Annotated in this window: 51 protein-coding genes and 1 tRNA gene (2 of these 52 cut by a window edge); 36 read left to right on the top strand and 16 right to left on the bottom strand. The window is 67.9% G+C overall.

The features are described from left to right. From KAK06_RS11060 to KAK06_RS11050, 3 genes are all read left to right on the top strand, one after another. Positions 1 to 1,881, top strand: the 3' portion of a protein-coding gene (locus KAK06_RS11060; RefSeq protein WP_210802132.1) for a RelA/SpoT family protein. Its footprint begins 369 nt before the window's first position; only the last 1,881 of its 2,250 coding nucleotides appear in the window; the start codon falls outside the window, past its left edge; its stop codon occupies positions 1,879 to 1,881. 51 nt (positions 1,882 to 1,932) lie between these two features. Next, positions 1,933 to 2,009 (top strand) — tRNA-Val (locus KAK06_RS11055). Positions 2,010 to 2,250: 241 nt separating this feature from the next. Continuing rightward, positions 2,251 to 2,892, top strand: a complete 642-nt coding sequence (locus KAK06_RS11050; protein WP_210802131.1) for a hypothetical protein — start codon at positions 2,251 to 2,253, stop codon at positions 2,890 to 2,892. Here the strand turns inward: KAK06_RS11050 and KAK06_RS11045 are convergent. Genes KAK06_RS11045 through KAK06_RS11035 form a run of 3 tightly spaced genes read right to left on the bottom strand, consistent with a single transcriptional unit; the run spans position 2,879 to position 8,572 of the window. After that, on the bottom strand, positions 2,879 to 6,790 hold the full coding sequence (locus tag KAK06_RS11045) for a response regulator (RefSeq protein ID WP_210802130.1): 3,912 nt from the start codon (positions 6,788 to 6,790) through the stop codon (positions 2,879 to 2,881). The genes KAK06_RS11050 and KAK06_RS11045 overlap by 14 nt on opposite strands. Further along, complete coding sequence (locus KAK06_RS11040; RefSeq protein WP_210802129.1) at positions 6,787 to 7,407, bottom strand: histidine phosphatase family protein; 621 nt, start codon at positions 7,405 to 7,407, stop codon at positions 6,787 to 6,789. Before KAK06_RS11040 ends, KAK06_RS11045 begins: the two co-directional genes overlap by 4 nt. A 10-nt stretch (positions 7,408 to 7,417) precedes the next feature. Further along, a complete protein-coding gene (locus tag KAK06_RS11035; protein ID WP_210802128.1) occupies positions 7,418 to 8,572 on the bottom strand; it encodes an HD-GYP domain-containing protein in 1,155 nt (384 codons plus the stop codon). 263 nt (positions 8,573 to 8,835) lie between these two features. On the opposite strand from KAK06_RS11035, the gene phaR reads away from it, so the two are divergent. From phaR to KAK06_RS11020, 3 genes are read left to right on the top strand one after another with little or no spacing between them, the layout of a single operon-like run. Continuing rightward, positions 8,836 to 9,360: a polyhydroxyalkanoate synthesis repressor PhaR gene (phaR, locus tag KAK06_RS11030; RefSeq protein ID WP_247652799.1), complete on the top strand. Its 525-nt coding sequence runs from the start codon at positions 8,836 to 8,838 to the stop codon at positions 9,358 to 9,360. A 46-nt stretch (positions 9,361 to 9,406) separates the two neighbouring features. Continuing rightward, entirely contained in the window at positions 9,407 to 10,801 is a 1,395-nt protein-coding gene (gene rimO / locus KAK06_RS11025; RefSeq protein WP_210802126.1) for a 30S ribosomal protein S12 methylthiotransferase RimO, read from the top strand. Between the two features lie 10 nt (positions 10,802 to 10,811). Next, positions 10,812 to 11,996 carry a PLP-dependent transferase gene (locus KAK06_RS11020; protein ID WP_247652789.1) on the top strand — a complete coding sequence of 395 codons (1,185 nt, stop codon included), beginning with the start codon at positions 10,812 to 10,814 and terminating at the stop codon, positions 11,994 to 11,996. On the opposite strand, the gene pip is transcribed toward KAK06_RS11020, so the two are convergent. Next, a complete protein-coding gene (gene pip, locus KAK06_RS11015) occupies positions 11,997 to 12,959 on the bottom strand; it encodes a prolyl aminopeptidase (RefSeq protein ID WP_210802124.1) in 963 nt (320 codons plus the stop codon). It lies immediately after the preceding gene. After that, on the bottom strand, positions 12,956 to 13,426 hold the full coding sequence (gene smpB, locus KAK06_RS11010; protein WP_210802123.1) for an SsrA-binding protein SmpB: 471 nt from the start codon (positions 13,424 to 13,426) through the stop codon (positions 12,956 to 12,958). Before smpB ends, pip begins: the two co-directional genes overlap by 4 nt. Before the next feature lie 49 nt (positions 13,427 to 13,475). On the opposite strand from smpB, the gene KAK06_RS11005 reads away from it, so the two are divergent. Together KAK06_RS11005 and KAK06_RS11000 are read left to right on the top strand one after the other, a co-directional pair. After that, positions 13,476 to 13,922: a type II toxin-antitoxin system RatA family toxin gene (locus tag KAK06_RS11005; protein ID WP_210802122.1), complete on the top strand. Its 447-nt coding sequence runs from the start codon at positions 13,476 to 13,478 to the stop codon at positions 13,920 to 13,922. Further along, the gene (locus KAK06_RS11000) at positions 13,909 to 14,205 is read left to right on the top strand and encodes an RnfH family protein (protein WP_210802121.1); all 297 of its coding nucleotides are present in this window, start codon (positions 13,909 to 13,911) and stop codon (positions 14,203 to 14,205) included. Before KAK06_RS11005 ends, KAK06_RS11000 begins: the two co-directional genes overlap by 14 nt. A gap of 51 nt (positions 14,206 to 14,256) precedes the next feature. Here KAK06_RS11000 and KAK06_RS10995 read toward each other — a convergent pair whose 3' ends face one another. Then, positions 14,257 to 14,754: a DUF4124 domain-containing protein gene (locus KAK06_RS10995; RefSeq protein WP_210802120.1), complete on the bottom strand. Its 498-nt coding sequence runs from the start codon at positions 14,752 to 14,754 to the stop codon at positions 14,257 to 14,259. Positions 14,755 to 14,854: 100 nt separating this feature from the next. Between KAK06_RS10995 and guaB the strand changes: the two genes are divergently transcribed. The 14 genes from guaB (at position 14,855) to KAK06_RS10925 (ending at position 36,427) form a co-directional block, all read left to right on the top strand. After that, positions 14,855 to 16,327, top strand: a complete 1,473-nt coding sequence (guaB, locus tag KAK06_RS10990) for an IMP dehydrogenase (RefSeq protein ID WP_210802119.1) — start codon at positions 14,855 to 14,857, stop codon at positions 16,325 to 16,327. Between the two features lie 61 nt (positions 16,328 to 16,388). Then, complete coding sequence (locus tag KAK06_RS10985) at positions 16,389 to 17,684, top strand: MFS transporter (RefSeq protein WP_210802118.1); 1,296 nt, start codon at positions 16,389 to 16,391, stop codon at positions 17,682 to 17,684. A gap of 22 nt (positions 17,685 to 17,706) precedes the next feature. Then, positions 17,707 to 19,311 carry a glutamine-hydrolyzing GMP synthase gene (guaA, locus tag KAK06_RS10980; RefSeq protein ID WP_210802117.1) on the top strand — a complete coding sequence of 535 codons (1,605 nt, stop codon included), beginning with the start codon at positions 17,707 to 17,709 and terminating at the stop codon, positions 19,309 to 19,311. A gap of 165 nt (positions 19,312 to 19,476) precedes the next feature. After that, complete coding sequence (gene tadA / locus KAK06_RS10975) at positions 19,477 to 20,052, top strand: tRNA adenosine(34) deaminase TadA (protein ID WP_210802116.1); 576 nt, start codon at positions 19,477 to 19,479, stop codon at positions 20,050 to 20,052. Then, complete coding sequence (locus KAK06_RS10970; protein ID WP_210802115.1) at positions 20,049 to 20,939, top strand: LD-carboxypeptidase; 891 nt, start codon at positions 20,049 to 20,051, stop codon at positions 20,937 to 20,939. The genes tadA and KAK06_RS10970 overlap by 4 nt, the downstream gene beginning before the upstream one ends. 255 nt (positions 20,940 to 21,194) lie before the next feature. After that, a complete protein-coding gene (locus tag KAK06_RS10965) occupies positions 21,195 to 23,435 on the top strand; it encodes an ABC transporter substrate-binding protein (RefSeq protein ID WP_210802114.1) in 2,241 nt (746 codons plus the stop codon). Positions 23,436 to 23,451: 16 nt separating this feature from the next. Continuing rightward, complete coding sequence (locus KAK06_RS10960) at positions 23,452 to 24,435, top strand: ABC transporter permease (RefSeq protein ID WP_210802113.1); 984 nt, start codon at positions 23,452 to 23,454, stop codon at positions 24,433 to 24,435. Positions 24,436 to 24,460: 25 nt separating this feature from the next. Beyond that, positions 24,461 to 25,906, top strand: coding sequence for an ABC transporter permease (locus tag KAK06_RS10955; RefSeq protein ID WP_210802112.1), 1,446 nt, complete (start codon positions 24,461 to 24,463; stop codon positions 25,904 to 25,906). 12 nt (positions 25,907 to 25,918) lie between these two features. Beyond that, a complete protein-coding gene (locus KAK06_RS10950; protein WP_210802111.1) occupies positions 25,919 to 27,760 on the top strand; it encodes an ABC transporter ATP-binding protein in 1,842 nt (613 codons plus the stop codon). A gap of 290 nt (positions 27,761 to 28,050) precedes the next feature. Beyond that, positions 28,051 to 30,849 carry a TonB-dependent receptor domain-containing protein gene (locus tag KAK06_RS10945; protein WP_210802110.1) on the top strand — a complete coding sequence of 933 codons (2,799 nt, stop codon included), beginning with the start codon at positions 28,051 to 28,053 and terminating at the stop codon, positions 30,847 to 30,849. A gap of 119 nt (positions 30,850 to 30,968) precedes the next feature. Next, positions 30,969 to 32,786, top strand: coding sequence for a tetratricopeptide repeat-containing sulfotransferase family protein (locus KAK06_RS10940; protein ID WP_210802109.1), 1,818 nt, complete (start codon positions 30,969 to 30,971; stop codon positions 32,784 to 32,786). Positions 32,787 to 32,837: 51 nt separating this feature from the next. After that, on the top strand, positions 32,838 to 34,136 hold the full coding sequence (locus tag KAK06_RS10935) for an aspartyl/asparaginyl beta-hydroxylase domain-containing protein (RefSeq protein WP_210802108.1): 1,299 nt from the start codon (positions 32,838 to 32,840) through the stop codon (positions 34,134 to 34,136). Continuing rightward, positions 34,136 to 36,025 carry a sulfotransferase gene (locus tag KAK06_RS10930; protein ID WP_210802107.1) on the top strand — a complete coding sequence of 630 codons (1,890 nt, stop codon included), beginning with the start codon at positions 34,136 to 34,138 and terminating at the stop codon, positions 36,023 to 36,025. Before KAK06_RS10935 ends, KAK06_RS10930 begins: the two co-directional genes overlap by 1 nt. Before the next feature lie 117 nt (positions 36,026 to 36,142). Then, complete coding sequence (locus KAK06_RS10925; protein ID WP_210802106.1) at positions 36,143 to 36,427, top strand: hypothetical protein; 285 nt, start codon at positions 36,143 to 36,145, stop codon at positions 36,425 to 36,427. Between the two features lie 66 nt (positions 36,428 to 36,493). Here KAK06_RS10925 and KAK06_RS10920 read toward each other — a convergent pair whose 3' ends face one another. From KAK06_RS10920 to KAK06_RS10890, 7 genes are all read right to left on the bottom strand, one after another. Then, positions 36,494 to 37,252 (bottom strand): 3-hydroxyacyl-CoA dehydrogenase, encoded by a 759-nt coding sequence (locus KAK06_RS10920; protein WP_210802105.1) that lies wholly within the window; start codon positions 37,250 to 37,252, stop codon positions 36,494 to 36,496. 132 nt (positions 37,253 to 37,384) lie between these two features. Beyond that, positions 37,385 to 38,038, bottom strand: coding sequence for an adenylate kinase (gene adk, locus KAK06_RS10915; RefSeq protein ID WP_210802104.1), 654 nt, complete (start codon positions 38,036 to 38,038; stop codon positions 37,385 to 37,387). A gap of 160 nt (positions 38,039 to 38,198) precedes the next feature. After that, positions 38,199 to 38,954 (bottom strand): 3-deoxy-manno-octulosonate cytidylyltransferase, encoded by a 756-nt coding sequence (gene kdsB / locus KAK06_RS10910; RefSeq protein ID WP_210802103.1) that lies wholly within the window; start codon positions 38,952 to 38,954, stop codon positions 38,199 to 38,201. Next, entirely contained in the window at positions 38,951 to 39,148 is a 198-nt protein-coding gene (locus tag KAK06_RS10905) for a Trm112 family protein (protein WP_210802102.1), read from the bottom strand. The genes kdsB and KAK06_RS10905 overlap by 4 nt, the downstream gene beginning before the upstream one ends. After that, the gene (gene lpxK, locus KAK06_RS10900; protein WP_210802101.1) at positions 39,145 to 40,182 is read right to left on the bottom strand and encodes a tetraacyldisaccharide 4'-kinase; all 1,038 of its coding nucleotides are present in this window, start codon (positions 40,180 to 40,182) and stop codon (positions 39,145 to 39,147) included. The genes KAK06_RS10905 and lpxK overlap by 4 nt, the downstream gene beginning before the upstream one ends. Beyond that, positions 40,179 to 40,607, bottom strand: coding sequence for an ExbD/TolR family protein (locus tag KAK06_RS10895; RefSeq protein WP_210802100.1), 429 nt, complete (start codon positions 40,605 to 40,607; stop codon positions 40,179 to 40,181). Before KAK06_RS10895 ends, lpxK begins: the two co-directional genes overlap by 4 nt. A gap of 7 nt (positions 40,608 to 40,614) precedes the next feature. Then, entirely contained in the window at positions 40,615 to 41,241 is a 627-nt protein-coding gene (locus KAK06_RS10890; RefSeq protein WP_210802099.1) for a MotA/TolQ/ExbB proton channel family protein, read from the bottom strand. Positions 41,242 to 41,322: 81 nt separating this feature from the next. Between KAK06_RS10890 and xseA the strand changes: the two genes are divergently transcribed. Both xseA and KAK06_RS10880 read left to right on the top strand, forming a co-directional pair. After that, on the top strand, positions 41,323 to 42,606 hold the full coding sequence (gene xseA / locus KAK06_RS10885; RefSeq protein ID WP_210802236.1) for an exodeoxyribonuclease VII large subunit: 1,284 nt from the start codon (positions 41,323 to 41,325) through the stop codon (positions 42,604 to 42,606). A 116-nt stretch (positions 42,607 to 42,722) separates the two neighbouring features. Continuing rightward, the gene (locus KAK06_RS10880; protein WP_210802098.1) at positions 42,723 to 43,307 is read left to right on the top strand and encodes a superoxide dismutase; all 585 of its coding nucleotides are present in this window, start codon (positions 42,723 to 42,725) and stop codon (positions 43,305 to 43,307) included. A gap of 60 nt (positions 43,308 to 43,367) precedes the next feature. Here the strand turns inward: KAK06_RS10880 and KAK06_RS10875 are convergent, their stop codons facing one another. Then, positions 43,368 to 43,835 (bottom strand): DUF192 domain-containing protein, encoded by a 468-nt coding sequence (locus tag KAK06_RS10875; protein WP_210802235.1) that lies wholly within the window; start codon positions 43,833 to 43,835, stop codon positions 43,368 to 43,370. Positions 43,836 to 43,931: 96 nt separating this feature from the next. Between KAK06_RS10875 and KAK06_RS10870 the strand changes: the two genes are divergently transcribed. Genes KAK06_RS10870 through KAK06_RS10835 form a run of 8 tightly spaced genes read left to right on the top strand, consistent with a single transcriptional unit; the run spans position 43,932 to position 51,455 of the window. Then, positions 43,932 to 46,202: a heavy metal translocating P-type ATPase gene (locus KAK06_RS10870; protein WP_310741068.1), complete on the top strand. Its 2,271-nt coding sequence runs from the start codon at positions 43,932 to 43,934 to the stop codon at positions 46,200 to 46,202. A 20-nt stretch (positions 46,203 to 46,222) separates the two neighbouring features. Beyond that, complete coding sequence (gene ccoS, locus KAK06_RS10865) at positions 46,223 to 46,405, top strand: cbb3-type cytochrome oxidase assembly protein CcoS (protein WP_247652786.1); 183 nt, start codon at positions 46,223 to 46,225, stop codon at positions 46,403 to 46,405. Between the two features lie 50 nt (positions 46,406 to 46,455). After that, complete coding sequence (gene ccoN / locus KAK06_RS10860; protein ID WP_210802096.1) at positions 46,456 to 47,895, top strand: cytochrome-c oxidase, cbb3-type subunit I; 1,440 nt, start codon at positions 46,456 to 46,458, stop codon at positions 47,893 to 47,895. Positions 47,896 to 47,917: 22 nt separating this feature from the next. Further along, complete coding sequence (gene ccoO, locus KAK06_RS10855) at positions 47,918 to 48,535, top strand: cytochrome-c oxidase, cbb3-type subunit II (RefSeq protein ID WP_210802095.1); 618 nt, start codon at positions 47,918 to 47,920, stop codon at positions 48,533 to 48,535. A gap of 15 nt (positions 48,536 to 48,550) precedes the next feature. Beyond that, positions 48,551 to 48,724 carry a cbb3-type cytochrome oxidase subunit 3 gene (locus KAK06_RS10850; protein WP_210802094.1) on the top strand — a complete coding sequence of 58 codons (174 nt, stop codon included), beginning with the start codon at positions 48,551 to 48,553 and terminating at the stop codon, positions 48,722 to 48,724. 45 nt (positions 48,725 to 48,769) lie between these two features. After that, positions 48,770 to 49,687 carry a cytochrome-c oxidase, cbb3-type subunit III gene (ccoP, locus tag KAK06_RS10845; protein WP_210802093.1) on the top strand — a complete coding sequence of 306 codons (918 nt, stop codon included), beginning with the start codon at positions 48,770 to 48,772 and terminating at the stop codon, positions 49,685 to 49,687. A 14-nt stretch (positions 49,688 to 49,701) separates the two neighbouring features. Then, a complete protein-coding gene (gene ccoG / locus KAK06_RS10840) occupies positions 49,702 to 51,177 on the top strand; it encodes a cytochrome c oxidase accessory protein CcoG (protein WP_210802092.1) in 1,476 nt (491 codons plus the stop codon). 11 nt (positions 51,178 to 51,188) lie between these two features. Further along, positions 51,189 to 51,455, top strand: a complete 267-nt coding sequence (locus KAK06_RS10835) for a nitrogen fixation protein FixH (RefSeq protein ID WP_210802091.1) — start codon at positions 51,189 to 51,191, stop codon at positions 51,453 to 51,455. 77 nt (positions 51,456 to 51,532) lie between these two features. On the opposite strand, the gene fnr is transcribed toward KAK06_RS10835, so the two are convergent. Next, complete coding sequence (gene fnr, locus KAK06_RS10830; protein WP_210802090.1) at positions 51,533 to 52,270, bottom strand: fumarate/nitrate reduction transcriptional regulator Fnr; 738 nt, start codon at positions 52,268 to 52,270, stop codon at positions 51,533 to 51,535. Positions 52,271 to 52,440: 170 nt separating this feature from the next. Between fnr and hemN the strand changes: the two genes are divergently transcribed. Both hemN and KAK06_RS10820 read left to right on the top strand, forming a co-directional pair. Beyond that, positions 52,441 to 53,850: an oxygen-independent coproporphyrinogen III oxidase gene (gene hemN, locus KAK06_RS10825; protein ID WP_210802089.1), complete on the top strand. Its 1,410-nt coding sequence runs from the start codon at positions 52,441 to 52,443 to the stop codon at positions 53,848 to 53,850. A 2-nt stretch (positions 53,851 to 53,852) separates the two neighbouring features. Beyond that, positions 53,853 to 54,560: a sulfite exporter TauE/SafE family protein gene (locus tag KAK06_RS10820; protein ID WP_210802088.1), complete on the top strand. Its 708-nt coding sequence runs from the start codon at positions 53,853 to 53,855 to the stop codon at positions 54,558 to 54,560. Between the two features lie 32 nt (positions 54,561 to 54,592). Here KAK06_RS10820 and KAK06_RS10815 read toward each other — a convergent pair whose 3' ends face one another. Next, on the bottom strand, positions 54,593 to 54,862 hold the full coding sequence (locus KAK06_RS10815; RefSeq protein WP_210802087.1) for a cold-shock protein: 270 nt from the start codon (positions 54,860 to 54,862) through the stop codon (positions 54,593 to 54,595). A gap of 214 nt (positions 54,863 to 55,076) precedes the next feature. Between KAK06_RS10815 and clpS the strand changes: the two genes are divergently transcribed. After that, the gene (gene clpS / locus KAK06_RS10810) at positions 55,077 to 55,430 is read left to right on the top strand and encodes an ATP-dependent Clp protease adapter ClpS (RefSeq protein ID WP_210802231.1); all 354 of its coding nucleotides are present in this window, start codon (positions 55,077 to 55,079) and stop codon (positions 55,428 to 55,430) included. Continuing rightward, positions 55,427 to 55,642, top strand: the 5' portion of a protein-coding gene (gene clpA / locus KAK06_RS10805; protein WP_210802086.1) for an ATP-dependent Clp protease ATP-binding subunit ClpA. The gene runs 2,106 nt beyond the window's last position; the window shows 216 of its 2,322 coding nt (coding positions 1–216); the start codon lies at positions 55,427 to 55,429; its stop codon lies off the right edge, out of view. Before clpS ends, clpA begins: the two co-directional genes overlap by 4 nt.

The following is a 55,642-nucleotide window of genomic DNA, read 5'->3' as shown; positions in this document are numbered from 1 at the left end:
CGTGCCGCCCGCGAGGCACAAATCGAGGACGACCAGCAGGCCCAGCAGACCGAGCGCGTGCGCAAGATGCTGCTGGCGTTCTCTCGCGACCTGCGGGTGGTGCTGCTGCGCCTGGCCTCGCGCCTGCAGACGCTGCGCTGGTATGCGGCCAGCAAGACCGACTGCCCGCACGCACTGGCGGCCGAGTCGGCCCAGGTCTTCGCGCCGCTGGCCAACCGCTTGGGCATCTGGCAGATCAAGTGGGAGCTGGAAGACCTGGCCTTCCGCTTCCTGCAGCCTGACGAGTACCGCCGCATCGCCCGCCTGCTGGCCGAGACGCGCATCGAGCGGGAGGAGGGCGTCGACACGCTGCGCCGCCTGGTGGCCACCGACCTGCGGGCGCATGGCGTGGCCGCGGTGGTGCACGGCCGCCCCAAGCACCTCTACAGCATCTGGAAAAAGATGCAGGGCAAGCAGCTGGGCTTCGAGCGGGTGATGGACAAGGCGGCGCTGCGCGTCATCGTGGCCGATGTACCTGCATGCTACGCGGCACTCTCTCGCGTACACGAGCGCTTCCGCCCGGTGCCGGGCGAGTTCGACGACTACATTGCCCGCCCCAAGCCCAATGGCTACCGCTCGCTGCACACCGTGGTGCTGTCCGACGACGAGCGGCCGATCGAGGTGCAAATCCGCACCCAGGCCATGCACGAACATGCCGAACACGGCGTGGCCGCGCACTGGGCCTACAAGGAGGCTGGCACCAAGGGCTATGCCGGCGTGCGCGCCGCGGGCGAATTCGAGGAGAAAGTGGCCGAGGCCCGCAAAGCCGTGCTGCGACAGCTGCTGGCCTGGGAACGCGACTTTGCCCACCAGGGCGACAGCCGCGGGCCCGACTTCGAGGACCGCATTTATGTCTTCACGCCGCAGGCGGCGGTGGTCGAGCTGACGGCCGGCGGCACGCCGGTGGACTTTGCCTACGCCTTGCACACCGACGTGGGGCATCGCTGCCGCGGCGCCAAGGTGGACGGGCAACTGGTGCCGCTGTCGACCCCGCTGTCCAACGGGCAGACGGTGGAGATCACCGTGGCCAAGGAGGGCGGGCCGTCGCTGGACTGGCTGAATCCGGAGCTGGGTTTCCTGCGCAGCCCGCGGGCGCGCGCCAAGGTGCGCGCCTGGTTCAACGCCCAGGCCCAGGTGGTCACGGTGGCGCGCGGTCGCGAACTGGTCGAAAAGCTGCTGCAGCGCGAGGGCCGCACCGCGCTGAAGCTGGATGAACTGGCCGAGCGCCTGGGTTTCAAGGACGCCGAGGCGCTGTTCGAGGTGGTGGGCAAGGACGAGTACTCGCTGCGCCACATCGAGCAGTTGCTGCGGCCGGCCGAGCCGGTACCCGACGACGAGGTGCCGGCACTCAAGCGCCCGCGCGCCGACGCCGGCAACTCGCGCGGCGGCGTGCTGGTGGTGGGCGTCGAGAGCCTGCTGACCAGCCTCGCCCGCTGTTGCCGACCGGCGCCGCCCGACGCCATCGGCGGCTTTGTCACCCGCGGCAAGGGCGTGGCCGTGCACCGGCGCGACTGCGCCAACTTCCGCCACATGGCCGAGCGCTTCAGCGACCGTGTGATCGCGGTGGAGTGGGGCCAGCCAACGCGCCCGGGCGAGGCGCTATACCCGGTCGATGTGCTGATCGAGGCGGCCGACCGCCAGGGTCTGCTGCGCGACATCACCGAGGTCTTCGCCAAGGAGCGCATGAACGTCACCGGCGTGCACACCCAATCGGTCCAGGACCTGCACGGGCGCAGTGCCCGCATGACCTTCACGGTAGAAGTGGCCGACGCCTCTCGCCTGCGCCAGGTGATGCAGGCGGTGGCGCGGGTCCCCGGCGTGCGGCAGGTGCGCCGACGTTGAGCCGGTTTGCCGGACACATGAAATCCGGTATATACTGCTAGCTTCAACGACAGGCGCGTAGCTCAGTTGGTTAGAGCACCACCTTGACATGGTGGGGGTCGTTGGTTCGAATCCAATCGCGCCTACCAGAACACGAAGCCCCAGGCTCCGACAGGACCTGGGGCTTTTGCATGGGCGTTGATGTCCGTGGTCGTTAACGCGATCGGCTGTGCAAACAGGACAGCCCTGTGGGTCGGCGTCTAGGGATGGGCCCGGGGCGCCGCCAGGCGCACGCTGCGTTGCATGGGTCGCCAAGCAGGTGGCTCAGCGCGGTGGCACCCGAGGCGCAGGGCAGCCATCGATCCCCTGACAGCGCCGCAGGAGACATTGATGAACCACCGCTTCACCTGGCACGGTCTGGCCCTGGCCGCCGCGGCTGCCCTGGCCCTTCCCGCGGCTGCGCAGCAGATGCTGACGAGCAAGGTCAACGCCGACGACCAGTTCAAGATTTTTCTCAGCGACAACCCCACGGTGCCCGGCATCCAGTTCTCGCAGGGTCTGGGCTGGGGCGCCACCTATACCGGCACAGCGCTGCCGCCCCCGGGCTCGGCGGGGCAGAAGTTCTACCTCAACATCTGGGTGGGCGACATTGCCTCCAGCCTGATGGGCCTGCTGGGCGAATTCAAGCTGACCGGTGTGGGCACCTGCGTGTTTGCGAACAACGCCACCAGCCTGCGCACCCTGCCCAACAAGCTGTGGCGCGTGACCAAGCCGCTGCCGCCGTCGGTGTTCAGCCCGACGCCGGCGGGTTATCCCGCCGTGCCCGGCTGGAACAATGACCTGCCGTTCTATGTGCAGCCGACGCTGATCCCGATCAGCTGGCAGATGAACAGCGCCGGCACCCTGTGGCCGCCGATGCCTGGCGTGGCCGGCACCGCGCACTGGATCAACTCGCCGGTGCTGCTGCTGCCGCCGGCGCCGCCGGTGCCGGCGGGCACCGAAGTCTGGTTCCAGACCCTCATCCGCTGCTGAGCGGCACCTTCAGGCGGTCGAGGAGCTGCTCGGCCGCCTGCACGGCGGCGCCCAGGTCGAAGCGCTCGATGCGGTGGCGCAGCTCGGCGGTCAGCGCAGGCTCGGTGAGCTGCAGCTCGGGCTGCAGCAACGCAAAGGTGTCGGTGGCTTCGATGGAGTCGGCACGCAGCTGCTCCAGCAACTGCTGCAGGCCGTGGGTCAGTGCGAGCTGGTCCTGTGGCGGGGAGGGCGCCAGGCGCTCGGCGGGCAAGGCCTGCTGGAGCGCCTGAACCGTGGCCGCCACCTGGGCGTCCAGCGTGCGGGCCAGCTCGCCCAGGTTGGCCTTCTCGCGGCCATTCAACGCGGCCTCCAGTGCAGCGGCGGCCTGTTGCACGGCCTGCAGGCCCAGATTGGCGGCGGCGCCCTTGAGCGAATGGGCGTGCAGCAGGGCGGCGTCCGCGTTGTGGGCGTCCAGGTGGCGCTGCACCGAATCCTGCCGGTGCAAGTCGGTGAAGCGCGCCAGCAGCCTCAGGTAGTGATCGGCCTGGCCGCGCATCAGGCGCAGCGCGCCGCGGGTGTCGACCAGGCCGGTGGCATCCAGCCGCGCCAGCGCCTGGTCCCACTCGCGCGGTCCGCTGGCGGCCGGCACCGGCCTGGGCTGTGCGGCCACGGCCTCCGAGGCTGGTGGCAACCAGCGCACCAGGGTGGCGTACAGCAGGTCCGGGTCCACCGGCTTGGCGATGTGGTCATCCATGCCGGCGTCCAGGCATTCGCGACGGTCTTCACCGAATGCGCTGGCCGTCATCGCGATGATGGGGAGCCGCGTCAGCTCGGGTTGCGAGCGCAGGCGGCGGGTGGCTTCCAGGCCGCCCATGCCCGGCATGTGCAGGTCCATCAGCACCAGGTCGCAGTGCTCGCTGCGCAGGGCGTCGATGGCCTGCTCGCCGTTGCCCGCCAACACGACCTGCACGCCCACGCGTTCGAGCAGACCGGTGGCGACGATCTGGTTCAGCGGGTCGTCATCGGCCAGCAGCACGCGCACGCCGCGGCGCTGGCGCAGCAACTCCTCGGCCTGATCGGGGTCGAGCGCCGGCTCGCCTGGGCGCCCACCACCCGTGAGTTGCGGGCCCAGGCGCGCCAGTGCGGAGAGCAGCGCCGAGCGGGTGAAGGGCTTGACCAGGTGTCCGGCAAAGCCGCCCTGGGCCAGCAGGCCGACAGGCAGGTCCAGGGCCGCGCTGATCAGCAGCTTCACCGGCGGTCGCAGCAGACCGGCCGCGTCGACGCGCTGGGCGGTCTGCAGGCCATCGAGCAGCGGCATCTTCCAGTCCACCAGCATCAGCTCGTAGGGGTGGCCCTGGCGCTCGGCCTCGGACAACATGGTCAAGGCCTCCAGTCCGCCGGCCGCTTCCTCCACGGCCAGGCCGATCGAGCCCAGCAGCACGCCCATCGACGCCCGGGCTTCGGCCATGTCGTCGACCAGCAGCGTGCGCAGGCCGGGCAGCGGCCATTCGCCGCTCGGCGGGCGCTGGTGCGCCGGGCGCAGCGGCACTTCGATCCAGAAGCAGGCGCCCTGGCCCGGTGCGCTGCGCACACCGACGCGACCCTCCATGGCCTCGGCCAGTCGCCGGGAGATGGCCAGACCCAGCCCGGTGCCGCCATAGCGGCGGGTGGTGCCGCCATCGGCCTGCTCGAAGGCCTGGAACAGGCGCTCCTGCTGGTCCTCGGTCAGGCCGATGCCGGAATCGCTCACCTCGAAGCGATAGCAGCTGGGCTCGTCAGGCTGCTCGGCCTCACGCAGCACACTGGCGCGCAGCGCCACCTGGCCCTGGTCGGTGAACTTGACGGCGTTGGTGACAAAGTTGAGCAGCACCTGGGCCAGGCGCAGACCGTCGCCGTGCAGCACCGGCGGCAGGTGGTCCAGATCCACAATGAACTCCAGCCCCTTGGCCTCGACACGGTCGATCACCATGTCGCGGATCTGGTCGACCAGGCGGTCGAGCTCGAAATCGGTGGGCTCAAGCGTCAGCTTGCCGGCCTCGATCTTGGAGAAATCCAGGATGTCGTTGATGATGGCCAGCAGGTGCTCGCTGGCAGCCTGGATCTTGCCAAGAAACTCCCGCTGGGGCTCGCTGAGGTGGGTGCGCAGCGCCAGGTGGGACATGCCGATGATGGCGTTCATCGGCGTGCGGATCTCGTGGCTCATCGCCGCCAGGAAGGCGCTCTTGGCGCGGTTGGCGGCCTCCGCGTCCTCCTTGGCGGCAGCCAGCTCGGCAGTGCGCTGGGCGACCAGCTTTTCCAGACTGTCCTGGTACTGCTGCAGCGCCAGTGCGGCGGCCTCGCGTTCGGTCACATCGCGCCACATCACCAGCAGGCAGCTGCGGTCGCGCAGCTGCAGGCGCTGCGCGCTGGCGTCGATCGACACGGTGTGGCCGTCGGCATGCTGCAGGTGACTCTGGTAGCGGTGCACCTCCAGGTCCTGCAGCCGGTCGGCCAGGGCATCGATCGCAGCCCGGTCCTGCGGCAGGTGCAGGTCAGGCAGGCGGCGGGCGGCCAGCTCGTCGCGGCTGTGCCCCAGCATCTGGCAGGCCGCGTCATTGAACTCCAACAGGGCCAGGCTGTGCTCGTCCAGCACGACGATGGCGTCGGCCGCCTGGCCCACCACGGCACGCAGTTGCTCCTCGCGGGCGCGCAGGGCCTCTTCTGATTGGCGCAGCTGGGTGATGTCGCGCGCCACGCCAAGTACCCCGATCAGGCGCCCGTCGGGAGCCCTCAGGGGCGACTTCAGCGTGTGGCAGACCTCCTCATGGCCGTCAGCGAAACGCAGCCGCAACTCACTGGCGACCGGGCCGGTGCTGGCCAGGGCAGCCAGGTCGGCCTCGCGCAGCTGGGCTGCGAGGTCGGCATCGACGAAGTCCGCATCGCGCCGGCCGACCAGGCTGGCCGCAGGCGCGCCCAGCAGGGCGGCAAAGCGGGCATTGCAGGAGAGGTACACGCCGTCGGGGTCCTTGAGCCAGATCAGGTCCGGACTGTCCTGCACGATGGCGCCCAGCAAGGCGCCCTGACGCTCCAGCAGGTTGCGTCCCTGGCGCTCCTCCTCACGCAACTCGCCAAAGCTGCGCACCGCGCGGGCCAGTTCGGCCATCAGGCCATCGGTGTGGGCAGCCCATTCGTCGACCCGGCGCAGGGTGGCAGGGTCTGGCGTGCGAGAACGCGCCAGTTCCGTCAGCGCGCCGCCCAGCACCAAGGTACGCGCCCCCAGCCAGCGCGCTGCAAACCACCACAGCGCGGACAGCCCCATACCGCACAGCGCCGCCGCCAGGGCGGCACGCGTGGCCGCCTGGTCAAAGGCGCGCGAGCGCGCCAGCACGCTGTCGCGCGCCTTCTCGCTGGTCAGCAGCGACAGCCGGGCGGACTGGGCGGAGAACTCCTCCAGCCGAACCGCCGCCTGCTCGCCCAGACTGACGGCACGGATGGGCTCGACCACCGCCATGTCCAGCGCCGACGCCAGCGCCGTACGAAAGGTTTGCAGCCTGACCAGGGAACCCGACGCTGGGCTGCCATCGCCCTCGATGCGCTCGATCAGCGGGGCCAGGCGACGGAACTGCGCCTCGATGCTCTCCAGCTCGTCCAGGTGCATGACCCGGGCGCGGTGGACCGAGGCCGCATCCAGCTTGCCGCCGCTGGCTTCGTCGACCAGCTTCTCAAACGAGCGCTGCAGCGCGGACAGCCGGGCGTTGATCGACTGCAGCTCGGCCAGCGTGGCCATGTCGGCATCGACGATGCGCTGGTCCTCGAGCAACTCGCGGCGCGTCAGCTCGAGCGGCAAGATGCCGACCAGCAGTTGCAGCCCGCCGACCAGCAGCGCCGGCAGCAGGGCCCACCACAGCAGGCGGCGCCGGCTCAGCGGCGGCCGGGTCATCGCGGCAGGCTTTCCCACTGCTCGATGCGCAGTGTGCCCAGGTACTCGAACTGGCCGGGCGCCAGCGGCCGGAACAGCACCGTCGCGGCCTCCGACGGAAAGTAGTCGGTCAGGTCGGACAGGTTGGGACCGTGGGCCACCACCACCCGCAGCTCGGCCGGGGGAACGGCCTGGCTCAGCCAGTCCCTCGTGCGTGCCACGGCGGCCTGGCGCTGCGCGGCTGACAGATGGGCGGTGTAGGCCAGCAGCGGGTCGGTCTCGACCTGGGCGCCAAAGGCCATTCGTGCGGTGTCCAGGGCCCGGCACATCGGGCTGCTGACGACGCGCCGCACCGGCCAGCCGGCCCGGCGGATGGCGGCGCCGAGCTGCTCAGCCTGACGCCGGCCATCCGGGCTGAGGGTGCGCTGCATCGAGCAGTCGGCGAAGTCCTTGAGGCCCGCCTGGTCGATGCGGCTGTTGTCGGTCAGGCCGTGACGCACATACAGCACCAGGCCACCACTGCGGGCTCGGGCCAGCTCCGCGGGACTGGGCAGCCGCTCGCGGATGGTGGAGGCGGGCTGGCCCTGGCTGGGCAGGGCCAGCGCGCAGCTGGCGGCGATCAGGGCGCGACGCTGCATGCGGGTCCTCTCAGGGGGTGGGTGGCTCGGGGTCGTCGTCGGCAAAGCGCTGCGCGATGGCTCGGAACACCTCGCGCTGGCCGATGAAGGCATCCACCACCGCCGGGTCGAACTGCCGGCCCCGGCCGGCCACGATGATCTGTTCGACCTCGTCCAACGGCATCGGCGGCTTGTAGACCCGCCGACAACCCAGCGCGTCATAGACGTCTGCCAGGGCCATCAGCCGCGCAGGCAGCGGAATTTGCAGGCCGGCCAGTCCGGATGGGTAGCCGCTGCCGTCCCAATGTTCATGGTGGCCGCCGGCAATCTGGCGGGCGATCTCCAGAAAACGCAACGCGCCCGAACTCACGGCCTCGGTCTGGCGCCCGGCGGGTTCGGGTGTGGCGCGCGACATGGCCGTGGCGATGGCCGCCGCGCCAATCTCGGCATGACGCTTCATCTGCTCGAACTCGGACGCGGTCAGCCGACCGGGCTTGCGCAGAATGGCGTCGGGGATGCCGACCTTGCCGATGTCGTGCAGCGGTGCGGCGCGCGCCACCATGCGGCAGTAGTCGTCGTCCATATCAGCGTGCTCCTGGGACTGGCGCAGGCGATCGAGCAGGGCCTCGACATAGGCCTCGGTGCGGTGCAGGTGGTTGCCGGTCTCATTGTCCCGTGCCTCGGCCAGCATGGCCAGCGCATGCAGGCTGGCAGACTTGACCTGCTCGTTCTCGCGCATGCGCCGGGCGATCTCGTGCTCCAGGCTGGCGTTGCGGTCGCTGAGCTGGTCGCGGGCGCTCTTGAGCTCCAGCTGGGTGCGCACCCGCGCCAGCAGAATGGAGGGGCGCACTGGCTTGGGGATGTAGTCCACCGCGCCGAGCTCCAGGCCGGCGAGTTCGTCGCGGTCGTCGTCCATCGCGGTGACGAAGATCACTGGCGTGTCCTGCAGCCCCGGCAGGCGGCGCAGGCGGCGCAGCACCTCGAAGCCGTCCATGTCGGGCATCATCACATCGAGCAGGATCAGATCGGGATGCGGCACCCGCGATGCCACCTGCAGCGCCCGCAGCCCGGAGTTGGCCACCCGCACATGGAAGCTGCCCCGCAGCAGTCCGCCCAGCAGAGCGAGGTTCTCCGGGGTGTCGTCGACGACGAGCAGCGTGGGTCGCGCCGGAGCAGGGTCGGACATGGCAGGTCGGGCGGGAGACAGGTGGATCGATGCTAGTGCAGAGTCTGGTCTGTTGGCATATGCCGGCGGGCGCCCGACGCAAAAACCACGGCCTGCGTTGCGCAGGGGGCCATCCCTGACAGTGCAATCCCGCGGGCGCCCTGTCGCGGCCAGGCCTAGAATCGTTGTGCACTTGCACAATGCCAGCCGGAGCCCTGCCGATGCCCTCTGCCCGTCGCGCCCCCCCCGTATCCGAAGCCTCCGAAGCCGCTGGGCAGGATGGCATGCGGGTGCTCAAGAAGTACCCCAACCGCCGTCTTTACGATACGCGCGCGAGCAGCTACATCACCTTGGCCGATGTCAAGAAGATGGTCCTGGACGGCCAGGAATTCGAGGTGCGCGACGCCAAGACCAGCGAGGACCTGACCCGCAGCATCCTGCTGCAGATCATCCTTGAGGAAGAAACCGGCGGCATGCCGATGTTCACCTCGCGCATGCTGGCCCAGATCATCCGCTTCTACGGCCACGCGATGCAGGGGATGATGGGCGCCTACCTGGAGAAGAACCTGCAGACCTTTGTCGAGCTGCAGTCGCGCCTGGGCGAGCAGGCCCGCGGTCTTTATGACCCCAAGGCCTTCACACCCGAGATGTGGGCCCAGTTCATGAGCGGCCAGGCGCCGCTGATGCAGGGCCTGATGGGCAACTACCTGGAACAGTCCAAGAACCTGTTCATGCAGATGCAGGAGCAGATGGGCAAGCCGGGCGCCGCGCTGTTCCCGGGCTTCACGCCGCCGGGCACCCGCAAATAGGCGTTGCCCCGGGCAGGCGAGGGCGGGTTTGAGACAATCCTGCCCCATGAGCGAACCTATTGACGCGGTCACGGCCGCGCCCACCCACGCCCCCACCATCGGCTTCGTCAGCCTGGGCTGCCCCAAGGCGCTGACCGACTCCGAGCTGATCCTGACCCAGCTCTCGGCCGAGGGCTACCAGACCAGCAAGACCTACCAGGGCGCCGACCTGGTGATCGTCAACACCTGCGGTTTCATTGACGACGCGGTCAAGGAAAGCCTGGACGCGATCGGCGAAGCCCTGGCCGAAAACGGCAAGGTGATCGTCACCGGCTGCCTGGGCGCGCGCACCAGCACCGATGGCGGCAACATGGTGCGCGAGGTGCATCCCAAGGTGCTGGCGGTCACCGGCCCGCATGCCACCCAGGAGGTGATGGATGCGGTGCACCAGCATGTGCCCAAGCCGCACGACCCCTTTGTGGACCTGGTGCCGGCCGCCGGCATCAAGCTCACGCCCAAGCACTACGCCTACCTGAAGATCAGCGAAGGCTGCAACCACCGCTGCACCTTTTGCATCATCCCCAGCCTGCGCGGCGACCTGGTCTCGCGGCCGGTGGGCGATGTGCTGAACGAGGCCAAGGCGCTGTTCGAGGGCGGCGTGAAGGAGCTGCTGGTCGTCAGCCAGGACACCTCGGCCTATGGCGTGGACGTCAAGTACCGCACCGGCTTCTGGAACGGTGCCCCGGTCAAGACGCGCATGCTGGACCTGGTGGCCCAGCTGGGTGAGCTGGCGCGCGCGCATGGCGCCTGGGTGCGCCTGCACTACGTCTACCCCTATCCGCACGTCGACGAGGTCATCCCGCTGATGGCCGAGGGCCTGGTGCTGCCCTACCTGGACGTGCCTTTCCAGCACGCCCACCCCGAGGTGCTGCGCCGCATGAAGCGCCCGGCCAGCGGCGAGCGCAACCTGGAGCGCATCCAGCGCTGGCGCGAGCTGTGCCCGGAGATCGTCATCCGCTCCACCTTCATTGCCGGCTTCCCCGGTGAGACCGAGGACGAGTTTGCCTACCTGCTGGACTTCCTGCAGGAGGCGCAGATCGACCGTGCCGGCTGCTTTGCCTATTCGCCAGTCGAAGGCGCCACGGCGAACGACCTGGCCGGCGCCTTGCCGGATGCGGTGCGCGAGAAACGCCGCGCCCGCTTCATGGCGGTGGCCGAGCAGGTCTCGGTGGCGCGACTGCAGCGCCGTGTGGGCCAGGTGATGCAGGTGCTGGTCGACCATGCACCGGCCATGGGCCGCAAGGGTGGCGTGGGGCGCAGCTACGCTGACGCGCCCGAGATCGACGGCACCGTGCGACTGCTGCCACCGGCCAAGGCCTCCACCCGGCTGACGGTGGGTGGCTTTGCGCGGGCGCGCATCGTGGCGGTGGATGGCCATGACCTGGTCGGCGAGCCCATCTGAGGACCCCAGCATGAGCCAGGACATCCGCACCCGCCTGATCCACCACGACTATGTGGCGCCGGCCGAGTTCGAATCGCCGGTGGTGGCCGTGCACAAGGCCTCGACCGTGTTCTTCCCGGATGTGGCCGCGCTGCGCAGCCGCCGCTGGGTGGACAAGAGCGGCTACACCTACGGCCTGCACGGCACGCCCACCACTTTCACGCTGGAGGCGCGCCTGGCCACGCTGGAGCACGCCCGTCACGTGCTGCTGGCACCGAGTGGCCTGTCGGCGCTGAACGTGGTCAACCAGGCGCTGCTGGCCAGCGGCGACGCGCTGCTGCTGCCGGACAACGTCTACTTTCCCAGCCGCGACCTGGCGCGCCATGAGCTGGCGCGCTGGGGCATCGCCCACCGGGTCTACGACGCCCTGGACCCGAGCACGCTGGACGCCGCGCTGGGGCCGGACGTCAAGCTGGTCTGGCTGGAGGCGCCTGGCTCGGTGACGCTGGAGTTCCCTGACCTGCGCGCCCTGGTGCGCCGCTGCCGCGAGCGCGCCCCGCAGGCGGTGCTGGCGCTGGACAACACCTGGGGCGCCGGCTTGGCCTTCAACCCCTTCGAGTTGGGCGATGGCCTGGGTGTCGATCTGACGATCCACGCGTTGACCAAGTACCCGTCGGGCGGGGGCGATGTGCTGATGGGCTCGATCGCCTGCCGCGACAGCGCGTTGCATGAGCGTCTGGCCTGGACGCACAGCCGCATGGGACTGGGCGTGGGGGCCAACGATGCCGAGGCCCTGCTGCGCGCGCTGCCCAGCCTGGCGCTGCGCTACCACGCGCAGGACCAGGCGGCGCGGCGCATCGCCGAATGGGCGCAAGGCCAGCCTGCGGTGCGCCGCGTGCTGCACCCGGCGCTGCCCGGCTCGCCCGGCCATGCACACTGGGCCGGCCTGTGCAGTGCCGCCGCGGGCCTCTTGACGCTGGAGATCGACCCGCGCCACAGCGTGGAGCAGGTCAATGCCTTTGTTGACGGGCTGCAGTGCTTCCGCATCGGCTGGAGCTGGGGCGGCCCGGTCAGCCTGGCCGTGCCCTACCAGGCGCGCTTCATGCGCGAACTGCCCACGCCCTACGAGGGCGTGCTGGTGCGCCTGTGCATTGGTCTGGAGTCGGTGGACGACCTGATCGCCGACCTGGGTGCCGGCCTGGCGCGCCTGGGCTGATCAGGCGAAGCCGCCGCTGCGCGCGAAGCGGTCGGTGGCCGCCACCAGCTCGGCGGCGATGCCCGGCTCCATTGAGCTGTGGCCGGCCTCGGTGACCATGCGCATCTGAACGCCGGGCCAGGCATCGGCCAGGGCATGGGCGTAGCGCGGCGGGCAGATGACGTCGTAGCGGCCGTGGACGATCACGCCCGGCAGGTGGGCGATGCGCGGCATGCCCTGCAGCAACTGGTCCGGCGCCAAAAAGGCCTGGTGGGCAAAGTAATGGGCCTCCAGGCGCCCCACGCCCAGCGCGATGGCATCGGTGCCAAAGGCCTCGACCTGGGCCGGCTGCGGCAGCAGGTGCAGGCAACTGCCCTCGTAGCGCGCCCAGGCGCGCGCGGCCGGGCCGTGGACGGCGGGGTCGGGGTGGGTCAGGCGGCGCTGATAGGCGGCGAGCAGGTCGCCCTGTTCTGCCGGCTCCACGTGGCTGGCAAAGGCTTCCCACTCCCGTGGGAAGAACTGGCGGATGCCGTACAGCCACCAGTCGATCTCGGGCTGCGTGCCCAGCCAGATGCCGCGCAGGACCAGGCCCAGGCAACGCCGCGGATGCGCCTGGGCATAGGCCAGCGCCAGCGTCGAGCCCCAGGAGCCGCCGAAGACCAGCCAGCGCTCAATGCCCAGCAGCGTGCGCAGGCGCTCGATGTCCTCGATCAGCAGCGGCGTCGTGTTGGCGTGGGTGGCGCCCAGCGGCGTGGAGCGGCCCGAGCCGCGCTGGTCGAACAGCACGACGTGGTAGCGGCGGGCGTCGAAGAAGCGGCGGCTGGTGGGCGAGATGCCGGCGCCGGGGCCGCCGTGCAGGAAGAGGGCAGGGATGCCATCCGGCGTTCCGCAGGTTTCCCAGTACAGCGCATGGCCGTCGCCCACCGTCAGGCGGCCCTGGCGCAGCGGCTCAATCGGCGGGTGCAGGACCTCGTCGAGCCTCATGATGCCGACGGCCCGCTGACCTTGTGACGCATCAGACGCCCCTTCTCCCTGTCCCAGTCACGCTTCTTTTCGGTCTCGCGCTTGTCGTGCTGGGCCTTGCCCTTGGCCAGCGCGATCTGCGCCTTCACCCGGCCGCCCTTGTAGTGCAGGTTCAGCGGCACCAGCGTGAAACCGCGCTGCTCGATCTTGCCGATCAGGCGGCGGATGTCGGCCTTGCCCATCAGCAGCTTCTTGGTGCGGTCGGCCTCGGGGTGGACGTGGGTGCTGGCCGAGCGCAGCGCGTTGATGCGGCAGCCGATCAGGTAGAGCTCACCCTGCTTGATGACCACGTAGCCATCGGTCAGCTGCACCTGGCCGGCGCGGATGGCCTTGACCTCCCAGCCTTCCAGCACCATGCCGGCCTCGTACTGTTCCTCGATGTGGTATTCGAAGCGGGCGCGGCGGTTTTCGGCGATCAGGGCGGACATGCAGGTGGTCAGGGCAGGGCAGGGCGGCGCCCTAGAATCCCGTGATTGTATGAAGCATGTGAAGAAGTCCGTCCTGCTGTGGTACTCGCCGGCCGAGATGTTCGCGTTGGTGACCGACGTGGCGCGCTACCCCGAGTTCCTGCCCTGGTGCGAACGCGGCGAGGTGCTGGAGACCCATGAGGGGGGCAACACCGCGCGCATCCATCTGGCCTACGCCGGTGTGCGGCATGCCTTTACCACCCGCAACGATCACACCGCCGACCGCCAATTGCTGATGCGTCTGGTCGACGGTCCGTTCTCGCTGCTGGACGGCACCTGGGACTTCCTGCCACTGGGCAACGGCCAGCCGCCGGCCTGCAAGATCGAGTTCGACCTGCAGTACGCCTTCGCCAGCCGGCCCCTGGAGGTGGTGCTGAGCCCGGTGTTCGACAAGGTGGCCAACACCTTTGTCGACGCCTTCGTCAAACGTGCGGAACAGGTCTATGGCGAACGCTGACACGATCCAGGTGCTGGTGACCTGGAGCCCGCAGCCGCGCGAGGTGCAGCGCTGGCCGCTCAGCCTGCCGGCGGGCAGCACACTGGACGACGCGCTGCGCGCCGCCGGGCTGCTGCCGCTGCTGGACAGCGAGCAGGGTGCCGCCCTGCAGGTGGGCATCTGGGCCAAGGCCAAGCCGCGCGACACCGTGCTGCGCCAGCACGACCGCGTCGAGGTGTGGCGGGCGTTGAAGGTCGACCCGAAGGAGGCCCGGCGCCAGCGCTACCGCAAGGCCAAGGGCTGATCGGCGTGGCGCGGCGGGACGCTCCCGCTCAGCCCCCAGCCGCGCCTGGGCTCAGTTGCAGGCCTGCTGGATGCGCTGTCGCACGCGCTCGGCCTCGGCCGCGCGGGCCGAGTCGTCCAGGTACTCGCGTTCGCCCTTGTCGTTCAGGCGTGCCATGCGCATGCCGCTGTCGAGGTTGGCCTGCTGCTGGCGGGCCTGGCGGCAGTTCTCTTCGCGGCGCGCCTGGTCGCGCTCCTTGGTGGCTGCGGCGCGGGCCGCGTCCGCGGCTTTCTGGCCGGCCTGTTGCTCGCGCTTGCGGGCCTCGAGCGCGCTGTCGCTGCGCGAAGGGGTGGACGCCGGTGCCTCGGCGCTGCCGCCAACCACAATCTCGGCCACGCGGCCGCCCGGGCGGCTGATGATGGCCGAGTCGGGCACGCTGGTGGGGGGCGGCGTGTCGCTAACTTGCAGCGTGCCATTGGCGTCCTTCCATTTCCAGATCGCCTGGGCGGAGCCGACCACTGGCAGCAGGGCCAGACAGGCAATGGCGAGCAGGGCGATAGAGCGACGCATGGTGGTACTGACAAGGGCTGTTCTGGGCGGAGTGTAAGGCGCCCGGGCGAACAGGTTGCAACGGTCCGTATAATCCGCTTTTGCGTCTGGAGCCTGACCCATGCGCCTTCTTGGCAAAGCGCTCACCTTCGACGATGTGTTGTTGGTGCCTGCGTTCTCCCAGGTGTTGCCCCGCGACACCTCGCTTGCGACCCGTCTGTCGCGCAACATCCAGCTGAACCTGCCGCTCGTGTCCGCCGCGATGGACACCGTGACAGAAGCCCGCCTGGCGATCGCGATCGCCCAGGAGGGCGGCATCGGCATCGTCCACAAGAACCTGACGCCCAAGCAGCAGGCAGCCGAGGTGGCGCGCGTCAAGCGCTACGAGTCGGGCCTGCTGAAGGACCCGATCACGATCGCTCCCGGCGCCCGGGTGCGCGATGTCATCGAGCTGTCGCGCCAGCACGGCATCTCGGGCTTCCCCGTGGTCGAGGACGGCCGGGTGGTGGGCATCGTCACCGGGCGCGATCTGCGCTTCGAGACCCGCCTGGAGGCGCCGGTGCGCGAGATCATGACCCCGCGCGAGCGCCTGATCACGGTGCGCGAGGGCGCGGCCCTGTCCGAGGCGAAGGCGCTGATGCACCAGCACAAGCTCGAGCGCGTGCTGGTGGTGAATGACGCCTTCGAGCTGCGCGGCCTGTTCACGGTGAAGGACATCACCAAGCAGACCAGCTTCCCCAACGCCGCCCGTGACGCCCACGGCAAGCTGCGCGTTGGCGCCGCGGTGGGCGTGGGCGAGGGCACCGAGGAGCGGGTCGAGATGCTGGTCAAGGCCGGGGTCGATGCACTGATCGTCGACACCGCCCACGGCCATTCGGCCGGCGTGATCGAGCGGGTGCGCTGGGTCAAGAAGAACTTCCCGCAGGTGGATGTGATCGGCGGCAACATCGCCACCGGCGCCGCCGCACTGGCGCTGGTTGAGGCGGGCGCCGACGGTGTCAAGGTCGGCATCGGCCCGGGCTCGATCTGCACCACCCGCATCGTGGCGGGCGTGGGCGTGCCGCAGATCACCGCGATCGACAACGTCGCCACCGCACTGCGCGGCACCGGCGTGCCGCTGATCGCCGACGGCGGCATCCGCTACTCGGGCGACATCGCCAAGGCCATTGCCGCCGGCGCCAGCTCGGTGATGATGGGCGGCATGTTCGCCGGTACCGAAGAGTCCCCCGGCGAGGTCTTCCTCTACCAGGGCCGCAGCTACAAGGGCTACCGCGGCATGGGCTCGATCGGCGCCATGAAGGCCGGCTCGGCCGACCGCTACTTCCAGGAAAACGACGAGTCCGCCAACCCGAACGCCGACAAGCTGGTGCCTGAAGGCATCGAGGGCCGGGTGCCCTACAAGGGCTCGATGATCTCGATCGTCTACCAGATGGCCGGCGGCCTGCGGGCCTCGATGGGCTACTGCGGCTGCGGCACGATCGATGACATGCGCGAGCGCGCCGAGTTCGTCGAGATCACCGCCGCGGGTATCCGCGAGAGCCACGTGCACGACGTGCAGATCACCAAGGAAGCCCCGAACTACCGCATGGAGTGACCCCCTCCACCGCACCGCACAGCGCCCGGCACCGTCCGGGCGCCGTCTTTCAGAGCCCTCGATGACCGATTCCAGCGCCCCAGCCGACGCCAGCACCCGCCGCCGCGAGCCGGCGATGCCCTTCATCATGCTGACGGTGCTGATCGACATGGTGGCGATCGGTCTGATCATCCCGGTGCTGCCGCCGCTGGTGGGCAGCTTCACGACGGACCAGACCGAGCACGCGTTCTGGTACGGCGCGGTGGCCTTCTCCTTTGGCATCGCCAACTTCTTCGGCTCGCCGGTGCTGGGGGCGCTGTCCGACCATTACGGCAGGCGACCCGTGCTGCTGCTGGGCTTTTCGGGCCTGGCCCTGAGTTTCTTCGTCACCGGCCTGGCCACCGCGCTGTGGATGCTGGTGGCGGTGCGCCTGGTCAGCGGCGCGCTGCAGGCCAACGCGGCGGTGGCCAATGCCTATGTGGCCGACATCTCCACGCCCGAGCAGCGCGCCAAGCGCTTCGGCCTGTTGGGCGCGATGTTCGGCATGGGCTTCGTGCTGGGCCCGGTGATGGGCGGTCTGCTGGGCTCGATCAACCTGCACCTGCCCTTCTTCGTGGCGGGCGGCCTGGCCATCGTCAATGCCCTGTACGGCATCCTGGTGCTGCCGGAATCGCTGCCGCCGCATCGGCGCACGCCGATCGACTGGCGCAAGGCCAACCCGGTGTCCTCGCTCAAGCGCCTGTCCGATCTGCAGGGCGTGGGCATGCTGGTGGCGGTGATCGGGCTGGCCAGCCTGGCGCAGTTCGTGATGCACACCACCTGGGTGCTCTACACCAACTTCAAGTTTGGCTGGGGCCCGAAGGAGAACGGCTGGTCGCTGTTTGCGGTGGGGGTGATGTCGGTGCTGGTGCAGGGCGGCCTGATCCGTGTGGCGCTGCAGCGCTTGTCGGCCCAGCGAATCGCCATCCTCGGCCTGGTGTCATCGTCTGCCTGCTACCTGCTGTGGGGAGCTGCCACCGAGGGCTGGATGATGTACGCGGTGATCGGCCTGAATGTCTTTGGTTTCATGGCCGCCACGGCCATCCAGACCCTGGTGTCCAACGCCGCCGGTGACCACGAGCAGGGCCGGGTGATGGGCGCCGTGGCGTCGCTCAACAGCCTGACCGCGGTGTTCGCGCCGGTGCTGGGTGCTGCGTTGCTGGGCTTTGCCTCGCACCTGCCGCGGGGTGACTGGCGCATCGGCGCGCCGTTCTACCTGTGTTCCGCGCTGCAGGCCGTGGCCACCGTGCTGGCGTTGCGGCACTTCCGCCGCCATCCGGCGCCGCTGGCCCCGTCTTCTGAACCTGCTGCTGCGCCGGCCTCTGGCGCCGCCACCTGATCCACTCCGTCCGGACCTGCCCATGCACGACAAGATCCTGATCCTCGATTTCGGCTCGCAAGTCACCCAGTTGATCGCGCGCCGGGTGCGCGAGGCGCACGTCTACTGCGAGATCCATCCCAACGACGTCAGCGACGCCTTCATCCGCGAGTTCGCGCCCAAGGGCATCATCCTCAGCGGCAGCCACGCCAGCACCTACGAAGACCACCAGTTGCGCGCGCCGCAGGCGGTGTGGGACCTGGGCGTGCCGGTGCTGGGCATCTGCTACGGCATGCAGACCATGGCGGTGCAGCTGGGCGGCGAGGTCAGCTGGTCCGACACCCGCGAGTTCGGCTATGCCGAGGTGCGCGCCCATGGCCACACCGAGCTGCTGCGCGGCATCCAGGACTTCGCCACCGCCGAAGGCCACGGCATGCTCAAGGTCTGGATGAGCCATGGCGACAAGGTCACCACGCTGCCGCCGGGCTTCAAGCTGATGGCCAGCACGCCCAGTTGCCCGATCGCCGGCATGGCCCATGAGGACAAGCGCTACTACGCGGTGCAGTTCCACCCCGAGGTGACCCACACGCTGCAGGGCGCCGAGATGCTGGGCCGCTTCGTGCGCGGCATCTGCGGCTGCGCCGGCGACTGGATCATGGGCAACTACATCGAGGAAGCGGTGGCCCGCATCCGCGAGCAGGTGGGCGATGAGGAAGTCATTCTGGGCCTGTCGGGCGGTGTCGACAGCTCGGTGGCCGCGGCGCTGATCCACCGCGCGATCGGCGACCAGCTGACCTGCGTCTTCGTCGACCACGGCCTGCTGCGCCTGAACGAGGGCGACATGGTGATGGACATGTTCGCCGGCCGCCTGCATGCCAAGGTCATCCGCGTCGACGCCAGCGAGCTGTTCCTGGGGCAACTGGCCGGTGTGACCGACCCTGAAAAGAAGCGCAAGATCATCGGCGGCCTGTTCGTCGACGTGTTCAAGGCCGAGGCGGGCAAGCTCAAGGCTGCGGGCAACGGTGCCAAGGGCGCCACCTTCCTGGCCCAGGGCACGATCTATCCTGACGTGGTCGAGAGCGGCGGCACCAAGACCAAGAAGGCCACCACCATCAAGAGCCACCACAACGTGGGTGGCCTGCCCGAGCAACTGGGCTTGAAGCTGCTGGAGCCGCTGCGCGAGCTGTTCAAGGACGAGGTGCGCGAGCTGGGCGTGGCACTGGGCCTGCCGCACGACATGGTCTACCGCCATCCCTTCCCCGGCCCCGGCCTGGGCGTGCGCATCCTGGGCGAGGTGAGGAAGGACTATGCCGACCTGCTGCGCCGTGCCGACGCCATCTTCATCGAGGAGTTGCGCGCGGCCATCGATCCGCACAGCGGCAAGAGCTGGTACGACCTGACCAGCCAGGCCTTCACCGTCTTCCTGCCCGTCAAGAGCGTGGGCGTGATGGGCGACGGCCGCACCTACGACTACGTGGTGGCGCTGCGCGCGGTGCAGACCAGCGATTTCATGACCGCCGACTGGGCCGAGCTGCCCTACAGCCTGCTGAAGAAAGTCTCCAGCCGGATCATCAACGAGGTGCGTGGCATCAACCGCGTGACCTACGACGTCTCCAGCAAACCCCCAGCAACGATCGAATGGGAGTGATGTGGACGAGAGAGAGTCCCTGCGGACTCTCTCTCGCCTCATCACTCCGAGCCGCTTGCAAGCGGCGAGGTGGGCCGATGCAGTACGCCAACGCCTCATCACTCCGAGCCGCTTGCAAGCGGCGAGGTGGGCTGATGCAAAACGCCACCCGATAATGGCCCCGCCATGAGCGACCAGCCCCCCGAGTTCACCCCCGCCGACGAGCACGCGATGCGCATCGCGCTTGACCAGGCCCAGAACGCCTGGCTGGTGGGTGAGGTGCCGGTGGGCGCGGTGATCGTGCGTGACGGCCAGGTGATCGCCACCGGCTACAACCGGCCAATCACCACCCACGACCCCACCGCCCACGCCGAGCTGGTGGCGCTGCGCCATGCCGCCCAATTGCTGGAGAACTACCGCCTGCCCGAGTGCGAGCTGTTCGTCACGCTGGAGCCCTGCGCGATGTGCGCGATGGCGCTGATGCACGCGCGCTTCAAGCGCGTGGTGTTCGGTGCCCCGGACCCCAAGACCGGCGCGGCCGGCGGCGTGGTGGACCTGTTCGCCCAGCGCCAGCTCAACCACCACACGCTGGTGCAGGGCGGCCTGATGGCCGAGGCCTGCGGTCAGCTGTTGCGCGACTTCTTTGCCGAGCGGCGGGCCCAGCAGCGCCAGCAACGCACGGTGGCCTCCGCCGAGGCCATCCCCGCGGGTGACGCCGCTGAGCTGCCCGCCTTGCCACCCCACCTCACCGGTCCGACATGAGCGACTCGCTGATCCTGTACAGCCCCTCCGGGCTGCTGCCCCGCGCGGCCACGATGAGCCTGGCCGTCAAGCGGCTCAAGGCGCTGGGCTTCAAGGTGTCGCGCGATGAGTCGCTGTTGGCCCGGCGTCAGCGCTTTGCGGGCGACGACGAGACGCGGCTGGCTGCGATCCACCGCGTGGCGGCCGCCGCGCCGTCGATCGCCATGCCCGGTCGTGGTGGCTATGGCATCACCCGCCTGCTGGATCGCCTGGACTGGGCGCTGCTGGCGCGCAGCGTGGAGCAGGGCACCCGCTGGGTGGGCTACAGCGACCTCACCGCCTTGCAGATGGGCTTGCTGGCGCACACCGGCGCGCCCAGCTGGTGCGCGCCGATGGCGGCCGATGACTTTGGCCGCGAGACGCTGGACGAGATCACGCCCGACTGCTTCTGCGAGGCGATGTCGGGCGAGCTGGAGGCGGTGGGCTTTCGCACCGAGGCCGGCTTCGACGGCCTGCAGGCCAAGGGCCTGCTGTGGGGCGGCAACCTGACCGTGCTGTGCAGCCTGCTGGGCACGCCACACTGGCCGAAGGTCAAGGGCGGCATCCTGTTCCTGGAAGACGTGGCCGAACACCCCTACCGGGTCGAGCGCATGCTGCTGCAACTCCAGCAAGCGGGCGTGCTCGCCGCGCAGAAAGCGGTGCTGCTGGGCGCGTTCTCCGACTGGCGGCCGTCGCCCATGGACCATGGCTATTCGCTCAAGAGTGCCGTGGCCTGCGTGCGCAGCCACTGCGACACCCCGATCCTGACCGGGCTGCCCTTCGGTCATGTGCCCACCAAGATCAGCATGCCCTTCGGTCGGCGGGCCCAGTTGCTGGTTGAAGGACGCAACGTCCTGCTTGGCTGGTGAGACTCTGACACCTGTCAGGCACCATAAGGCGTCATTTCGACGCTCTGTGGTGCATTGAGTGGTGCGTTTTGGGGTTAACCCCCTATGACCGCTGAGTAAACCCTTAGTTTCGGCCTCCATCGGCCGCATAGAATCGCGCGCTATCGCCTGGCCCGGCCTTCGCTACAAGCAGGGGTTGTGGAAGGCGCTTTTGTTTTGTTCCGCCGGGGCATGCCTTATCCGTGGCTGCGCCGGTGCCGTATGGGGGTACTCCGCATGGTCGGTGTGTTCACGGCGCTGCGCCGTGTCCGGGCGCTTTGGGCGCCCGCGATGGGGCTGGCAGCGCTGCTGGGATTGGCGGGCTGCGACAACAGCCCGTGGGTGCATGGCGAAGCCAGCCGCAACGTCATCCACTCGGCGATGATCGAGAACACCCCGCGGCACCTGGACCCCACGGCGTCGTACTGGTCGAACGACACCCTGGTGACCTACCAGGTGTATGAGCCGCCCTACGGTTATCACTACCTGAAGCGCCCGTTCGAGCTGGTGCCCAAGTCGGCCGAGCAGGTCGTCAAGCCGCGCTACTACGACAAGAGCGGCAAGGAACTGGACGAGGAGGCGCCCGGCGAGCAGGTGGCCGAGAGCGTCTACGACGTGCCCATCCGCAAAGGCATCCTGTTTCAGCCGCACCCGGCCTTTGCCAAGGACGAACGCGGCAACTACCGCTACCACGCGATGAAGCCGGGCGATATCGGCGAGCGCCGCTCGGTCATGGACTTCGAGCACACCGGCACCCGCGAGCTGGTGGCCGAGGACTTCGTCTACGCGCTCAAGCGCCACGCCACCACCCGCATCACCACGCCGATCTTCGGCATCTTCTCCGAGTACGTGATCGGGCTGAAGGAATACGGTGACCTGGTCAAGGCCGAGGACAAGAAGCTGCGCGCCGGCACCGATCCGGCCAGCCTGGACAAGCCCTTCCTGGACTTCCGCCGCTGGCCGCTGGCCGGCGCCACCGCCCCCGAGAAGCACCTGCTGCGCATCCGCCTGCATGGCAAGTACCCCCAGTGGAAGTACTGGATGCAGATGACCTTCACGGCGCCCATCCCCTGGGAGGCCGATGCCTTCTACGCCCAGCCGGGCATGGCTGCGCGCGGCCTGACGCTGGACATGTGGCCGGTGGGCACCGGCCCCTTCATGGTGACCGAGTACGTCAAGGACCGCCGCATCACGATGCAGCGCAATCCGAACTACCGCGGCGTGCCCTACCCCTGCGAGGGCAGCGACGAGGACAAGGCCAAGGGCCTGCTGGCCGACTGCGGCAAGCCCACGCCCTTCATCGACACCATCATCGCCACGGTGGAGCGCGAGGCCACGCCGCAGAAGAACAAGTTCCGCGACGGCTACTACGACCTCGAGGTCTTCGAGCGCACCGATACCGGCAAGGCCTACCTGGTCGAGATGGACGACTCCGACGAGGTGCGGGCCGACTACACCGCCAAGGGTTTCGATTTCGGCCAGTACAGCGACGTCAACAGCTACATCATCGGCTTCAACATGATCGACCCGGTGATCGGCTACGGTGACACGCCGCAACTGCGCGAGCGCAACCGCAAGCTGCGCCAGGCCATCTCGATCGCGATTGACTGGGAGGAGTACTCGAAGATCTTCCCGAAGAAGGCCGGCGTCACCGCGATGAGTCCGCTGCCCCAGGGCATCCCCGGCTCGCGCGAGGGCCAGCCCGAGGGCGTCAATCCGGTGACCCACAAGCTGGTTGACGGCCAGTACCAGCGTCGCACGATCGAGGACGCGAAGAAGCTGATGGTCGAGGCCGGCTACCCCGATGGCCGCGAGGCCAGCAGCGGCAAGCCGCTGGTCATCAACTACGACTACTACGCGCCGGCCACGCCGGAGCGCAAGCCCGAGATCGACTGGGTGGTCAAGCAGTTCGCCAAGCTGGGCATCCAGCTGGAGGTGCGCGCCACCGACAACAACCAGTTCCAGGACAAGGTCCGCAAGGGCAAGCACCAGGTCTTCTGGCTGGGCTGGAACGCCGACTACCCCGACGCCGAGAACTTCCTGTTCCTGCTCTACGGCCCGAACTCGAAGAGTGTGTCCGACGGCGAGAACACCTCGAACTACCAGAACGCCGAGTACGACAAGCTGTTCGCCCAGCTCAAGACCATGGACGACGGCCCCGCCAAGCAGGCCCTGATCGACCGCATGGTGCGCATCCTGCAAGAGGACGCGCCCTGGAGCTTCGGCTTCTATCCGTATGCATCAGCGGCGGTCCATGGCTGGATCAAGAATTCCAAGCCGGCCATCCTGATCCGCGACCACGGCCGCTACCTGCGTCTGGACGCCGCGCAGCGTGCCGAGGCCGTGGCGCGCTGGAACCGCCCGGTCTGGTGGCCCCTGCTGCTGCTGCTGCTGGTTGCCGCCGGCGGCGTGGTGGTGGCGCGGCGTGCGCTGCGCAAGCGCGAGCGCATGAACGCCCGCGGCGAAGTCCTGGCCTGATCGACGAGAGCACACGATGATTGCGTACACCATTCGCCGCCTGCTCTACGGCGTCGTGATCCTGCTGGGCGTGAACCTGGCCACTTTCTTCCTGTTCTTCACGGTCAACACGCCGGACGACATGGCCCGCCTGAACATCGGCGGCAAACGCGTCACACAGGAGCTGATCGAGAAGTGGAAGGTCGAGCGCGGCTATGACAAGCCGCTCTATGTCAACGACCAGCGCGAAGGTCTGGCGCGGCTCACCGACACGATCTTCTATGACCGCTCGGTGTCGCTGTTCCAGCTGAAGTTTGGCCGCGCCGACGGCGAGAGCGCCGGCGACATCGGCCACGAGGTGGCCAGCCGCATGTGGGTGAGCATCCAGCTGGCGCTGCCCATCTTCATCCTGCAGGTCATCGCGAGTACCGCCTTTGCGCTGCTGCTGGTGATGTTCCGTCACACCCGACTGGACCTGTGGGGCGTGGTGTTGTGCGTGCTGATGCTGTCGATCTCCAGCCTGTTCTACATCATCGTCGGCCAGTACCTGTTCTCGCGGGTGCTGAAGCTGGTGCCGATCTCGGGCTATGCGGCAGGGCTGGATGCGGTGCGCTTCCTGATCCTGCCGGTGCTGCTGTCGGCATTGGCCCGCCTGGGTGCCGAGGCGCGCTTGTACCGCGCGATGTTCCTGGAGGAGATCGGCAAGGACTATGTGCGCACCGCGCGCGCCAAGGGCCTGTCCGAGACGGTGGTGATGTTCCGCCATGTGCTGCGCAATGCGCTGATCCCGATCATCACCAGTGCCGGCGGCTACCTGCCGTACGTGTTCATGGGCAGCCTGGTGTTCGAGAGCTTCTTCGGCATCCCGGGTCTGGGCGCCTACGTGATCGAGGCGATCAGCAAGCAGGACTTCGCCATCGTGCGCACCATGGTGTTCGTGGGCTCGCTGCTCTACATCGCCACCTACATCCTGATCGACCTGGCCTACACCTGGGTCGACCCGCGCGTCCGCCTGGGCTGACGCCACCGCTGCAAGGAACACGGTGATGCCGAAATTCGTACTTCTCTGGACCGATGTGGCGATCTGGCTGCTGATCGCCGCTGCGGTGGGCTATGGCCTGATGGTCCGCCGCCGCGCCAATCTGCGCGCCAACTGGGCCAAGGTATTCCAGAACGGCCCGGCCTTGGCCTCGAGCGTGGTGCTGGTGCTGTGCCTGCTGCTGACGCTGGCCGACAGCCTGCACTTCCGGCCGCAACTGCCGCCCACGCCGGGTGCACCGGCCGGCACGGTGGCCTACGACACCCGCGTCAAGTCGGTACTCGATGCGCTGATGGCCTCAGCCGCTGAAGCCCGCGAGGCCACCTACTCGGTGCCGCTGGCCTATGTGCGCTTCACCAAGGAGTCGGAAACCATCGATGGCAAGGTGCAGCGCGTCGCGCCGCGGCTGACCTATGGCGGTGCCCACCTGAGCAACCCGGCGGCTGAATGGGCGGGTGACGTCACGGCACGGGTGCTCAAGGGGCTGGTCGCCGGGGCCCTGGGCGCTACGCTGCTGTGCCTGCTGGGCCTGCTGCTGATCGGCCGGGCCCGCGGCACGCCCTTGGCGCAGACCTGGCAGGACGTGCGCCAGCAGCGCTCGCCGGTGCCCTGGCATGTCGCCGGTCTGACCGTGCTGATCCTGGGCCTGCTGCTCGGCCCGGTGGTCACGCTGAATGGTGCCTACCACGTGTTCGGCACCGACATCACCGGCAACGACGTGCTCTACCAGTCGGTCAAGAGCATCCGCACCGCCTTCGTCATCGGCACGCTGGCCACGCTGGCCACTTTGCCGCTGGCGGTGACGCTGGGCATCATGGCCGGCTACTTCAAGGGCTGGGTGGACGAGCTGATCCAGTACCTCTACACCGTGCTGTCCTCGATCCCCAACATCCTGCTGATCGCTGCCTGCGTGCTGATGGTGCAGGTGTTCCTGGACAAGCACCCCGAACTGTTCGAGACCGGTGTCGAGCGGGCCGATCTGAAGCTGTTCCTGTTGTGCGTGGTGCTGGGCGTGACCGGCTGGGCCGGCCTGTGCCGCCTGCTGCGTGGCGAGACCCTGAAGCTGCGCGAGCTGGAGTATGTGCAGGCCGCGAGCGCCTTCGGCGTGGGGCACTGGCGCATCATGGCCCGGCACATCTTCCCCAATGTGGCGCACCTGATGCTGATCGTCACGGTGCTTGAGTTCTCGGCCCTGATCCTTTATGAGGCCGTGCTGTCCTACGTGGGCGTCGGCGTCGATCCGTCGATGAACAGCTTTGGCGGCATGATCAACTTTGCCCGCAACGAGATGAGCCGCGACCCGGTGGTGTGGTGGCCTTTTGCCGCTGCCTTCGTGTTCATGGTGTCGCTGGTGCTGGCCGCCAACCTGTTTGCCGACGGCGTGCGCGACGCCTTCGACCCGCGCGCCCGGGCCTTCCGCCCGCGCGTGGCCGCCATTCCCAAGAAAGCCTGACGCGAGCGCCCCATGCTGGACATCAAGAACCTGAAAGTCGAGCTCGATGGCGAGGCGGGCATCGTGCGCGCCATCGACGACATGCGCCTGACCCTGCAGCGCGGCGAGACCTTTGCACTGGTGGGTGAATCGGGCTGCGGCAAGAGCATGACCGCGCTGGCGCTGATGCGCCTGCTGCCCGAGAACGGCCGCGTCGTCGGCGGCGACATCCTGATCGATGGCGAAGACGTGCTGGCCCTGCCCGAATCAGGCATGCGCAGCGTGCGCGGCGGCCGCATCGGCATGATCTTCCAGGAGCCCTCGACCAGCCTGAACCCGGTGATGCGGGTGGGCGATCAACTGGTCGAGGCCATCGAGACCCACACCCAGCTGCGCGGCGTGGCGGCGCGCGAAAAGGCCATCGACTGGCTGCGCCGCGTGGGCATCCCCGAGCCCGAGCGCCGCATTGACGACTACCCCTTCCGCATGAGCGGCGGGCAGAAGCAGCGGGTGATGATCGCGATGACGCTGGCGGCCGAGCCTGACTACATCGTCGCCGACGAACCCACTACCGCGCTGGACGTGACCATCCAGGCCCAGGTGCTGGACCTGCTGCGCGACCTGCAGCGCGAGCATGGTCTGGGCCTGCTGCTGATCACCCACGACCTGGCCGTGGTCTCGGGCATGGCCCACCGCGTCGCGCTGATGTATGCCGGTCAAATCATCGAGCTGGCGCCGGCCGATGAGTTCTTCCGTGCGCCCCGGCATCCCTATGCCCAGGCGCTGTTGCGCGCGCTGCCTGACGCCTCGCGCCGTGGCACGCAGCTCTCCGCCATCCCCGGGACGGTGCCGCCGCTGACGATGAGCTTCAGCGGCTGCCGCTTTGCGCCGCGCTGCGATCGCGCACTGCCGCAGTGCGCCAGCACCGTGCCGGCGCTGCTGTCCCAAGGTGGGGCGCGCGAGGTGCGCTGCCTGCTGTACACGGACGGCGCTGTGGCCCAGGGCGCGGTGGCTGCACCTCAGCCGGCACCGGCGCCGACGCCGCGCAACACGCCGTCGGCCCAGGACCAGCCGCTGCTGGACGTCAAGGGCCTGCGTGTGCGCTTCCCCATCCGCAAGGGCCTGCTGCAGCGCACGCAGGGCTGGTTCGATGCGGTGGACGGCGTCAGTTACCAGGTGCGCGCGGGGCAGACGCTGGCCCTGGTCGGCGAGTCGGGCTGCGGCAAGACCACCAGTGGCAAGGCCATCGTGCAGCTGCTGCGCGGCCAGGCCACGATCGAGGGCCAGGCGCTGCTGGCCGGACAGAACCTCTTTGCGCTGGAGGGCGACGCACTGCGCGCCGCGCGGCGTGACATCCAGATCATCTTCCAGGACCCGTTCGCTTCGCTGAACCCGCGCATGCGTGTCTTCGACATCCTCGAGGAAGGTCTGCTGTCGCTGCAGCCCGACCTGGACGCCGCGGCGCGGCGGACCCGCTTGGAAGCCCTGGCGGACCAGGTCGGCCTGCGGCGCGACGCCCTGGAGCGGTACCCCCACGAGTTCTCTGGTGGACAGCGTCAGCGCATTGCCATCGCCCGCGCGCTGGCAGTGCGTCCGAAGCTGATCGTCTGCGATGAGCCCACCTCGGCGCTGGACGTCTCGGTGCAGGCCCAGATCCTGAATCTGCTGAAGGACCTGCAGGCCGAGCTTGGCATCGCCTACCTGTTCATCACCCACAACATCGGCGTCGTCGAGTACATCGCCGACCGGGTGGCCGTGATGCGCGGCGGGCGTATCGTGGAGCAGGGCGACTGCGCCGATGTGCTGCAGCGTCCGCAGGATGCCTACACGCGCCGCCTGATCGACGCCGTGCCGCGCCTGCACACGCCCGCCTGAGCGCCCACGCGGCGCTGGCCGCCTGGCAGTCTTGATGCACGTTGTCCCTGGCGACAAGGTGTCGTCTCGCGCACGCGTGTGACCCCCATGAACGTTGCCGTTTTTTTGCAACAGAGCGCCCTGGAATGAGAGGCAAAAAGGGTTAACCGCATGACTGGACCAGAGGGCACTCGCCACAATCCGTTCACGGTCCGTTGAAGCAAGGACACGAAACTTCACAAGACGGCATGGCCCTTGCTTCATGACTGGGTCTATCGATCAATTCTTTTCAGATCAAAGGAGTGGCATCCATGTTCAATCGCACGAAACTATGCTCCAGCATGCTGGTGGCGTTCGGCGGCGGCGTCGCGGCGTTCAGCCCGATGGCGCAAGCCCAGACCGCCCCGAGCGACACCCCCACCGCCGAGCGCGTGGAGGTGACCGGTTCGCGTGTCCGCCGTATCGATGCCGAAGCTGCGGCGCCGGTGCAGATCGTGAACCGCGAGCAGATCCAGCAGTCGGGCGTGGTCTCGATCGGTGCGCTGCTTCAGCAACTGCCGTCGATCGCCGGTGCGGCGACCAACCCGCAGGTCAACAACGGCGGCGGCGACGGTGCCTCCACCATCTCGCTGCGTGGCCTGGGTTCCGAGCGCACCCTGGTGCTGCTGGACGGCCGTCGCCTGGGTGCCGGCTTTGACGTCAACTCCATCCCGCTGAACCTCATCGAGCGCGTCGACATCCTGAAGCAGGGTGCCGGTGCCACCTACGGTTCGGATGCCATCGGTGGTGTGGTCAACATCATCACTCAAAAGAACTTCACCGGTTTCAACGTCGCCGCCCAGGTCGGCGCTGCGGGCAAGGGCGATGCCGAGACCAAGAACCTCGAGCTGACCTTCGGCACGTCCACCGACAAGGGCCATGTGATGGCCGGCCTGAACTTCAACAAGCAGGGCCTGGTGCGCTCCGGTGACCGCAAGTTCTCGGCCCAGGCGCTGTACTGGTACACCTATGACGGTGCGGTGAACGTCCTCAAGCTGGGTTCGAGCTCCACCCCGCAAGGCCGCCTGTCGCTGCCCGCCAGCACCGTGCTGCCCAATGGCAAGACGGCTGCCGAGCAGTTCGGCTGCGCCGGCTCCACCATCCGCCTGACCCGCAAGACCGGCGCCGCCGGCACCTCGCTGGACGACTTCCGCTGCTACACCGGCGCCGACTCCTACGACTACCAGCCGCAGAACCTGGCGCTGACCCCGCAGGAACGCGTCAGCCTGTTCGTGGATGCTTCGCACCAGGTCACCGACGCCGTCGAGCTGTTCGCCACCGTGCTGCACAACCGCACCACGTCGGGCTTCCAGATCGCTCCGCTGCCGATGGTGGCCTCGAACGACGGTTGGGCCACCAGCGCCAACAACCCGTTCGGCATCTCCTTCGGCTCCACCGCCGCCGGCGGCGCCGTGGGCACGAACATGCAGGTGCGTCCGGTCGATCTGGGCAAGCGCCAGTCGAACAACGCGACCACGCTGAGCCAGATGACCCTGGGTGCTCGCGGCGCGATCACCGACAGCTCCTGGACCTGGGATCTGGCTTACACCTACCAGGGCTATCGCCAGAACTCTGGTGTCAGCGGCTACATCAATGGCGGCCTGCTGCAAAACGCGCTGACCAACGACGCGTTCAACATCTTCAACGTCACGGCCGACAACCCGACCGGCCAGGCCTCGCTGGTGGGTCTGACCCCGTTCTCGGTGGGCTACACCAACTTCACGTCCACCAACGAGCGCACCCTGGACCTGGTGTTGACCGGTGACCTCTACAAATGGACGCCCGGCACGATCCAGGCTGCGGTGGGCGCGACCTACAGCAAGGCCAACCTGAGCGTCAAGGTCGACGAGCTGACCCGCTACGTCCCGCCCACCTACAACTCCTGCCTGCTGGCGGCCGAGACCTGCGGTGGCGACACCAGCGGCACGCAAAACGTCAGGGAAGTCTTCGGCGAGCTGTTCATTCCGCTGCTGAAGGACATGCCGGGCGCCAAGGCCCTGAACCTGACACTGGGCAGCCGTCTGTCCAGCTATGACAGCTTCGGCAGCACCACCAACAGCTCCGCCAAGCTGGAGTACCGTCCGGTCGCCGACCTGATGGTGCGTGGTACGGCCTCTCAGGTCTTCCGTGCGCCGACGATCAGCGACCGCTTCGGCGCGACGCAGGGCACCTTCCCGACCTTCATCGATCCTTGCGCCAGTGCCACCGGCAATGAGCCGGGCTACGACCGCGCCTGCCAGTACATCCCGCCCAACAGCGGCTACGACCAGGACAACTCGCAGATCCTGGGCTTCCTGGGTGGCAACAAGAACCTGAAGCCTGAGCAGGGCAAGGTGTTCACGCTGGGCTTCGTCTATGACTCGAGCCTGATCAAGGGCTTCTCGGTCACGGCCGACTACTGGAACGACGCGATCTCCTCTGGTGACCCGACCACGATCGCTGCGGCGTGCCTGAACACGCCGTCGGATACCTTCTGCAATCGGATCAAGCGTGACCCGGGCACTGGCCAGATCGACAACATCGACCTGTCCAACCTGAACGCCGGCTACATCAAGACCAATGGTATTGATGTGTCGCTGCGCTACATGCTGCCGCCCACCGCCTATGGCCGCTTCCGCCTGGGCCTGGACACCAGCTACACCAAGAGCTTCAAGTACGACCTGGGCAACGGTGTCGAACAGGAAGCCGCTGGCACGCTGGATCCGAGCTACGGCAACTTCGCCAAGTGGCGCGTTTCCGGCAATGTGCAGTGGGGCATGGGCCCGTTCGGTGTGCTGTGGACCTCGCGCTACATCAGCAGCACCAACATCAGCAACAGCAAGGACTCCAACTTCTGCTCGACCGCGACGTGCCAGACGATCCTGGTCCGTCAGGGCGGCGTGACCTACCACGATCTGGCCCTGTCCTACAGCATGGACAAGACCAAGACCAAGGTCATCGTCGGCGTCAACAACGTGGGCGACAAGCAACCTCCGCTGGCCTATCAGTTCCAGCTGAATGGCAACGTGGACGTGCAGACCTACGACACGATCGGCCGCCGCTGGTTCGTGCGCCTGGAGCAGGCGTTCTGAGTGAGATGATCTGGTCCATGTGACCAGTTGATCCATGAGCCGCGCGGCCCTGCTGCGCGGCTCATTTCTTTTTGGGTGTCCCGGAAACACCGCCAAGCGTTTGGACGATGCAACAGAACATGGCGATTCAGCGGGCCTATGCCGCCTACGAGGCCGGTGACCTCCACGCGGCATCGCAGTGGGCCGACATGGCACTCATCGGTGCGCCGAAGGACACGCAGGTGCTGCTGGTCTACGGCATCATCAAGCAGGCCAAGGCCGACTACGCCGCTGCCGCCACGGCCTTCAGAAGCCTGACCCGCCTGCAGCCGACCGAACCCACGCATTGGATGAACCTGGCCACGGCGCTGCGCGCGTCGGGCCAGCTCGACGAGGCGGCCGAGGGCTATCGGGCCGCAGCGCGCATCGCCGGCTGGTCGCCTGTGCTGCGCTACAACCTGGCCCTGCTCGAGATCGAACGCGGCCAGTTGCCGCAAGCCCGCCAGCACCTGGCATTGGCCATGGTGCAGCGCCCTGTTGATGCCGAGATCGGCTGCCTGTATGCCCAGACCCTGATGCACAGTGGCGAGCCGGCAGCATTGCGCAGCGCGCTGCAGGACTGGCAGAGCTGGCAGGGCTGGACGCCCGAGTTGCTGGCCGAGGTGGCGATGATGCTGCTGACGGCGGGCGACCAGGCATCGGCGCTGGGCATCGTCGAGCAACTGGCCATGTCCCGCAGCAACGCACCGGCGGTGGAGATGACCCTGATCTCGCTGCTGGAGCGAACCAACCGCCTGGACGAGGCCAACCAGCGCTTCTCGCGACTGCGGACTGTGCGCGCATCGATCCCGCCGGAACTGACGGCGCGTTGGCTTGGGCTGTCGGCGCAGCTGGCCAACCGCAACGGACAGACGCAGGATGCTGTCGCCCTCTACCAGGAACTGCTGGCCAAGGATGTCCCGGAGCCCGAACGGCACGAGCTGCTGTTTCCGCTCGCCAAGGCCCTGGACACGCTGGGACGCAGCGACGAGGCCTTCGAGGCCGCCACGGCAGCGCATCGCTCGCAGATGGCTTTCTTCGGCATGGCCACGCCCGGATCGAGCGACCTGGAGATCGTCTTCGGCGACCCTCGAACCATCGGTTGCGACCCCGAGGACGTCGCCCGCTGGCATGACCCCGCGGCGCCGTCCGCGGATCAAAGCCCCGTCTTCATCGTCGCCTTCCCACGCTCCGGCACCACCCTGCTCGAGCAGATGATGGACGCGCACCCCGGGCTGCAGACCATGGACGAACAGCGCTTCCTGCTGGACGCCCAGGAGTGCCTGCAGGAGCAGGGTCTGGACTATCCGCGCGCGCTGGCCCAGGCCACGGCCGAGCAGCTGCAGGCTGCCCGCCAGCGCTACTGGCACCAGGTGGCCACCAAGGTGGACCTGGCGCCCGGCCAGCGCCTGCTGGACAAGAACCCGCTGAACATGCTGCGCCTGCCGGTGATCCGGCGCCTGTGGCCCGAGGCGCCGATCATCATGGCGGTGCGTCATCCGCTGGACGTCATCACCAGCAACTACTTCCAGCATTACCGGGCGCCGGACTTCGCCCGCCTGTGCCAGGACCTGCCCACGCTGGCGGCCGGCTACACCGCCATGTTCACGCAGTGGTATGCCGCCGTCGAGACCCTGCAGCCCCGGGTCCTGGAGATCCGCTACGAGTCGCTGGTGGCCGATCTGGAAGGCTACGCCCGACAGATCGCACAGTTCTGTGATCTGCCATGGGATGCGGCCATGCTGGAGCCCGCGCAGAATGCTCGTCGGCGCGGCTATATTGGAACCCCCAGCTACCATCAGGTGGTCAAGCCGGTCACGACAAAGGCGGTGGGCCGTTGGCGCGCCTACGAGCCGCAGATGCGAGGCCTCGTGCCCGGGCTGTCCGGGCTGTTGGCGCGGTGGGGATACGAGGCCTGAGCGCACCGCAGGGAACGAAGCGCCGAGCCCGAGATCGGATGGATGATGGTGATGGATGCAGTCGAGTTCACGGAGTCCTTCAACACGGCACGGACCTGCATGGGTACCGGTCGCCTGCCCGAGGCCTTGGCCATCCTGAATCGCCTGGTCGACGAGGCCCCCGGGCATGTCGAGGTGCGCAACGCCCTGGCCGTGCTGGCCCTCAGTGCCAACGACCTGCGCACCGCGCGACAGCACGTCCATGCAGCGCTGCAAAGCGCACCGCAGGATCCGCTCACCCTGAATCAGCTGGCCAACATCCAGGAGGCCGAGGGCGACGCGGCGGGCGCGCTGGCGTCGTACCGGCGCTTGCTGGGGGCCCAGCCCGCGCTGTTCGCCGCGCGGCTGTCCTGTGCGCGCCTGTTTGAGCACACGGGCGAGCTCCACACAGCAGTGCTGCACTATGCGCGTGCGATCGATGATGCGCAGCGCCAGGGCCGCTGGCTCAGCGAAAGCTCCACGCCGCCCGCCATGCGCGCTGCCGTGGTGCATGCGCTGTCCATGGTCAGGGAGCACAAGCGGAGCCTGTGTGACCGGATCCTGTCGGGCATCGTGGCCCGCCATGGCCAGGCCGACATGGAGCGTGTCATCGGCTTCGCGCTGATCCAGTTGGGCGAAGCCGTCTATGACGCGCCGGACAAGCGCCAGAACCCCACCCGCTTCCCGGTGCCCGGCCTGCCGCAGTCGCCCTACATCGACAAGACCCGCATCCGTGGCGTCGACCAACTGGAGCGGCAAACCGACCTGATCCGCGCCGAGCTGCTGTCCGTGATGGCGGATCCCACCGGCCGCGAGCCGGTGTTCGCCGATCCCGCGCTGGCCCAGGCCTTCCTGGACAACAAAAAGGCGGCGGCGCGCTGGGACGGCTACTACTTCTACCGCCATGGGCTGCGCAACGAGGGCAATGCCGCAGCCTGCCCGGTGACGGCTGCCGCGATCGATCAATTGCCCCTGTCGCGGGTCACCGGCCACGGTCCGGAAGTCCTGTTCAGCATCCTGGGCCCCGGCACCCATCTGCTGCCGCATTACGGCGTCACCAATGCCCGCCTGGTGGGCCACCTGCCGCTGATCGTGCCCGAGCACTGTGCGCTCAATGTGGCCGGCACAGACCACGCCTGGAAAGAGGGCGAGGTGGTCGTCTTCGACGACACCTATTCGCACGAAGCCTGGAACCGCAGCGACCAGATCCGGGTCGTGATGATCTTCGACCTGTGGCATCCTGACCTCAGCGAGGTCGAGATCGTGGCACTGCGCGAATTGCAAGAGGTGCTCAGCGGCTTCAACAGCCAGTCGGCATCGCTGGAGTTCTGATGAAACTCGACAAGCCTTTCATCAAGCTGCCGTTCCAGTTCGACGCCGAACGCCTGGCCCAGGAGGTCCAAGCGCTGCCGCCGCAGGCCTGGGTCAGCCACCCCAATGCCTTCGACGGCAACACCGCGTGCCGGCTGATCACGGTCGATGGCGCCGAGAACGACGACGTCACCGGCCGCATGGCCATGACGCCGCACCTGCAGGCCACGCCCTACATCCGCCAGGTGCTGGCGCACTTCGGCGTGGTCTGGGGGCGCTCGCGCCTGATGCGCCTGGCGCCGGGCGCCAAGGTTCCCGAGCACGCCGACATGAACTACCACTGGTTCTCCCGCGTGCGCGTCCACATCCCGGTGCTGACCCGCCCGGGCGTGAAGTTCTGGTGTGAGGACGAATGCGTCTACATGGCGCCCGGCGAGGCCTGGATCTTCGACAACTGGCGGCTGCACCGGGTCGAGAACGACACCGACCAGGAGCGCATCCACCTGGTGGCCGACACCTCCGGCAGCGCGGCGTTCTGGAACATGGCCAGGGGCGCTCATCCCGCCCAGGCCCTGCAGCACGTCGGCTTTCAGCCCGGACGTGAGGTCAGCCTGGCGCTGGAGCGCTACAACACCTTCCGGGTCATGCCGCCATCAGAGTTGGAGTCGCTGCTGGCCGACCTGGCCGCCGACCTGGCGCCCAAGGCCGCCGTAGGCGGCACCGTGCACGACGTCGCGAACTTCCAGAGCCTGCTGCGCAGCTTCTGCCACGACTGGCGTCAACTCTGGGCCTTGTACGCCGACTCCGACGACGGTCTGGAGCACTTCCGCTACATGGCCCAGGCGCTGCGCGAGGTGACGCAAGGCCATGGTGACCGTCTGGTGATGCGCAGCAACCAGGCTCCCACCATGCGGGTGCTGATGGCCCGCGTGGCGCGCTACCTGGTCAGCGAGGGGCAGGCCGGCCTGCTCAGCGCCTCATCGTCGACCAGCCGCGAGGCGGCCCCGGTGACCGCCGACACGCCCCAGGCGCCGCCGACGATCCGGCGCGAATTGCCACGCCAGGCGAGCGCGCACCACGGTATCGCCCCGGTGTTCATCATTGCCGCCCCACGCTCCGGCAGCACCTTGCTCTTCGAGACCCTGGCCAGCACGCCACAGTGGTGGACGGTGGGCGGTGAAGCCCATTGGCTGGTCGAAGGCTACGAGCAGTTCGCACCGGGCTCCGATGGGCTGGAAGACAACCGCCTGGACGCGTCCCATGCCAGCCCGGCGCTGGCTGCCGACATGGCTGGCCGGCTGCGCGCCCGCCTGCGCAGCCCCCAGGGCCAGCCCCTGCCGACTGACGCCGGTCCGGTGAGGGTGCTCGAAAAGACGCCCAAGAATGCGCTGCGTGTGCCGTTCTTTGCCCAGCTGTTCCCCCACGCGAAATTCGTATTTCTCTGGCGCGACCCTTGGGAAAATATCAGCAGCATCATCGACGCCTGGCAAAGTGGTGGCTGGGTGACTTATTCGAATATGCCCGATTGGGACGGTGATTGGTCATTGCTGCTGCCACCCGGTTGGCGAAAACTGCGAGGCCGTCCACTGGCCGAGGTGGCGACATTCCAATGGAAAACCACCAATACCATGGCGCTGGACGACCTGAGCAATCTTGCCCCCGAGCGCTGGATGGCCGTGAATTACAGGGATCTCACGCGCCAGCCGGGTCTGGAGGTTCAGCGCATCTGCAATTTTGCGGGCATTGCCTATGACGACGCGCTGCAGGCGCGGGTATCCGCCCCCTTGCCGCCGTCCCGGCATACGCTAGGCAAACCGCATCCCGAAAAATGGCGCAAGAATGAGGATGTCATTCGAAACTGCGTCGATCAGTTTTCAGATACTTGGGAAAGGTTAAAGTCCCTTCGATAGTTTCTCGCTGAATCTACCCTTTATACTCACTCGATCATCCGGTCCACCAGGGCTGGTTGAAATCGGTTGTATTTTTCAAGTATCGCTCGTGCTGACGCCAGCATGGAGCGTGGAGGTTTGAAGATGTTCTCGCGAATGTTCCTGGTCGCTGCCTGCAGTCTGGCGCTTCCCGCATGGGCGCAAACACCCGCTACGGCCCAGGTGGCTGCCGCCACGGCCGACGCCGCTTCCCAGCCGGGCACAGGACCGGATCGCATGGTCTGCCGTTATGAGCGCCCCACCGGTTCCAAGATTCCCGTCAAGACCTGCAAGACGGCGGCAATGTGGGAGTACGAAAGCGAGCAGTCCCGCAAGATGGTGCAGGACGCGCAGCAGCGCACCGGCCAGTCTTACGGCCGTTGAGCCGGCCACAGGCTGCAGGCGCACCAGGCACCTGCAGCCCAGCCCGCATCGCGGGCCGGCCGTCGCTCAGCGCGGCGCCAGGCGAATCGCGCCGTCCAGGCGGATCACCTCGCCGTTGAGCATGTCGTTGGTGACAATCTGGTGCACCAGCTTGGCGTAGTCCTCGGGCCGACCCAGGCGGCTGGGGAAGGGCACGCCAGCGGCCAGTGAGTCCTGCACGTCCTGTGGCATGCCAAACAGCATCGGTGTGCCGAAGATGCCCGGGGCGATCGTCATGTTGCGGATGCCGTTGCGCGCCAGGTCGCGGGCGATTGGCAGCGTCATGCCGACCACACCGCCCTTGCTGGCGGCATAGGCTGCCTGCCCGATCTGGCCATCGAAGGCCGCCACGCTGGCGGTGCTGATCAGCACGCCACGCTCGCCGGTGGCCTCGGGCTCATTGCGGCACATGGCCTCGGCGGCAAGGCGAATCATGTTGAAGCTGCCCACCAGGTTGACCTGGATGACCTTGGCGAACAGCGCCAGCGCGTGGGCGCCATCCTTGCCCACCGTCTTGGCCGCCGGGGCGATACCGGCACAGTTGACCAGGCCCATCAGCTTGCCCAGCGCGGTGGCGGCCGCCACCACCGCGCGTCCATCGTCCTCGTTGCTGACGTCGCAGCGCACGAAGGCACCGCCCAGCGCCTGGGCCAGGGCCTCGCCCTTGTCCTGCTGCAGATCGGCAATGACCACCTTGCCACCGTGCGCGGCGAGCATTCGGGCCGTGCCTTCGCCCAGGCCTGAAGCGCCCCCAGTGACGATGAAAACCTTGCCGGCGATGTCCATGCGATGCTCCTGTTGGATAGGTTGACGTTGACGTAAACGTCAATTGTGCACCGGCTGCCGCGTCTGCCATCGCCTCGGAAACGAGAAGGGCCGCCCGGAGGCGGCCCTGTTTGGCGAAGCTGCCGGGGAGGATCAGCCCAATGCCTGCAGCGCCGCAGCGGTGATCTCGCCCACCGAACCCACGCCGGAGATGCGCGCGTAGCGGGGGGCCTGCGCGTCGCCGGTGGCGGCCCAGGCGCTATAGTAATCGACCAGCGGGCGGGTCTGCGAGTGGTAGACGTCCAGGCGCTTGCGCACGGTCTCTTCGGCGTCATCAGCGCGCTGGATCAGGTCTTCGCCCGTCACGTCGTCCTTGCCTTCCAGCTTGGGCGGGTTGTACTTGACGTGGTAGGTGCGGCCCGAGGCCACGTGCACGCGGCGGCCGCTCATGCGCTCGATGATGGCCGAGTCGGGCACGTCGATCTCAAGGACCAGGTCCAGCTTGACGCCGGCTGCCTTCATGGCGTCGGCCTGCGGGATGGTGCGGGGGAAGCCATCGAACAGGAAACCCTTGGCGCAGTCGGGCTGCTGGATGCGTTCCTTGACGAGGCCGATGATGATGTCGTCACTGACCAGACCACCCGAATCCATGACCCTCTTGGCGGCCAGGCCCATCTCGGTGCCGGCCTTGACGGCGGCACGCAGCATGTCGCCGGTGGAAATCTGGGGGATGCCGAACTTCTGGCAGATGAAGCTGGCCTGGGTGCCTTTGCCGGCGCCGGGAGCGCCCAAAAGGATCAGTCGCATGGGTGAATTGCCTCGGAGTGGTGTGATTCTGTGAACGGCCTGATGGGCCGCTGGTCGCGTCCTGACCCGGTGTTCCGGGCCGCGCGGCATGGGGATAGGGTCCAGAATAGCATGGGCACCCCTGCGCCAGACTGACGGCCGGGGTGCATCCCGACCGTGCTTACCCTGGGAACAGGCGGCGCACGCGTTCCAGGTCCTCGGGCGTATCGACGCCGGCCGCGGGAGCCTCGAGGGCCTCGTGGACGATGATGGACTCGCCATGCCACATCAGGCGCAGTTGCTCCAGCGACTCGACCTGCTCCAGCGGCGCCGGACTCAGCGTGGGAAAGCGCCGCAGCGTGGCCGCCCGGTAGGCGTACAGGCCGATGTGGCGCCAGGCGGGCACCGGCGGCAGCGCTGCGGCGCCGGTGCGGGAGCCGTCACGCCACCAGGGAATCGGCGCCCGGCTGAAGTACAGCGCACGGCGGCGCTGGTCGCAGACCACCTTGACGACATTCGGGTTGGCGAAGTCGGCCACGCTGTGGATCGGATGCGCGGCAGTGGCCACGGCGCAATCGGGGTGGGCGGTCAGCAGGTCGGCACAGGCGCGCACCAGCACCGGATCGATCAGCGGCTCGTCGCCCTGGACGTTGACCACCACATCATCACCCGCCAGGCCCAGGGCCACGCAGGCCTCGGCCAGGCGGTCACTGCCGCTGGGGTGATCGGCGCGGGTCATCAGCGCCGACACGCCGTGCGCCTGGCAGGCCTCGACGATACGGGCATCGTCGGCGGCCACCACCACTTGTCGCGCACCGATGCCGCTGACCCGCTGCGCCACCCGCACCACCATCGGCAGGCCGCCGATGTCGGCCAGCGGTTTGTCCGGCAGCCGGCTGGAGGCCATGCGGGCCGGAATCAGGACCGAGAAGCTCAAGCGTCTTCCTCGGCCGGCAGCGCACGCGCCTCATTGGCCAGCATCACCGGGATGCCATCACGGATCGGGAAGGCCAGGCGGTCGGCCGCACAGACCAGCTCGGTGGGCCGGTTCTGCTCATCGCGGCGCAGGCGCAGCGAACTCTTGCACAGGGGGCAGACCAGCAGGTCCAGCAATCGGTGGTCGACACTCATCGGGCAGGCTTGTGGGGGTGGCAGGCATGGAGGGCCTGGTCGATCTCGTCGACCAGGGCCCGCGGCAACTGGAAGTCTAGCGCCACCACCCAGACGTTCTGGCCTGGCGGCACCCGCGCAGAGGGCAGCTTGATCGCGTCCTTCTCGGTCAGCAGCACCACCGGCTCGCTGGCCGGCCAGGGCAAGGGATCGAGCGGCGCATGATCCGGCAGCGGCAGGCAGCGGCAGTCCAGGCCCTGCTGGCGCAGCATCGCAAAGAAGCGCTCGGGCTCGGCCAGCCCGGCCACGGCCAGCGGCGAGGGGGCCGCGGTCAGGGCCTGCCAGGCGCCAGGGTCGGGCGGCTGGCCCGCCCACCAATCCGCCAGCGGCACCGGGCCCGCGAGGCGGCGCAGCGCCAGGTGGCCTGGCCAGGGCGTGCTGGGCTGGTCAGCGTTGTAGAGCACGCTGCTGCGGACGGGCACGCCAGGCGTCCAGGGCTCACGCAGCGGTCCGGCCGGCAGGGTCAGGCCGTTGCCGATGCCACGCTGGTCGAACACGATCAACTGCCAGTCGCGCGCCAGGCGGGCGTGCTGCAGGCCGTCGTCGGCCAGCAGCAGGTTCACCTCGGGGTGCGCGCCCAGCAGTGTGCGCGCGGCGTCGGTGCGCTCGGCACCCACCACGCCGGGCACGCCGGTGCGACGGTGGATCAGCAGCGGCTCATCGCCCACCTGGTCGGCGCTGGCCTGCGGGCCCAGCAGGCGCAGCCGGGTCTCGCGCCGGCCATGCCCGCGCGAGACCAGGCCGGGCCGCCAGCCGCGCTCGCGCAGCGCCTGGAGCAGGGCGATCGTGGTGGGTGTCTTGCCGGCGCCACCCACAATCAGGTTGCCCACCACCAGCACCGGCACCGGCAGCTGCCGCGCGCGCGTCCGGTCCCGCCAGCGCAGCAGCATGGCCAGGCGCTGCAGGCTCCAGGACAGGGGCCACAGCAGCCAGGCCAGGGCGCCGGGCCGCGGCTGCCACCACTGGCGCTCCAGGGCGTCGCCAAGGCGGCTCACTGATCGCTGGCGTGGCTGCCGTTCTGCGCCGCGAAGGTGATGCGCGACAGGCCGGCGCGCCGGGCCGCATCCAGCACATTGATCACGGCCTGGTGGGCGGCGGCGGCATCGGCCGAGATGATCAGGAAAGGATCCTTGCGCTGGCTGGCGGCTTCGCGCAGCGCGGCGCCCAGCACGTCGACGCTGCGGCCCTCGACCAGTTGGCCATCCAGCGCATAGCGACCGTCGGCCGTGACGCTGACGATGATCTCGGCCGGGCGCTCGCGCGTGGCGTCGGCATCGGCCACCGGCAAGGTCACCTGCAGTTCAGTGAACTTGGAATACGTGGTCGACAGCATCAGGAAGATCAGGATCACCAGCAGCACGTCGATGAACGGGATCAGGTTGATCTCCGGTTCCTCGCTGGTGGGGCGGCGGAAGTTCATGGCGGCCTCAGAACTGCCGCACCGGCAGTCGGCGCAGGTGGTGAAGCAGACGCTCGGCGCCTTGCTCCATCTCGTGCAGCGACTCATTCACGCGCCCACGGAAGAAACGGTGCGCGATCAGCGAGGGAATGGCCACCATCAGGCCGAAGGCGGTGTTGTACAGCGCCACCGAGATGCCATGCGCCAGCTGCGCCGGGTTGCTGCCGCTGCCACCTTGCGAGCCGAAGATCTCGATCATGCCGATCACCGTGCCCAGCAGGCCCAGCAGCGGCGCGGCGGAGGCAATGGTGGCCAGCGCGTTGAGGTAGCGCTCAAGCTGGTGTGCGGCGGCGCGGCCGGCGCTCTCGAAGGCCTCGCGGATCTGCTCCTCGGGGCAGCGCGGATCCAGCGCCACCACCTTGACACCTGCGGCCAGCACCGAGCCCAGCAGCGAGTTGTCGGCCAGCTTGGACAGCATGTCGGCGGTGGGCATGGACTGGCGGGTGACGCCGATCACCTCGTCCACCAGGCCATCGGGCGCGATGCGGGCACGGCGCAGCGCCGACAGGCGCTCGAACACCAGTGCCAGCGCGGCCACGGAACACAGGATCAATGGCCAGATCGGCCAGCCGGCGGCTTGTATGATCGACAGCATGCGGTCCCTGACACGGTCCTTTTCAATGAACGCGCGATTATGGACCGAAGGCCGCGTGCCTCGGCGCGGCGTGGCATGACGATGCTTGAACCCGTGTCGCGGGCGTGGAGTGTCGGCGCGCTGCTGCTGGCGGTGGGCGATGCGCTGTCGGCACGCTTTGCCTCGGTCAGCGTGCGCGGCGAGCTCAGCGGCTTCACCCGTGCCGGCAGCGGCCATTGCTACTTCACCCTCAAGGACGGCAGCGGCGCCGGCGCCACACTGCGCTGCGCGATGTTCCGGCGCGCGGCCTCGCTGTTGGCGTTCGCGCCGCGTGATGGCCAGCAGGTCGAGCTGCGCGGCCGCCTGGCGGTGTACGAAGCCCGCGGTGAGCTGCAGATGGTGGTCGAGGCCATGTCGGTGGTCGGCGCCGGGTCGCTGTACGAGGAATTCCTGCGCCTGAAGGCCCGGCTGGAGGCGCTGGGCCTGTTCGATGCCGCGCGCAAGCGGGCGCTGCCCGCGTTGCCGCGCTGTGTGGCTCTGGTGACGTCGGCCTCGGGGGCGGCGTTGCACGACGTGGTCACCACGCTGGCCCGGCGCGCGCCCTATGTGCAGGTGCATCTGGTGCCCAGCCTGGTGCAAGGCGCCGAGGCGCCTGCGGCGCTGGTGCGCGCGCTGGCCACAGCCGCCGCCGATCCCCAGGCCGAGGCCATCCTGCTGTGCCGCGGCGGCGGCTCGCTCGAGGACCTGTGGGCCTTCAATGATGAGCGGGTGGTGCGGGCGATCGCCGCCTCGCCGCTGCCGGTCGTGTGCGGCGTGGGCCATGAGAGCGACATCACGCTGGCCGACCTGGCGGCCGACCACCGCGCGGCCACGCCCACCGCGGCAGCCGAGCAGATCGCTGCGGCCCTGGACGAACTGCTGGTCAGCCTGGACACCCGGGCGCGCCTGCTGCGGCGGCAGGTACTGCGTGAGCTGGATCGCCACAGCCAGCGCCTGGACCTGCTGGGCCTGCGGCTGCGACGTCCGGCCCAGTCGATCGGCCTGCAGCGCCTGGCGCTGCAGCGGCAGGGCGAGCGTCTGCAGGCGGCGCTGCGCGAGGCTGGGCGCCAGAACGCTGAGCTGCTGCAGGTGCGCGGGCAGCGCCTGCAGCGCACGGCGCAGCAGGGTGTCGCGGTGCGCCGAGCGCGCCTGGCCGAGCTGAGCGCGCAACTCGGCGCGCTGGACCCGCGCCGCGTGCTGGAGCGCGGCTATGCCTGGATCACCGATGCCGACGGCCAGCCGGTGCTGCGCGCCCAGGGCCTGCAACCCGGCCAGGCGCTGACGGCGGTGTGGGCCGATGGCGAGGCGGGGATGACGGTGACGCATCCTCCTGGTGCACCGCGTTGAGCGCTTGACCCCATGGCGGCCCGGGCCTCAGGGGCTGCCTACAATCAAGTGGTTAGCCCCCTGATCCCGCCGGGACACCCGGTCGGCAGGACGCCCACCCCCATCAAGGAGATTCCATGACGACCCACACGCTGCCCGCGCTGCCCTTCGGCCTCGATGACCTGGCTCCGCACATGAGCCGCGAGACGCTGGAGTACCACCATGGCAAGCACCACAACGCCTACGTCACCAACCTGAACAACCTGATCCCGGGCACCGAGTTCGAGAACGCCAGCCTCGAAGACATCGTCAAGAAGTCCTCGGCCGGCATCTACAACAACGCGGCCCAGATCTGGAACCACACCTTCTTCTGGAACTGCCTGAAGAAGGACGGCGGTGGTGAGCCCTCGGGTGCGCTGGCCGCGGCGATCAACGCCAAGTGGGGCTCCTACGCCGCCTTCAAGGAAGCCTTCACCAAGAGCGCGGTGGGCAACTTCGGCTCAGGCTGGACCTGGCTGGTCAAGAAGGCCGACGGCACGGTGGACATCGTCAACATGGGCGCCGCCGGCACCCCGCTGACCACCGGCGACAAGGCGCTGCTGACGATCGACGTGTGGGAACACGCCTACTACGTGGACTTCCGCAACCTGCGCCCGAAGTTCGTCGAGACCTTCCTGGCCTCGCTGGTCAACTGGTCGTTCGCCGAAGCCAACTTCGCCTGATCGGGCAGCTCGCCCCAAGGACAGGCCGGCCAGGTGCCGGCCTGTGTCGTTTCTGAGTGTTCAGGACGACTTGAACAGCGGCCCGCGCAGCCGGCTGCCGGCCTTGAAGCCCCGCTTGGCGAACCAGCCCTGGTTCATTTCCAGCACGAAACGCACGGGCTTCTTCGAGCAGTGCGAGTTCTCGGTCATCGGGGCCATGTCCTCGATGTTGACGATCGTGCCGTCCTCGTCGACGAAGGCGGTCGACAGCGGGATCAGCGTGTTGCGCATCCAGAAGCACTGGGTGGCCGGTTGCTCGAAGACGAAAATCATGCCCTCATGGGCCGGCATCTCGCGCCTGTGCATCAGACCGGTGGCGCGCTGGTCTTCGGTGCGGGCGACCTGGGCGACGATGTTGTACATACCGGCGCCCAGATTGACGGTGGGCAACTGCTGCGCCTGTTGCGCCGATGCCGCAACCGACAGGCTGCCCAGGGCCAGGCAGGCCAGATGAATCAGGGTGGCGGGCTTTGGCTTGATCTTTGTCATGTCCAATACAGGTCGTGGCGCTAGATTATCGTGCGCCCGCGATTCGTCCGTCGTGCGCGCTTCTTCAGACGCCGCCATCCACGTTCCTTTGCCGTTGTGACCTTGCCTGCTGCCATCGCCGAGCCTGACCTGGGTTCCAACGCCGAACTGGACGTGCTGGATGACCCTGTCGAACAGCGGGCCTTCACGCGCATGGTGGAGCAGGGCGGTGGCGTGCGGGTGGCCGAGTCGGCTTTCCTGGTCTCGGGCATGTACTGCGCGGCCTGTGCCGGGACCATCGAATCCGCGCTGCAGCAGGTCGATGGCGTGCTCGATGCCCAGGTCAATGCCGCGGGTCACCGTGCCCAGGTGCGTTGGGACCCAACGCGCACCCGCCCGTCGGCGCTGGTGCGCGCAGTGCGTGGCGCGGGCTATGACGCTGTGCCGGATGCCGCCGCGCCTGCGCGTGAGCTGCGCCGACGCGAACGCCGCCAGGCGCTGTGGCGGCTGTTCGTGGCCAGTTTCTGCGCGATGCAGGTGATGATGTTCGCCACGCCCAGCTACGTGGCCAGCGGCAACCAGATTGAACCCGACCTGCGCCAATTGCTGAACTGGGGCTGCTGGCTGGTGTCGCTGCCGGTGCTGCTGTTCTCGGCCGGCCCGATGATGCGCAACGCCTGGCATGCGGTGCGCGCCCGGCGCATCAGCATGGACGTGCCGGTGGCCCTGGGCCTGCTGGTCACCTTCGTGGCCAGCTCAGGCGCCACCTTTGACCCCCACGGCGTGTTCGGGCACGAGGTCTACTTTGACTCGTTCACGATGTTCATCAGCTTCCTGCTGGGAGGCCGCTACCTGGAGATGAGCGCCCGCCACCGGGCGGCCGAGGCGCTGGAGCAGTCGCTGGCCGGCATGCCCGAGACCGCGCTGCGCCTGCGGGCGGATGGCGAGGTGGAGCGCATCAGCGTCCAGCGCCTGCAGCCGGGCGACCGCGTGCGCGTACCGCTGGGCGCGGCCTTCCCGGCCGATGGTCGCCTGGAGGTGGGCACCACGCAGGCCGACGAGTCGCTGCTCAGCGGCGAGTCGGTGCCGGTGTTGCACCAGCCCGGGGACGAGCTGGTCGGCGGCAGCCTGAATCTGGGCGGACCGGTGGTGATGCGGGTCGAGCGCGTTGGTGCCGACACCCGCTACCAGGCGATCGTCACGATGATGCGCGACGCCCTGAGCCAGCGCCCGGCGCTGGCGCGTTGGGCCGATGCCTGGGCCGGCCCCTTCCTTTGGGCGGTGCTGCTGCTGGCCTTCGGCGCGGCGGCGGTCTGGAGCGTTGTCGATCCCGACCGCGCGCTGTGGGTGATGGTGTCCGTGCTGATCGTCACCTGCCCCTGCGCGCTGTCGCTGGCCGCACCCTCGGCGCTGGTGGCGGCCACCGGTGCACTGGCTCGGCGTGGCGTGATGGTGCAGCGCCTGGACGCCCTGGAGGCGCTGGCACGCATCGACCGCCTGTTCATGGACAAGACCGGCACGCTGACCGAAGACCGCCCGCAGTGGGCCGTCACCGAGCGCGTGGCTGGCACCGAACCAGCGCTGCAGGCCGAGCAGGCAGCGTTGGCGCTGGCCCGCTGGTCCTCGCATCCGCTGGCGCAGGCGCTGGCCAGCGACCCGCGCGCCGTGGGTCAGGCTCAGGCCTTTGCTTGGGCCGAGGTGCGCGAGGAGGCCGGGCAGGGACTGCAGGCCACCGATCCAGCCGGTCGCGTCTGGCGTTTGGGCTCACGCGCCTGGGTGCGGGCCGAACCCGGGCTGGCGGCCCAGGGTCAGGAGGTCTGCTTTGGTCCCGTGGGGCAGGTGCAGTGGCGCTTCGGCTTTGAGGAACGCCTTCGTCCCGACGCCCGGCAGGCGGTGCAGGCCCTGCAGGCCGGCGGCGTCCAGGTGGCCCTGCTGTCGGGGGATGACCCGCTGCGGGTGCAGGCCGTTGGCGCTGCGCTGGGGCTGGATCTGGCCCAGGGCGGCGCCACCCCCGAAGACAAGCTGGCCGTGGTGGCCCGAACCCAGGCGAGCGGGCAGGTGTGCGGCATGGTGGGCGACGGCGTCAACGACGCGCCGGTGCTGGCGCGCGCCGACGTGTCCTTTGCGATGGGCCATGGCGCGCTGGTCTCGCGCGTACACGCCGATGCCGTGGTCAGCTCCAACCGCCTGTCCGATCTGGTCATGGCGCGCCAACTGGCGCAGCGCGCCATCGGTATCGTGCGGCAGAACCTGATCTGGGCCGCCGTCTACAACGCCGCCTGCATCCCGTTGGCGCTGGCCGGCTATCTGCCGCCCTGGGCCGCAGGCCTGGGCATGGCGCTCAGCTCGCTGCTGGTGGTGGGCAATTCTTTGCGGCTGGCCCGCTGAAAAGAGCTGCAATGGAAGTGATGTGGTTGCTGATTCCGCTGTCCGCCGTGCTGGTGCTGGGGATCATCGGCGTCTTCGCCTGGGCACTGCACCGGGGTCAATTTGACGATCTGGAGCGCGAGGGTGAGCGGATCCTGCAACAGGAGGTCACCCCGGTTGATGCCGATCAAGCGGCCGCAAGGCCGCTTACAAAACAATCCTGATCCTAGGGTTACCTGAGTCCCTTTGAGTCTCAAGAAGAAGGAGGCCTTCAATGGCAAATAGTTCCGCACCGGGGCAACCGGTCTATGAAGACGGAGTCGTCCGATGGTTTGCTGTCCTTTCCGTCGTGTACGGCATCGTCGGCATGCTGGTTGGCGTCATCGTCGCGTCCCAGCTCGCCTGGCCTGAGTTGATCAACGGCATCCCGTGGCTCAGCTACGGGCGCCTGCGACCGCTGCACACCAATGCAGTGATCTTCGCCTTCGGTGGCTCGGTGCTTTTTGCCACCAGCTACCACGTGGTCCAGCGCACCTGCCAGACCCGCCTGTTCGCGCCGGGCCTGGCCTGGTTCACCTTCCTGGGCTGGAACCTGACCATCGTGCTCGCGGTGATCACGCTGCCGCTGGGCATCACCACCGGCAAGGAGTACGCCGAGCTGGAGTGGCCGATCGACATCTTGATCACGGTCACCTGGGTCGCGTATGCCGTGGTGTTCTTCGGCACGGTGGGTATCCGCAAGGTGCGCCACATCTACGTGGCGAACTGGTTCTTCGGCGCCTTCATCATCGCCGTGGCCCTGCTGCACATCGTCAACAGCGCTGAAATCCCGGTCACGCTCACCAAGAGCTACTCGGCCTACGCCGGTGTCCAGGACGCGATGGTGCAATGGTGGTACGGCCACAATGCCGTGGGCTTCTTCCTGACCGCCGCCTTCCTGGGCATGATGTACTACTACATCCCCAAGCAGGCCGAGCGTCCGGTGTACTCGTATCGCCTGTCGATCGTGCACTTCTGGGCCCTGATCTTCACGTACATGTGGGCGGGCCCCCACCACCTGCACTACACCGCGCTGCCGGACTGGACCCAGTCGATCGGCATGATCTTCTCGCTGATCCTGCTGGCACCGTCCTGGGGCGGCATGATCAACGGCATCATGACCCTGTCGGGCGCCTGGCACAAGCTGCGTGACGACCCGATCCTGAAGTTCCTGATCGTCTCGCTGTCGTTCTATGGCATGTCGACCTTCGAAGGTCCGATGATGTCGATCAAGACCGTCAACGCGCTGTCGCACTACACGGACTGGACTGTCGGCCACGTGCACTCGGGTGCCCTGGGCTGGGTGGGTCTGGTGTCGATCGGCTGCCTGTACCACCTGATCCCGCGCATGTTCGGCCGCAAGGCGATGTTCAGCACCAAGGCGATCGAGCTGCACTTCTGGATCGCCACCATCGGCATCGTGCTCTACATCGCTGCGATGTGGATTGCCGGTGTGATGCAGGGTCTGATGTGGCGCGCGGTCAACCCCGATGGCACGCTGGTCTACAGCTTTGTCGAGAGCGTCAAGGCGACCTATCCGTTCTACGTGATGCGCGTCCTGGGCGGCCTGCTGTACCTGAGCGGCATGGTCATCATGCTCTGGAACGTCGTCATGACGATCGCCAACGGCAAGGCCGTTGCGGTGCCGGTGCCTGCCGCCGCTGCCCACGCCTGAGCCCGAGAGAAGGAGAAACAACATGGCTAGTCACAAGCCGACGGGTCACGAGAAGATCGAGACCAGCAACTTCCTGATGATCGTGCTGATCCTGGTCACCGTCGCATTCGGTGGCCTGGTGGAAATCGTGCCGCTGTTCTTCCAGCGCTCGACGACCCAGCCGGTCGAGGGCCTCAAGCCCTACACCGCGCTGCAACTGGCCGGTCGGGACGTCTACATCCGCGAGGGCTGCTACAACTGCCACTCGCAGATGGTGCGCCCCTTCCGTGCCGAGACGCTGCGCTATGGCCCCTATTCGGTGGCCGGCGAGTTCGTCTACGACCACCCGTTCCAGTGGGGCTCCAAGCGCACCGGTCCGGACCTGCACCGCGTGGGCGGCCGCTACTCTGACGAGTGGCACCGTGTTCACCTGAACAACCCGCGTGATGTGGTGCCCGAGTCGAACATGCCGTCCTACCCCTGGCTGGCCAAGACGACGCTGAATCCGGCGGAACTGGCCCCCAAGATGAAGGCCCTGCGCATGGTCGGCGTCCCGTACACGGACGACGAGATCGCCAAGGCCGCCGACGAGGTCAAGGACAAGACCGAGATCGACGCCGTCATCGCCTACCTGCAGGTGCTGGGCACCGCTCGCAAGTAATCACCGGAGCGACTGATGGAATTCGACATCAACGTCTACCGCAGCGCCATCACGGTGTTGGCCATGGTGTTGTTCATCGCACTGATGGTCTGGACCTGGCAGCGCAAGCGTCAGTCTGCGTTCGACGAGGCGGCCCAGTTGCCTTTCCTCGAACCCGATGTCGCAGACCCGTCCTCTGAACGGCAATGACGTGCGCGGCGGCCGCTTGCGGCCGCCGACACCAAGGAGAAAGTAATGAGTGATTTTGTGAGTTCGTTTTGGTCGCTCTATGTGGTGGCCATCGTCGCGGGCGGCCTGGTGTTCTGCCTGGCCGTGCTGATCGGCGCGAGCAAGCACCGCCCGATGGCCGACGACAACAGCACCGGTCACACCTGGGACGGTGATCTGCGTGAGCTGAACAACCCGCTGCCGCGCTGGTGGATGGGCCTGTTCCTGATCACGGTGGTCTTCGCCATCGCCTACCTGGCCCTGTACCCGGGCTTCGGTGCGGCCGAAGGTGGCCTGAAGTGGTCGTCGGCTGGTCAGCTGCAGGCTGAGCAGGCCAAGGCGGCCGAGGCGATGAAGGCGGTCTATGCCGAGTTCAACGGTCAGGCGCCTGAAGCCCTGGCCAAGAACCCGAAGGCCATGGCCATCGGCGAGCGTCTGTTCGTCAACAACTGTGCGCAGTGCCATGGCTCCGATGCGCGCGGCAGCAAGTCCTTCCCCAACCTGGCTGACAACGATTGGCTGGGTGGTGACGGCAGCCCCGCTTACATCGAGAAGACCATCGTTGAAGGTCGTCAGGGCGTGATGCCCCCGATGGCCGCGGCGGTCGGTACGCCTGAGGACGTCAAGGCGGTGGCGAACTATGTCCTGAGCCTGTCGGGCGGTGCGCACAACTCGGTCGCAGCCCAGGTGGGCAAGGCCAAGTTTGCGGCCTGCGCAGCGTGCCACGGCCCCGAAGGCAAGGGCACCCAGGCCCTGGGCGCTCCAAACCTGACCGACAAGATCTGGCTGCACGGCTGGGGCGAAGCCCAGGTGATCTCGATGATCAACAATGGCAAGACCAACGTGATGCCCGCCCAGGGGGCGCGCTTCACGCCGGATCAGCTGAAGGTTCTGACCGCCTACGTCTGGAATTTGTCCCAGAGCACGAGCGTGGCTGCTCAGTGAGTTAAATTGGCGGCATGAGCGATACCCCTACCCCTATCAAAGCCAGCAACGTCAACCCCCAGTCTGCGTCGGCGCCTGATGGCGATTCGGTCGAGGCGGTGGTATCGCTCTACCAGAAGACCAAGAAGATCTACCCACGGGCCGTCAGCGGCCTGTTCATCAAATGGCGCTGGGCGCTCGTGTGGGCGACCCAGCTCCTTTTTTATCTGCTGCCCTGGGCGCAGTGGAACAACCGCCAGGCCGTCCTCTTCGACCTGGTGTCACGGCGCTTTTACATTGGCGGGCTGGTCCTCTATCCGCAGGACCTGATCTACCTGTCGGCGCTGCTGATGATCTCGGCCTACGCGCTGTTCCTGTTCACTGCGGTGGCAGGGCGGCTGTGGTGCGGCTACGCCTGCCCGCAGACGGTGTACACCGAGATCTACATGTGGTTCGAGCGCAAGATCGAGGGCGATCGCGCGCAACGCATGAAGCTCGACGAGGCCGCCTGGACGTTTGACAAGACCTGGCGCAAGGCTGCCAAGCAGGTGGTCTGGATCCTCTTCGGTCTGTGGACCGGCTTCACCTTCGTCGGCTACTTCACCCCCATCCGCACGCTGGCTGCCGAGGCCATGACGCTGGGCTTTGGTCCCTGGGAGTGGTTCTGGGTGCTGTTCTACGGCTTCGCCACCTACGGCAATGCCGGCTACATGCGCGAGCAGGTCTGCAAGTACATGTGCCCGTACGCGCGCTTCCAGAGCGCGATGTTCGACAAGGACACGCTGATCATCAGCTACGACACCGAGCGGGGCGAGCCGCGCGGCGCGCGTTCAAAGAAAGTGGATGCAAAGCAGGCAGGGCTGGGCTCCTGCGTCGATTGTGGGCTGTGCGTCCAGGTGTGCCCCACCGGCATCGACATCCGAAACGGTCTGCAGTACGAGTGCATCGGCTGTGCTGCCTGCATCGATGTGTGCGACGGCATCATGGACAAGTTCGGCTACCAGCGCGGTCTGGTCCGCTATGTGACGCAGAACGGCCTGCGTGAGCACCTGAACTTCAGCCAGATGATGCGGCGTATCTTCCGACCGCGGGTGCTGGTCTACACCGGCATCATGCTGCTGATCCTGGTGGCCTTCGGCATCAGCCTGGCGCTGCGCGAGCCGTTCCGGGTTGACGTGGTGCGTGACCGCGCCTCGCTGGCTCGCATCGTCGAGGACGGCAAGGTCGAGAATGTCTACCGCCTGCAGGTGATGAATGCGGCCGAGAAGCCCCAGACTTACCGCATCGGTGTGTCCGGCCTGGACCAGATCGTGGTCACCGGCCAGACCGAGGTGGACGTCGGCCCGGCCGAGGCACGCTGGATCACCCTGAGCGCGCAGGTCCCGTTCGAATCCGCGCAGCAGGCGGGCGCCGGTGCGCATACCATCCAGTTCTCGATCGAGCGCGTGGCCCATGACGATGTCGCGGCCACCACGCTGCACGAAAAGTCCACTTTCCTGGTGCCGCGATGACGGCAGCACGCATGAGCAACACGACTCCGCCCGCCGAAGGCCGCCCCGAGCCCCAGATGCCCTGGTGGCGCTACCGCATGCTCTGGCTGGTCGTTGGCGGACCGCTGGTGGTGGTGGTGGCCAGCCTGAGCACGGCCTACGTGGCCATCAAGGGCCAGGATCCCGTGCTGATCAAGGATGAGACGGCGGACACGCAGCGCGGCAAGACCGAGCCCGATGCGCTGACCCCGGCGATGCAGGCCCGCAACCATGCGGCCACGCCAGAGAAGCAGCCCTGACAGCCCGCACAGGCCAGATCCCCACCAACAACAACGGCGCCCGAGGGCGCCGTTGTTGTTGGTGGGGCAGGGGAGGCTCAGCTGGGTGTGCCGTTGACCAGCTGCTGCAGACCAGCCTGGTCGATGATGCGGATCTGACGCTGCTTCACTTCCAGCAGCCCTTCATCCTGGAACTTCGAGAAGGTCCGGCTGACGGTTTCGAGCTTCAGGCCCAGGTAGCTGCCGATCTCTTCGCGCGTCATGCGCAGGATCAGCGACGAGGCCGAGAACCCGCGCGCCTGCAGGCGCTGGGTCAGGTTCAGCAGGAAGGCCGCCAAGCGCTCCTCGGCGCGCATGCTGCCCAGCAGCAGCATCACGCCGTGGTCACGCACGATCTCGCGGCTCATGATCTTGTGGAACTGATGCTGCAGGTCGGTGAACTCGCGCGACAGGTCTTCGAGCTGCGAGTAGGGAATCACGCAGACCTGCGAGTCCTCCAGCGCCACGGCGTCACAGGTGTGGCGGTCGGCACTGATGCCATCCAGGCCCAGCAGTTCGCCCGCCATTTGAAAGCCCGTGACCTGGTCGCGGCCGTCTTCAGAGGACACGCAGGTCTTGAAGAATCCGGTCCGCACCGCGTACAAGGACTGGAAGGGATCGCCCGAACGGAACAGCGTGTCGCCGCGGCCCACCGTGCGCCGGGTGGCGACCAGGGCGTCGAGACGCTCCAGGTCGGGCCGACCCAGACCGACGGGCAGACACAACTCGCGCAAATTGCAGCTGGAGCAGGCGACCTTGAAGGTGTCGCACCGCACCCGGGAGGTGGTATCGCTCATCCCGTGCATTATCACCCGCGGCCCGGCCGCGTCCTGAGCAACGTCATCCGACGAATCGCGTGTCCTGAACATGATGCCCCTCGTTGAGTGCGGGTATTCTTGTGGTGTGGACGACGATGCGGCTTGAGGCAGGTCAAGCCTGAGGCGTGCCAGTTTGGCACCATGCCGGCATGTCACAAGCCACGAAAGCCGCCGACTCCCTGCTGCCGGTGGATCTGCTCCAGCGGTTCGACGTGCCGGGCCCGCGCTACACCTCGTACCCGACCGCCGACCGCTTCGTCGAGGCCTTCACCGGCGAGGACTACCGGCGCGCGCTTCAGCAGCGCGCCGACGGCGCCCAGGTCGGCGGCAAGAAGCCGCTGTCCGTCTATGTGCACATCCCGTTTTGCGAATCGGTGTGCTACTACTGCGCCTGCAACAAGATCATCACCAAGCACCACGAACGCGGTGCCGAGTACCTCGAAGTGCTGGAGGCCGAGATCGCGCTGCACCAACAGGTGCTGGGCGAGTCGGTGAACGTCTCGCAGATGCACTTCGGAGGCGGCTCGCCCACGTTCCTCAGCGACGCCGAGCTGGCGAGGCTGATGGCGGCGCTGCAACGCACCTTCAAGCTGGCGCCGGACGCCGAGGTCTCGATCGAGGTGGATCCACGCACCGCCGACCGTTCCCGCCTGGCGCATCTGCGGGCCATCGGCTTCAACCGCATCAGCTTTGGCGTGCAGGACTTCGACCCCGATGTGCAGAAGGCGGTGCACCGCGTTCAGTCGCTTGAGATGGTGACTGAGCTGATGCGCGCCGCGCGCGAGCTGGGCTTCGAGTCGATCAACGCCGACCTGATCTACGGCCTGCCCAAGCAGACGCCGGAGTCCTTCACCCGCACCATCCGCCAGATGAGCGAGCTGCGGCCCGACCGCATCGCGCTGTATTCGTATGCGCACCTGCCGGCGCGCTTCAAGCCGCAGCGCCGCATCGATGCCAGCCAACTGCCGCCGCCGCAGCACCGCATCGACATGCTGTCGTCGGCCATCGCCGGCTTCATGGGCCATGGCTACAGCTACATCGGCATGGACCACTTTGCCCTGCACGACGACGCGCTGGCCCAGGCCAAGCGCCAGGGCCGCCTGCACCGCAACTTCCAGGGCTACAGCACGCAGCCCGACTGCGACCTGGTGGCGCTGGGCGTGTCGTCGATCGGCCGCATGGGCGCCACCTACAGCCAGAACGCCAAGACCATCCCCGAGTACTACGACGCCATCCGCCAGGGCCAGTTCGCCATCGTGCGCGGTCTGGCGCTGACGCGCGACGACCTGCTGCGCCGCGCCGTCATCATGGCGCTGATGTGCCAGGGGCGGCTGGAGTTCGAGTCGGTGGAGCTGGCGCACCTGGTCAAGGTACCCGAGTACTTCCGCCAGGAGCTTGAAGCGCTGCGGCCCTACGAGGAGATGGGGCTGGTGACGATGGAGCCGGGCGCGATCCAGGTCACCGCGCGCGGCTGGTTCTTCGTGCGGGCGATCGCCATGTCCTTCGACAAGTATCTGCAGGCCGACCGGACCCGCGAGCGTTTTTCGCGCATCATCTGAGGGTGGACCAGGCCCTGGTCCTGTCGGCCCTGTTGATGGGCCTGGCAGGCTCTCTTCATTGCATCGGCATGTGCGGCGTCGCCAGTGCGGCCGCGGTACGCGGCTGCGCGCCGACCCGGCCGCGGCTGGGACTGGGCTTCTTTCACCTCGGACGCCTGCTGGGCTACGCCGCCGCCGGTGCGGTGGCGGCCACCAGTGTGGCCTGGTTGGCCCAGCTGGGCCAGTGGAGCCCGGCGCTGCGTCCGATCTGGACCCTCGCCCACATGGCGGCGCTGGCCCTGGGCCTGTGGCTGCTGATCCATGGCCGCCCGCCCCAGTGGCTGGACCAGTTGGGGCGCAGCGGCGATCGCTCCCAGGTGCAGCCCGTGCGCTGGCACGGCCGCAGCGGCAGCGCGCTGCGGGCCTCGGGTGCTGGCCTGGTCTGGGTGGCCTGGCCCTGCGGGCTGTTGCAATCGGCACTGATGGTGGCCGCCCTGGCCAATTCGGCCCTGTCGGGCGCCGCCGTGATGGGGGCTTTCGCACTGGCGTCGGCACTGCCGCTGGGCCTGGCGCCGGCACTGTGGCAGCGTTTGGCGCAAGGCAACTCCGCCCGGGAAGGCCTGATCATCCGCTGGGCGGCCCGCTTGTCGGGGGCGGCTCTGGCGGGGGCGTCAGCCTGGGCCCTGGGTCACGACCTGTTTGTCCGCTTTGCGGCCTGGTGCATGAGCTGAGCGGGGCGGGCGCTCAGGCTCAGTCGGGACACTCAGTCGGGGTTCTCGGCAGGGTCGCGCTCCACGGTGGTGGAGCTGGCGCGCGCCCGCACCGGGTCGACCGAGCGGATGTTCTGCGCCTGATGGCCCTTGGGGCCGATGACAGCCTCGTAGACCACCCGGGCGCCTTGCTTCAGCGTGCGATAGCCATCCATCTGGATGGCTGTGTGATGCACAAACACATCACCACCACCGTCATCGGGCTCGATGAAGCCGTAGCCCTTCGTGTCGTTGAACCACTTGACGGTTCCAAACGCGTCCATACCTGTCCTCCTGATGCCTTTTTCAGGCTTATGCGTGCAATTGTTTGCGGGGCCAGGGATGGTGTCAATGAAAACGCTCTGGCGACACCGCTTTGGTGCGCCCAAGCTTGAAAAACGCGCTCTCGCATGCCCTTTTTTGCAACATGCGCCGATGCCCGACAGGGTGACGATTGACCCCGACGCAGCCATCTGCCCAACTGGCTATACTGATTTCATGCCCTCTCGTCCCAAACCTCCCACACAGACACCACAGGTTGGCAAACCTGATGACGGTCAGGGATCGGTGGTGGCCGAGCGCAAGGCGGCCAAGACCAAGCCGCCGCGCATGTTCCAGGTGGTCATGCTGAACGACGACTTCACGCCGATGGAGTTCGTCGTGATGGTGCTGCAAGAGTATTTCCGCCTCGACCGCGAGGCTGCGACCCAGGTGATGTTGAAGATCCATCACGAGGGTCGCGCGGTGTGCGGCGTCTTCACCAAGGACGTCGCCGCCACCAAGGTTGAACTCGTGCTGGCTGCTGCACGCCGCTCGGGGCACCCGCTTCAATGCATTATGGAGGCCGCATGATCGCCCAGGAACTTGAAGTCAGCCTGCACATGGCGTTCGTCGAGGCACGCCAGCAGCGCCACGAGTTCATCACCGTGGAGCACTTGTTGCTGGCGCTGCTTGACAACCCGTCCGCCGCCGAGGTGCTGCGCGCCTGCGCCGCCAACATCGAGGACTTGCGCAAGAGCCTCACCGGCTTCATCCGCGAGAACACGCCCACGGTCGGCGGCACC

Source organism: Ideonella aquatica, from assembly GCF_018069755.1.
Classification (GTDB): Bacteria; Pseudomonadota; Gammaproteobacteria; order Burkholderiales; family Burkholderiaceae_C; genus Ideonella; species Ideonella aquatica.
The sequence above is the reverse complement of the archived record's forward strand: the minus strand, read 5'-3'. Positions and strand labels throughout refer to the sequence as shown.

What these genes read in the sequence shown, in the direction of transcription:
- KAK06_RS10905 (WP_210802102.1), bottom strand. Translation starts at nt 39,148, where the DNA reads ATGAGTGTCGACCACCGATTGCTGGACCTGCTGGTCTGCCCCCTGTGC.
- guaA (WP_210802117.1), top strand. Translation starts at nt 17,707, where the DNA reads ATGCACGACAAGATCCTGATCCTCGATTTCGGCTCGCAAGTCACCCAG.
- KAK06_RS11035 (WP_210802128.1), bottom strand. Translation starts at nt 8,572, where the DNA reads ATGTCCGACCCTGCTCCGGCGCGACCCACGCTGCTCGTCGTCGACGAC.
- tadA (WP_210802116.1), top strand. Translation starts at nt 19,477, where the DNA reads ATGAGCGACCAGCCCCCCGAGTTCACCCCCGCCGACGAGCACGCGATG.
- KAK06_RS10935 (WP_210802108.1), top strand. Translation starts at nt 32,838, where the DNA reads ATGGATGCAGTCGAGTTCACGGAGTCCTTCAACACGGCACGGACCTGC.
- ccoO (WP_210802095.1), top strand. Translation starts at nt 47,918, where the DNA reads ATGGCTAGTCACAAGCCGACGGGTCACGAGAAGATCGAGACCAGCAAC.
- clpS (WP_210802231.1), top strand. Translation starts at nt 55,077, where the DNA reads ATGCCCTCTCGTCCCAAACCTCCCACACAGACACCACAGGTTGGCAAA.
- ccoP (WP_210802093.1), top strand. Translation starts at nt 48,770, where the DNA reads ATGAGTGATTTTGTGAGTTCGTTTTGGTCGCTCTATGTGGTGGCCATC.
- KAK06_RS10895 (WP_210802100.1), bottom strand. Translation starts at nt 40,607, where the DNA reads ATGAACTTCCGCCGCCCCACCAGCGAGGAACCGGAGATCAACCTGATC.
- KAK06_RS10995 (WP_210802120.1), bottom strand. Translation starts at nt 14,754, where the DNA reads ATGCGTCGCTCTATCGCCCTGCTCGCCATTGCCTGTCTGGCCCTGCTG.
- KAK06_RS10930 (WP_210802107.1), top strand. Translation starts at nt 34,136, where the DNA reads ATGAAACTCGACAAGCCTTTCATCAAGCTGCCGTTCCAGTTCGACGCC.
- KAK06_RS10890 (WP_210802099.1), bottom strand. Translation starts at nt 41,241, where the DNA reads ATGCTGTCGATCATACAAGCCGCCGGCTGGCCGATCTGGCCATTGATC.
- smpB (WP_210802123.1), bottom strand. Translation starts at nt 13,426, where the DNA reads ATGTCCGCCCTGATCGCCGAAAACCGCCGCGCCCGCTTCGAATACCAC.
- guaB (WP_210802119.1), top strand. Translation starts at nt 14,855, where the DNA reads ATGCGCCTTCTTGGCAAAGCGCTCACCTTCGACGATGTGTTGTTGGTG.
- KAK06_RS10920 (WP_210802105.1), bottom strand. Translation starts at nt 37,252, where the DNA reads ATGGACATCGCCGGCAAGGTTTTCATCGTCACTGGGGGCGCTTCAGGC.
- KAK06_RS10985 (WP_210802118.1), top strand. Translation starts at nt 16,389, where the DNA reads ATGACCGATTCCAGCGCCCCAGCCGACGCCAGCACCCGCCGCCGCGAG.
- KAK06_RS10950 (WP_210802111.1), top strand. Translation starts at nt 25,919, where the DNA reads ATGCTGGACATCAAGAACCTGAAAGTCGAGCTCGATGGCGAGGCGGGC.
- KAK06_RS10945 (WP_210802110.1), top strand. Translation starts at nt 28,051, where the DNA reads ATGTTCAATCGCACGAAACTATGCTCCAGCATGCTGGTGGCGTTCGGC.
- ccoS (WP_247652786.1), top strand. Translation starts at nt 46,223, where the DNA reads ATGTGGTTGCTGATTCCGCTGTCCGCCGTGCTGGTGCTGGGGATCATC.
- KAK06_RS10965 (WP_210802114.1), top strand. Translation starts at nt 21,195, where the DNA reads ATGGTCGGTGTGTTCACGGCGCTGCGCCGTGTCCGGGCGCTTTGGGCG.
- adk (WP_210802104.1), bottom strand. Translation starts at nt 38,038, where the DNA reads ATGCGACTGATCCTTTTGGGCGCTCCCGGCGCCGGCAAAGGCACCCAG.
- ccoG (WP_210802092.1), top strand. Translation starts at nt 49,702, where the DNA reads ATGAGCGATACCCCTACCCCTATCAAAGCCAGCAACGTCAACCCCCAG.
- fnr (WP_210802090.1), bottom strand. Translation starts at nt 52,270, where the DNA reads ATGAGCGATACCACCTCCCGGGTGCGGTGCGACACCTTCAAGGTCGCC.
- KAK06_RS11000 (WP_210802121.1), top strand. Translation starts at nt 13,909, where the DNA reads ATGGCGAACGCTGACACGATCCAGGTGCTGGTGACCTGGAGCCCGCAG.
- KAK06_RS10835 (WP_210802091.1), top strand. Translation starts at nt 51,189, where the DNA reads ATGAGCAACACGACTCCGCCCGCCGAAGGCCGCCCCGAGCCCCAGATG.
- KAK06_RS10970 (WP_210802115.1), top strand. Translation starts at nt 20,049, where the DNA reads ATGAGCGACTCGCTGATCCTGTACAGCCCCTCCGGGCTGCTGCCCCGC.
- KAK06_RS11050 (WP_210802131.1), top strand. Translation starts at nt 2,251, where the DNA reads ATGAACCACCGCTTCACCTGGCACGGTCTGGCCCTGGCCGCCGCGGCT.
- KAK06_RS10815 (WP_210802087.1), bottom strand. Translation starts at nt 54,862, where the DNA reads ATGGACGCGTTTGGAACCGTCAAGTGGTTCAACGACACGAAGGGCTAC.
- KAK06_RS10875 (WP_210802235.1), bottom strand. Translation starts at nt 43,835, where the DNA reads ATGACAAAGATCAAGCCAAAGCCCGCCACCCTGATTCATCTGGCCTGC.
- KAK06_RS10850 (WP_210802094.1), top strand. Translation starts at nt 48,551, where the DNA reads ATGGAATTCGACATCAACGTCTACCGCAGCGCCATCACGGTGTTGGCC.
- xseA (WP_210802236.1), top strand. Translation starts at nt 41,323, where the DNA reads ATGCTTGAACCCGTGTCGCGGGCGTGGAGTGTCGGCGCGCTGCTGCTG.
- KAK06_RS10960 (WP_210802113.1), top strand. Translation starts at nt 23,452, where the DNA reads ATGATTGCGTACACCATTCGCCGCCTGCTCTACGGCGTCGTGATCCTG.
- KAK06_RS11005 (WP_210802122.1), top strand. Translation starts at nt 13,476, where the DNA reads ATGAAGCATGTGAAGAAGTCCGTCCTGCTGTGGTACTCGCCGGCCGAG.
- KAK06_RS11020 (WP_247652789.1), top strand. Translation starts at nt 10,812, where the DNA reads ATGAGCCAGGACATCCGCACCCGCCTGATCCACCACGACTATGTGGCG.
- KAK06_RS10880 (WP_210802098.1), top strand. Translation starts at nt 42,723, where the DNA reads ATGACGACCCACACGCTGCCCGCGCTGCCCTTCGGCCTCGATGACCTG.
- KAK06_RS10955 (WP_210802112.1), top strand. Translation starts at nt 24,461, where the DNA reads ATGCCGAAATTCGTACTTCTCTGGACCGATGTGGCGATCTGGCTGCTG.
- KAK06_RS11045 (WP_210802130.1), bottom strand. Translation starts at nt 6,790, where the DNA reads ATGACCCGGCCGCCGCTGAGCCGGCGCCGCCTGCTGTGGTGGGCCCTG.
- ccoN (WP_210802096.1), top strand. Translation starts at nt 46,456, where the DNA reads ATGGCAAATAGTTCCGCACCGGGGCAACCGGTCTATGAAGACGGAGTC.
- phaR (WP_247652799.1), top strand. Translation starts at nt 8,836, where the DNA reads ATGCGGGTGCTCAAGAAGTACCCCAACCGCCGTCTTTACGATACGCGC.
- pip (WP_210802124.1), bottom strand. Translation starts at nt 12,959, where the DNA reads ATGAGGCTCGACGAGGTCCTGCACCCGCCGATTGAGCCGCTGCGCCAG.
- rimO (WP_210802126.1), top strand. Translation starts at nt 9,407, where the DNA reads ATGAGCGAACCTATTGACGCGGTCACGGCCGCGCCCACCCACGCCCCC.
- hemN (WP_210802089.1), top strand. Translation starts at nt 52,441, where the DNA reads ATGTCACAAGCCACGAAAGCCGCCGACTCCCTGCTGCCGGTGGATCTG.
- KAK06_RS11040 (WP_210802129.1), bottom strand. Translation starts at nt 7,407, where the DNA reads ATGCAGCGTCGCGCCCTGATCGCCGCCAGCTGCGCGCTGGCCCTGCCC.
- KAK06_RS10940 (WP_210802109.1), top strand. Translation starts at nt 30,969, where the DNA reads ATGGCGATTCAGCGGGCCTATGCCGCCTACGAGGCCGGTGACCTCCAC.